The organism is Methylobacterium sp. J-092 (genome assembly GCF_022829325.1).
Lineage (GTDB): Bacteria > Pseudomonadota > Alphaproteobacteria > Rhizobiales > Beijerinckiaceae > Methylobacterium.
Window position 1 is genome coordinate 1 of sequence record NZ_JAKSXU010000049.1, and the last position, 50,667, is coordinate 50,667.

Below are 50,667 nucleotides of genomic sequence, written 5' to 3' on the forward strand. Positions count from 1 at the left end.
GGGCGACCGCTACCTCGCCCTGCGGGTGACGGCTGCCGAGGCGGAACGCTTCAACCCGTTCGCGGCGCTCGTCCGCCTGCCGGGGCGTCGGGACCTGCGGCAGACCAGCCTCGCGGCGGTCGCGACCCCGGCCGGCGATCCCGATCCCGGCTACTACGTGCTGGCCTACCGGGCGCCGCGGGCGAGCGCCGAGGACCTGATGGATCACACCTGCGGGGCGACTGACGGAGCCGCGACGCCGTAGGCCGCGTGCCGCCGACGTCGACCGTCATCCGCAGGTCGCTCCGTGCCGTCGAGCCGAACCGGATCGGGGCCGACGAGGCGAAGCGTCGTCACGCACGAGCGCCTTCGCGCGACAACCGGTTGCCTCGACAAGGCGATCCCGGCGCTTATCCTCCACTGATGCGCTTTCCCGAAGCCAGCCGTCACCACGTCCAAGGCGGCCTGCCGCGCGATCGTCCGGATGCCTGAGACGTCGGACCGATCGCCGCGCTGCGTCCACTACGTCGGCTTCAAGGACGATCGCTACTGGAACGCCGTCCGGATCTTCGGCGGTCCCCGGGTGATCCACCGCCGCTGGGATTGGTTCGCGGTCCACGATGTCGGGCCCGACGACGTGGTCGTGTTCGCCGAGGGCGATGCCAGCCAGCCGATGGCGGCGTGGAACGCGACCGACATCGACGAACGCTGGCTCACCTGAGCCGCCGGCCCGCCGTACGCCGGACCATGATCGGGCTGCGGCACTCGAAGCAGCGCGAGCGTGCGAACCGAACCCGGATGGCGGCCGTTGATGCGCCATGACCAATCCGACATCCGCCCCAGCGTCCGACGCGATCATCGACGCCCGCCGCCGCGAGATGGCGGTCGAGCACCTGCTGTTCGGCACGATCCGCTTCGTCGCGCAGCGCCATCCGGAGCTCCTCGACGAGCTCGACGGCAGCCTCGACCACCTGTGGGACAAGGCCCACGGCGAGGCCCGCGACGACGAGGCGGTGCGCGAGATCGCGCGGCGCTTCATCAAGAGCCTGCACGCCGAGAGCTAGCAGCCGCACGGCCACCCGCGACCTCTCGGGTTCGATGTCCCACAGGGCCGCCTTCGAGGCGGGCGGTGCCGCAGGCGGCCGGCACCGCCAGCCGCGGACCGATGCGGCCGGTGGAGAACGCATCCTCGCGCAACGGCCGCTGTTCATGCCGGTGCCGTCGGCCTCGGCGCGTGGGCGGCGCCTTCGCATAGCCCGCCGAGGTCCGGCCCCGGCAAGCGCGAGGACCGAAACCCGCACTTAATTTCTTGCTTTGGGAGTGCCGGCGCGTCCGCCAGCCGACCGGCACCTTGCAGCGCGGGTGCAGCGCTAAACTTCAGGACGTGCGGCACCGCGCAGGCGCCGTGGATCGCGTCGATCAGGTCGATCGCAACAACCCGCCTCTGCAGGTCGAGCGCCGTGTCGAGAAGCGGCCCGAACGCGCCCGCGCCGACCTTACCGACCCGGACGTCGATCCGACCGAACGGCCGCACGGGCTCGGCGGCGATGGCCGCCACCGCCTCAGGATCGGTCGCGTCGGTCGGGGTCGCGACCACCTCGTCGTCGCCGGCCCGGAACTTACGACCGCGTGGCATCGGGCCCACTGATACGGCGCGCGGCCGGAACGACGCAGCCCGCGCGCGCCATGAACGTCCCAGCGGCCGCATGGGCGATACCGCTCGATGCGCCGGTCAGGACGACGGTCACCATTGGAGTTCGGACATGCTCGCGCTCCGTCGCGACGTGCTTCGCGAGGCGAGCAGGTCCGGGTTCGCGTCCTGCGCGCGACCCTTACGACATAGGCGTTTGCCGGGTTGGGGTGCCACGGCCAGATCGTGCAGGCGAGAAGAAGCTTGACCGCAGCAACTAGTACGAACGCATTATACTAGGAAATCCGGCCTATGACTTATGTCATATGCGCGTTCTTAAGTTTGTTGAAGTCAAAGGACGGAATTTATCGTAATAGAGCGCAATGCAGGTGCATCTCGTTACGCTCGGCTCACACGGCGACGTTCTGCCGTTCCTTGCGCTCGCCTCCGCCCTCAAGCGGCGCGGTCATGCCGTCGCCCTGGCGGCGCCGGCGCCGTTCGGCGGGCTGGCGAAGCGGGCCGGGGTCGATTTCCACGCTCTCGGCACGCAGGCGGATTACGAGCGCACCATCCGGCACCCGGATCTCTGGCATCCGCGGCGCGGGGTCGCACCGCTTCTGCAGACCCTGTCCTCGGCGACCGAGCCGGTGTTCGACTGGCTGCGCACATGGTGGTCGGCCGAAGGCGGTGTCGTCGTGGCCTCCCCCAACAGCCTTGGCGCCCGCGTCGCGCAGGACAAGCTCGGCCTGCCCCTGGTGACGCTCCACGTCGCGCCGTTCCTGATCGAGAGCCGCCGCGACGCCCCCGTTCTTCCGGGCCTGCCGCTGGCGCACCTCCTGCCGTCGCGCACGCGGCATTGGCTCGGGCGGGGCGGGGATCGCTACGTCGTCGACCCGGCGGTGCTGCCCGGCCTGAACGCGTTTCGGGCGACCCTCGGCCTGCCGCCAGTCCGCCGGCTGCGCCACTGGTGGAACAGCCCGACGCGGATGGTGCTCACCTGCCCGGACTGGTTCGCCGAGCCGCAGCCCGATTGGCCCGAGCAGGCCGTGCAGGTCGGCTTTCCGCTCTCGGATCGCTTCGGTGACCGGGACGGGCTCGACCCGGAGGTGGCGGCCTTCCTCGACGCGGGCGCGCCGCCCATCGCCTTCACCTACGGCTCGGGAATGCGCCAGGGTCGGGCGTTCTTCCGCACCGCGACCGCCCTGTGCCGGCGCATGGGCCGCCGCGGCATCCTGCTGGCGCCGCAGGCCGATCAGGTCTCCGACACCCTGCCGCCGGAGATCCGGCACGTGGCCTACGCGCCGTTCAGCGCGCTGCTGCCGCACTGTGCCGCCCTGGTCCATCACGGCGGCATCGGCACCGTGGCGCAGGCGCTCACCGCCGGCATCCCGCAGCTCGTCGTTCCGGTGGCGTTCGATCACTTCGACGAAGCCGCCCGCTTGAGGAAGCTCGGCGTGGGGGCGACGCTGAGCCGTCGCCGGTTTACGCCGTCACGCGGCGCGCGCGTCATGGATCGGCTCCTGACCTCCCCGACCGTGGCGCACGCCTGCCGCGAGGCCGCGCAGCGGGTCGCGCACGAAGACGGGCTCGGCGCGACCTGCGATGCCGTCGAGCAGGCGATCGCGGCGTGAGCCCCGGCATGACCACGAAACGTCGGTCGTACCCAGTGACGGGCGACGGCCCGGCCGATTGAGCGGTCGCGACCGTCGGGGCGACCCTCTGCGTGAGGTCAGGCTCGCGACCGCGACCTCCGCGGCACCTGACCACAGGCTCCGAACCGGGTGGCGAACGGACGGTTGGCCTCGCGACCATGGGTGGCATGGGCGGGCCTGCCCGGCATGTCGCGACGAAGGAGGTTCCGGGTGCCGTTTTCACCGAACAAGGCGATCTGCGTCCTCGGCTGCGTCGCCTGCCTGCTGGGGCCGGCATGGCCTGCCGCGGCGCAGAGCACGGGCTACGTCACCGGCTTTCCGGGCAAGGATCCGGCCGGCGACGACGAGATCGGGTGGGGGCCGGCCTACAGGCCGGAGACGAGCTTCTCGCAACCCGGCACGCCGCCGACGCCCGGCGATTTCGCGGGCGCGGCCTATCGGGCGCGCACGGGCCGCGGGCCCTACGACGACGTGCAGAACGTCCGTAGCATGCGGCAGGTCCGTATAGAGCCCGGCGAGCGGTTCGCGACGCCATCGCAGCGCATCGTTCGCCCGGGTCGGATCGGCAGGCGGTCAGCGGCCGCACACGGCCACGTCCGGCACCGGGCGGCACGGCAGGCGATCCGATGAAGGGGCCCTTTCGCGTCGACCGTGACGCATCTTCCGCGCGAGGGTGACGCTACAGGAAGTCGATCTTCCGGGCGAAATAGTCGCTGTGCGGATTGACGCCCATCGGCTCTGACGAGACGAAGGGCCGGGCCGCCTGGAACACGATCATCGCCATGATGGCCGCCATCGACCCACCGACCGGTGCCGATACGATGGCCAGGACCGGCGAGTATTTCCAGAGCAGCAGAGTCGTGATCGCGAGCCCGACGGCCGACGCCAGCACGATCCGAAAGATGCAGCATTCCGACGGTTGCATGCTTGCCTCCCAACCTGGGCACGTAAATCATAGGTTGTTAACATTGCCAAACATTCAATCGTGCCGTGTGTGCGTACTCAGCCGCAAGGCATGACCGCGGCTTACCGCGCGCAGGCTTCGGCCTCGCGGTTTTTCGGAAGGCTGTTGCACCCCGGTCACGCTGGATCACGGCGGGCAACGATCCACCGGCGGCGTCTCCTGCGATCATCCTGGCACCGACCTTGCTCCGGATGGTGCATCGCGACGTGTTGCGACGTAGCGTGCGCACCGGCACGTCACGGCCGAGGTCGGATCGCCATCTCCGGATCGACGCAGATCGCGGTGCGGCTGCACCGCCGGCGGATCGCTTCGCCACAACCGGTAAGGATGCCAAGCATGAAACTGAAGCTGTTCAGCTACGCGATGATCGGGGCCTTCGCTTTCGGCCTCGTTGCGACCGTCATCGGGACGGCCAGCGTGATTGTCGGCTTCTGACCGAAGGACTTGGGGCGCGCGCGACGGGGCAAGGTCCCGCCGCGCGCGTCCCATGCTGGATCGGACCCACGCATTCAGGGCCCTGGTTCGGCGGTGATCGAACGCTAGGTGCGTGTGCTTGAGCGACGGCGATCCGCCGGCGCGAGCCGGACACCGTCCCATGGCCTTGGAAAAGCATTCCGATCAGGATGCGCACCTTTCCGCCACCGATCCGAACATCGTGGCCTTCGCCATGATCGAGGGTGGGCGGGTGATCCACGTCGAGATCCCGGTCGACGTGATGCACGCTGAGTTCGGCGCGACCAAGCTCGGGCCGGTCGACTTCTTCGAGTCGCATCGTGCCGTGATCGAGGGAACCGCGAAGCAGACCTATGAGCGCCTGTCCGAGCCGAGCGACCGCGTTCGGATCGGTGCTGCGGATTTTGCCGCGCCGGGCTCGCGGGCCAATGCGGCGGACGAGGTGACCTGACCGAGGACGGACCGTCGAGGCTCCCCGGCTTGAACGCGACCGGCACCGCGGATCATGCCGTCGGCGCCGCTCGGAACATCGCGATGCGCTTGCGAGAACCGCGACTGATCGCAGGACGTTGCTCTTCCGAACTGGAGAGTCCCCCATGCCCGATCAGATCGCCAACACCGAAGATCTCGCGAACACCACCTATGACGCCGGCCGTCCCGCCGACGCTGGGGAAACGCGTGATGCGCCAGCTGCCCGGAAGCCCGAGGAAGGCCTGACCGACGCGACCAGTTCCGAGCCTCTCCCGGTGCCGGGAGAGGATGCCGAGGTCGGCCTGGCCCAGAAGGGCACCGGCGAGGCCGCGGTCGTCCGCCGCGAAACCAAGATCTGAAGGACCGCCCGCATGACCGCCGACACAACCGACACCCAGGCCCAGCGGATGCCGCAGGGAAAACCGAAGCCGGACGGCGCGGCGATCACGCCCCAGGACACCGTCACCGGGGAGACCAAGCCGGGCGCGGGCCCGATGGACCGGCCGGGAACGGAGGCCGAGGATAAGGCTCGGCGTCCGTAGGCCGTCAGGCGCGGCTGGACCCGACGACGCGAACTCGCACCCTGTCCCGAACCCGGATCGGCGCGAGCCGCTGGGTTCGCCATGCCATAGGGTTCGATCGGCGAAGCGACGCCGCCACGCGGTCGCGTCGAGGCCGCGTGGCCTCCGGCAGCGTGACGGCATCGGCGCTCTCGGCGAGACGGACCCGATCAGCCGGTCTTCTCGACGGCGCTCGGCAGGACGAGCGGCGGCGTCTGCTGGTGCTGGATGACGCGCCAGACCTCGTGCGACACGCGTCGATAGGTCGAGGTGCAGTTCGCCTGATACGCCTCGTCGTCGCGCGCGGCCTCGACGTGGTAGGCGACCACGATGATGCCCTCCTGCGGCCGGGCGATCTGGCCCTTCGAGAACGCGACCTCGGTCCATCGCGGCGTATGAGCGACGGCCTCGATCGCCTGGGTGCCGCTGAGCACGAAGGGCGGGTGCGGCAGCACCATGAGGCATTCCTCGTCGACGAGTTCGCGATAATGGTCGGGACTGCCGTCCCAGAGGCTCTTCTCGAAAGACCAGACCCGGTCGTCGTCCATGGCATTCACCTCAAGCAGCGGGAAGTCCCTCGGAGAAGTGCGGTCGCACCGCTTCGTTCCGTCGTGCCGCGACCCTGCGAGCGGGTCGACCGCTTGAGGCTCGGGTCTTCCGAAACCGTAAAACAGTATCGTCGACGCGCCCGAACGTGCTTGGCCCGACGTCGCGCAACGACCTTCGGAGAGGGTCATTCCGGCTCGGCGACGTCCCGCACTGTGCTTCGGAAGCCTTATCGGACCGCGGCCGAATTCTGACGCCGGGCCGGCCGCCGCAGTCGCTTTCCGGTCGGCCGAAGCTCCGATGTCTAAATTCGGCACATCATCGACGGCATCGCTCTTGCCGAAACTTGGTGCGTTCGCCATTTCTTGTCTCACTCACGGACAAGCGGGGGCCCGCGATCCGGGATCGAAACGATGTCCTCATCAACGACGGAACGGCTCCTCGATGTCGGCGGCCCCTTGAGCCGCCGATCGACGGTCATCGCCAACGTGCGCTGGTTCCGAAAGCTCGCCGCGCGCGCGCTTCGCGACGGCGCGCCGAATGGGGAGGTGCGGGCGGCCAACGCCCGAGCCGCCGCGCGCATCCTGATCCGTCAGGGGAAGCGCGAAGCCCTGGTCGACCGCATGATCCGTGAGGCGCAAGGGGCCGACGTTTAGGCCTTCCGCACCGATCCACGCCCTTCGCGAACAGTCCGCCGGCGCGCCGCAGCCACGCACCGGCGGCCGACGGTCAGTGCCCGGCCGGCGCCGGCTGACCCGGCTAGAGCCAGGTCTTCAGCGCGTCGAGCCAGCCGGCATGCAGCACGACCCAGCTCGGCAGGGCGGGCAGGACGTTGGCGGCCGAGCCGTTCCAGCGGCCGGCGAGGGTCTGGCGGCTTTCCGCATCCATCTCGCGGATCTTCAGGTCGAGGATCTTTTCCTGGATCGGCAGCGTCTGCATCTGCGCTTGAGCCGACTGGGCGTTCTTCATCGCCACGAAGGTCAGGTCGATCGCCTTCTGGATCTCGGGGTTGTCGAAGGTCAGACCCTCGGCGTAGCCGAGCGTCGTCACCGTGATCCCCATCGGCTCGTAGACGCGCCGGACCTCCTTCTCGACGGCCTCGATGATCGCGGCCTTGCCGCGGATCGCCTCGTCGGTGGTGCGGCGGCCGAACTCCTTGGCCATCGCCGCCTGAACGGTGCGGTGGACGTTCTCGTCGACCACCTCGGCCAGCGACTTGCCCTGGATCACGCTCGCGAAGTTCACCTGCGGGTCGCTCGCATTGCCGCCGGTGGCGCGCGCGCCGAACCAGTAGACGAACTTGCTCGCATCCTCCTCCTTCACGAAGGCCGAGACGACGACGCCGGTGCGCAGGGTCACCGATTCCGCGGTCTCGAAGCGGATGCCCTGGTCCTTGGCCGAGGTGCCGCGATCGGTCGAGCTCACCCATTCGCGCGAGACCGGCGACCGGTCGACGAGCATCAGCCGCGCGGCGGGCACGTAGTAATCGTAGGCCCAGCCGGGATTGCGGATCAGCGTGTGCGGGATCTGGACCCGCTTCATCGCGACCTTGCGCTCGTTCAGGAACTGCTCGGACATGAAGGCGGCCTGGCCGGACTTCGATTCGCCGACCTCGGGGATGAGGAAGGCGGTCTGGTTCGGCAGGACCTCGACGAATTCCGGGTAGTCGCGGGTGTCGTAGTAGGCCTGCGCCGGCTCGGGCTGCGCCTCGACCAGCAAGCCCGCGACCGCGAGCCCGGCATATCCGGCCCCGCGCCGTCCGACGCACCAGATCGCGGCGATCAGGGCCAGGGACAGGATTGCCGCGAAGGGGCCGGCGCCGTTCAGGGCCGTCGCGGCCCAGGCGGTCTCGGCCGCCGGCCAGTCGGCATCCTGGAACTGGCGGGCCGCGATGCGCCCGGCCTCCGCGGCGCCGAGCCGGTCGCCCGGCCCTGCACGCAGGACGAAGACATCCGTGCCGACAACGAGCGTCGTCAACGCGATACGAAGCGTGGTGCTCATGGATGGGGTCTGCAGCGAGACGTGAGATGCCCCAGATGGCCTGGGGCCGTCACCGTGGGCGGAGGGCACGCCGGAGTCTCGCCGGGGCCGCGTCGCGCGGTGCTCGCCGACCGGGATGGCGGCGAACGACGGTGATCATCGCGCCGCGTCGTGTGCGCCGCAACACCAAAGCGACAGGCGGAGCGTGCGGCGCTAACAACGAAGCCATGCGACCCTTGCAGGTCGCCGGCCTCACCGGCCGAGGGACGGGCCGCCGGCCGCGCCGCCGGTGCCGGGCGGTCCGCTGGTCGGCGTCCCGCCGATGTTCACGCTCGGGGTGGTACCGGGCACGGACGAGTTGCTCGGGTTGGCCTCGTTGCCGCGGGTGATCGGGCTCGGGCCGAGGTCGCGCGCTCCGCCGCCGACACCGCCGGTGCCGGGAGGGGCGGTGACGCCGGTATTGCCGGCGCCGCCCGTGACGATCTGTGCCGAGGCGGGACCGCTTAGGAGAACTCCGAGCGCGGAGGCGAGTGCGATCGTCGAGCGTGTCATCGGGCCGTCCATTTCATGAGAGGTCGCACGGCAACGGACGGAAGCAGGCGCGGTTCATCCGAAACCCGGGGGATTCGGCAGGCCGACCACCGGCCTATCCTCGACGGCATCGCTGCGAGGTCGTTCAGGTCGCTGTTCGATGGCTGGCACCGCTTCTCGACCGGTCGACGGGGTTGCCCTAGGCTCCGGCGGCACGAGGATGTCCGGCATGCGAGGGCGCGGAGTGAGGAGCGTGCGTTTCCCGGAGCGATCACGTCCGTCGGCCCCGCCGTCGACGTTCTCTGCGGTGCTCGTGGCGATGGTCGCCCTCGTGCCGGCGGCGTCCGCGGCGCCGCGCGGGGACGGATCTCGGCACGTCGTCGTGAAGTACGGCCTCAGCTTCCTCAATCTCGGCGTCGGCACCGCGGATCTCACGGCCGACCTCACCCCCGAGCGCTACGCGATCGGCCTCACCGGGCGCCTCACCGGTCTCGCCGGCTGGTTCTTCCAGGGCGACGGCACGGCGCGGTCGAGCGGGCGCCTGTCGCCGGCCGGCGCGGTGCCGAGCACCTTTCGGATCGACAGCCGCTACGGCACCGCACCGGTGCGCGTGCTGGTGACGTTCGATGCCGGCACCGTCCGCAAGGCGGAGGTCGAGCCCGAGCCGCAGCCGAAACCCGATCGCGTCCCGGTCACCGCCGCCGACACGACCAACGTCACCGATCCGATCGGCATGCTGGCGGTGCAGGTCGGCCCCGGCCCGCTGGTCCCCGCCATGTGCGATCGGCGCATCCCGGTCTTCGACGGCGCCGCCCGCGCCGACATCGCGCTGTCGCGCGGCACGGTGGTCCAGGTCGCCGCCGGGCCCTACCGCGGGCCCGCGCTCGAGTGCCGGATCCGCTGGATCCCGGTGGCGGGCCACCGCGCCAAGGGCTCGTCCGTGCGCCGGATGTCGGAGAACGACGACATGCGCGTGCGCCTGGCCCCGATCACGGAAGCCGGGCTGCTGCTGCCGCTCTCGATCGCCGTCGGCACCGGCTGGGGCACGGCGCGCATCGAGGCGACGAGCTGGAATGCCGCGCCGGCCAAACCCGCCGACGCGGATCCATGAGGTCGGCTCGGGGCTTTCGGCATCGCGGCCCATGTTCGGACCCGGCGCCTCGAACGTCGGGCAAAGGCCGCAGGAGGACGATGCGATGCGACGCCCACCCTTTGCGATCCGATCGCTCGCGGCCCTGGCGATGATCGTCCTCCCGGTCGCGGGCATGCCCCGCGTCCAGGCTCAGACCGTCGCGGCGCCGCCGTCCGGCTCCGCGGCGGCGACGCCCGACAACGCGATCTTGCTCACGGTCTTCCTGAAGCACGACCAGTCGCGTCCGCTGGCCGAGCTGAACGCGCAGCTCACCCGGCAGGGGTTCTACAAGGCCTTCCCGCCGCCCGGCATCGAGGTGGTGTCGTGGAACGTCGTGATGGGCATCGGCCAGGTCATCGTCCTGCGCCTGCCGGCGAACCGGATCCGCGAGATCAACCGCGTGCTGGAGGATACCGCCTGGGGCGCCTACCGGACCGAGTTCTACCCGACCTACGATTACAGGGCCGTCGGCCTCGGCGAGCACGAGAAGGCGCAGTAGGCCGCACCGATGACGACCGGTCAGGCCCGGCTTCGGCTCGGGCCACGGCGTTGAGGGCCGCTCTCGCGAGCGTCGTCGCAGACGTCTTGCGCTCCCCGCGGGCGTCCCTCGCCGATGCCCGCCGGCGGCATCGGCGCGGCGGACACGTCGCGCGGCGGATCGCCCGATGCGGCATCTCGAGCCGATGTTTCAGACCGGACTTGGTCTGGCTCCCTGTCCGTGGCATAATCAGCGCATGAGCGATACATCAATGAACATCCATCCGTACTCCCTGGAGATCATTCCCCCGAAGGCCGACGGCGGCTCGTATCAGTGGGCCATCCGCAAGAATGGCAAGCTGACCCAGCGCTCCGACCGGAGCCTGCCGAGCGAGGCGAAGGCCCGCGAGAGCGGCCTCGGCCAGATCGAGAAGCTGCTGTCGGGCGTCGGCGACCGCTAAGGCCCACGACCCTTCAATTTGCGAGACAGGAACGGCGCGGCCCCCCAGGGTCCGCGCCGTTCCGCTTTCCGAGCGTCGTCGTCGCCGCATCCCCGGGCCGGACGACAGGGTTCGACCGCAGGACGGTTGCCATGTCCGCCCCGGCGCCAATGTAAGGCTCATGCTCGAAACGAACCGCCAAGCCCAGACCATCGTCGCCAAGCCGGACGCGCCGCCGACTCTCGACGCGCTGACGCGCCAGCGCCTCGGGCGCCATCTCCAGGCGCTCTACGAGCCGGTGATCGACGAAGCGCTCGATCCACGCCTGGCCGAATTGATGCGGCAGCTCGACGACGATCGACAGGGCGGTTCCTGACGCCGCGTTCCGAAGCGGGGGGAACGCTGCGCTCCGTCATCGGTACGGAACGTCCGACGCTTGCATGGTGCGTCGCAACGTACTATTGGTGCGTTGCGGGATAGCGATGGCGTCGCGGTCCTGCTGCCCATCTTGGGCGTTTCCTCCCTAGACTTCGGGCCGCTCCTTTCGGGGCGGCCTTTTTTCTGTCCGGGCCGTCGCGTCGACCGGGGACGACACGTCCTGGCAAGCACGCTGATGCGCGATCCGGCGGACGGCGTTATCCTCGTCCGGCCGAAGCTGCGATCCGAACCTCGGTCCGACGGAGCGGATGCCCGCCCCACCGCGTGCGAGGGACTCGACGCATGAGCAACGTGATTCGTCCCACCTTTGGCCGCCAGCCGCAACCCGTCGACGCGGAGTCCGACGAGGCGGCCTATCAGCCGCTTCGGGTCTACGGCGAGGCCGCCGGCCACGTCGTCGCCCTGGTCGAGGATCCCGACGCGCCGGCCGGCGCCGTGCTCAAGGTCGTGGTCGGGCCGCTTTCGGGAAACATCGTCGAGGCCGTCGCGGTCCTGCCCCGGACAGAGGCCGGCGAGATCGATGCCGAGCTCGTCGGCATGGCGGTGCTGCGCACCCTCGCGCTGATGGATTAGGGCGTCGGCCCGGGAAAGCCGCCGTTGCCGGTGCGCCGAGACGCGACATGCGCATCCCCAAAGGCGCGGCGATCGGGTAGCGTGTCGCCCGATCGGAGGACCGCACCGGCAACCTCCCCCATCCCGGCCACGGACGGGTCGAACCCCATGCCAGCCCTCGACCCGTTGCGCGACCGCCTCGGGGCGGCCCCGGCGCTCCACGATCCGGACACCGCCGCCGCCCGGCTCGGCGACGTCGAAGGCGCATTCCCGGCGGGGTTCCTCACGCCGCCCCTGCGGGCGCTGCTCCTCGGGATCGCCGACCATTCCCCGTTCCTGTGGCGGCTGATCGCACAGGCGCCGGAGCGCTTCGCCGCCCTGGTCGAGAAGGCCCCGGAAGCGTCCGACGCGGCGATCACGGCGCGCCAGCGCGCCGCCGGGCGCGCGGGCGGCACGAAGCCGGACCTCGTCGCGATCGGGCGAGCGCTCCGGTGGAACCGGGCGGAGCATGCGCTGCTCGTCGCGCTGGCCGATCTCGGCGGGCTCTGGGACCTCCCGACGGTGACGAAGGCCCTGTCGGACTTCGCCGACGCGTCCGTCGGCGCCGCGGCCGACGCGCTCCTGCTCCAGGCGGCCGGGGCGGGGAAGCTGCATCCGCCCGACCCGGGCGACCCGCAGGCCGGTTCGGGGCTCGTCGTCCTCGGCCTGGGCAAGCTCGGCGGGGGCGAACTCAACTATTCCAGCGACATCGACCTGATCGTGTTCTTCGACGCCGCCCGCGCGCCGCTCGCCGACGGCGTCGAGGTGAAGCCCTTCTTCGCCAAGGTCGCGCAGGGCATCGCCAAGCTGTTAGAGGAGCGCACCGCCGAGGGCTACGTCCACCGGGTCGATTACCGGCTGCGGCCCGATCCCGGCTCGACCGCGGTGGCGCTCTCCACCGATTTCGCCTTCGACTACTATCAGTCGCTCGGCCAGAACTGGGAACGGGCCGCCTTCATCAAGGCTCGGCCGATCGCCGGCGATCGCGAGGCCGGCGCGCGCTTCCTGGCCGAGCTGAGGCCGTTCATCTGGCGCAAATACTTCGACTTCGCCGCCATCGCCGACATCCACGCGATGAAGCGCCAGATCCACGTGGTGCGCGGGCACGAGGCCCTCGCGGTCGGCGGCCACGACATCAAGCTCGGCCGCGGCGGCATTCGCGAGATCGAGTTCTTCGTCCAGACGCAGCAGCTGGTCTTCGGCGGACGGCGCCCGGAGCTGCGCGGCAGCCGGACGGTGCCGATGCTGGGCCGCCTCACCGACGCCGGCTGGATCACCGAAGCCGCACGGGACGAATTGCACGCTGCCTACGCGTTCCTGCGCACGATCGAGCATCGCCTGCAGATGCGTCGCGACGAGCAGACGCAGCGCCTGCCGCTCGAGCCGGACGATCTCACCGCCTTCGCACGCTTCTGCGGCTTCGCCACGCGTGCGGCGTTCGAGGCGGCGCTCCTGCACCATGCCGGCCGTGTCCAGGCCCATTACGTGCTGCTGTTCGAGACCGCGCCGAGCCTCTCGGCCGAGGTCGGCGACCTCGTCTTCAGCGGCAGCGAGGACGATCCCGCGACGCTGGCCACGCTTTCGGCGCTCGGCTTCGCCGAGCCGGCGCGCACGATCGAGACCGTGCGCGGCTGGCATTTCGGCCGGCGCCCTGCGGTGCGCACCGCGCGCGCCCGCGCCGTCCTGACCGAGCTGCTGCCGAGCCTGCTCCAGGCGCTCGGCGGCACGGCGGAGCCGGACGCGGCGCTGAACACCCTCGACCACGCCTTCGGCCGGATGCCGGACGCGGCCGAGCTGCTGACGATCCTGCTCGCGCACGAACGCCTGCGCCTGCTGTTCGCCGACATCCTCGGCACCGCGCCGCGCCTCGCGGCGACCGTCGGGAGCGGCCCGCACGTGCTCGACGCAGTGCTCGATCCCGACTTCGTCCTGCCGACCACCGATGCGGGGGCGATCGCCGCGCAGTACCAGGCGCTGGTCGGCAGCCCGGGGGACCACGAGACCTTCCTCGACCGCAGCCGTGACGCGGCCCGGCAGCTGCGCTTCGTCACCGGAGCGCGGCTGCTCTCGGGCATCCTGTCGGCGGCCCAGGCCGGCGAGGCCTATTCCGGGATCGCCGAAGCCGCGGTCGCCACCAGCCTCGCGGCGGTCGAGCGCGGGTTCGCGGCGGAATACGGCACGGTGCCGCAGGGGCGCTGCGCGATCCTCGCCGTCGGCCGCCTCGGCTCGCGCCAGCTCACGGCGGAATCCGACCTCGACCTCATCGTCGTCTACGATTTCGACCCCGAGGACCGCACCACCACGGGCCCGAAGGCGATCGACGCGGTGGTGGCCTACAACCGCCTCGCCCAGCGGCTCTACGCGGCGCTGACCGTCCAGACCCGGCGCGGCGGCCTCTACGCCGTCGACCTGCGCCTTCGGCCGGGCGGCGAGCACAGCCCGACCGCGGTGCAGGTGCGGGGCTTCGTCGCCTATCACCAGGACGAAGCCGAGGTCTGGGAGCACATGGTGCTGACCCGGGCGCGCGTGATCGCGGGCGATGCCGGCCTCGGCGGCGAGATCGCGGCGCGCATCCGCGAGACCGTGGCGCGGCCGCGCGACGCGACCGCGGTGTGCGCGGCGGTGCGCGACATGCGCGGGCTGGTCGCCCGCGAGAAGGGCCATCGCGGGCCGCTCGACCTGAAGCTGGCGCCGGGCGCCCTGCTCGATCTCGAGTTCCTGGCCCAGGCCCTCGTGCTCGGCCACGCGCAGGCCGATCCCGATCTGGTCGGCGCCACCGCCGACGCGGTGCTGGAGCGGGCCGGCGCCCGCGGGATCCTCCCCATCGACACTGCAACCCGGCTCGCCGACGCCTATCGGCTGTTCGACACGGTGCATCATTGGCAGCGGCTGGTCGGCGCGGACGGGTCGGCGCCGTCGCGCGGCGCGCTGGCCCGCATGGCCACGGCGATGGGCGTCCCAAGTGCCGAGACCATGGTCGCGCAGATTCAGGCCGAGCGGCGCGCGACGCGTAAGATCCTTCTCGCTCTTCGACGCCCGAAGCACTGACGTCGCCCCATCGTTCGACGCCGAACGACTTTGCCGAGCTTCAAGGCGGGTATCGTAGGTTGTGGAAATCTGCCACAACCTTGACCGCTCGGCATCACCACTGGTGTCGCGCGGTCGGAGACCATCGTGAACGACGCACCGCGCCCCACCGACCTGAGGACCCTCGCCACAGCGGCACCCGGGGCGGGGCAGCGCCGGTTCGCCGGCCTCGCCTGCGCGGCCTTCACCGCGCTGTCCTTCGCGCTGCTCCCGGTCGCAGGCCGCCCGACGGCCCCGATGCCGGGCTTCGTGGCGAGCTATCAGTCCGCGCTCGTCGTCGTCTACGCGGTGACCACCGTGCTGTTCTTCGCGCAGTACGGCCGCACCCGCTCGGTGCCGCTGCTGGTGCTCTCGGCAGGCAGCCTCTACGTGACGCTGATCGTCGCGGTTCAGCTTCTCAGCTTTCCGAACGTGTTCGGTGCCGACCGCATCCTCGGCTCGAGCCCGGCGACGACGACGTGGCTCTGGACCCTGTGGCATCTCGGGCCGCCGCTGTTCGCGCTCCCCTACGCGATCATGGAGGGCGACGGCCGTACGAGGCTGATCGCACTCGACCGATCCGCGCGTGCCGGGATCGCCACGGCGATCGGCGTCGCGGCGGCGGTAGCCGGCCTGAGCTACCTCGTGGTCGTCCATGTCGATCGGCTGCCGACGACGGTCGTCGGCGACGACTACTGGGCGCTGACCACCTCCGGCATCGGGCCGGCGGTCGTCGCGCTCACCCTGGCCTCGCTGGCGATCCTCTGCTGGACGACGCGCCTGCGCAGCCTGCTCCAGCTCTGGCTCGCGGTCTCGCTGTTCCTGCTGCTCCTCGACAACCTCGTGACGCAGACGGGCGCGGCGCGCGGCACCGTCGGTTGGTTCGCCGGGCGGATCGAGGCGCTGATATCGGGCGTCGTCGTCCTGTGTGCCTACCTGCGCAAGGTCGATCTGCTCTACGGCCATGCCGAGCGCATCGCCGAGGCGCGCGAGCGCCAGCGCGCCGACCTCCAGGCCGCACGCGACCACCTCGCCATCGCGTTGGACGCCGCCGACATGGGCGACTGGGAGTTCGACCTCGCCGCCGGCGCCTCCCGCCGGAGCCTGCGCCATGATGCGATCTTCGGATACGACGCCCTGCAGCCGCGCTGGGACGTCGCGACGACCCTCGCCCACGTCGTCCGCGAGGATCGCGACGTCGCGGAGGCGGCCTTCGCCGCCGTCGCCGCCACCGGATCGCTCGACCTGCAATGCCGCATCCTGCGCGCCGGCGACGGCGCGACGCGCTGGATCGAGCTCAAGGGCCGGGCGGCGCGGGACGAGGCCGGCCGGGCGACCGGCCTCGCCGGAATCGTCGTCGACGTCACCGCCCGCCAGGACGCGGACGAACGCCTGTATCAGGCTCAGAAGATGGAGGCGATCGGCCAGCTCACCGGCGGCATCGCGCACGACTTCAACAACCTGCTGACCATCGTCATCGGCAACCTCGACATGATCGTCCGGCGCCCGGGCGACGCGCAGCGGGTGGAGCGCCTCGCTGGCTCGGCGATGACCGCGGCGCGGCGCGGTGCCGAGGTGACCGAGAAGCTGCTGTCCTTCTCGCGCCGGCAGGTGCTGCGGCCCGAGACGGTCAACCCGAACCGTCTGCTGAAGGATTTCCACACCCTGCTGCAGCGCGCCGTCGGCGAGACCATCGCCGTCGAATTCGACCTCGACCCCGCGCTCGATCCGGTGCGGCTTGACCCCGGTCAGTTCGAGAGCGCGATCCTCAACCTCGCGGTCAACGCCCGCGATGCGATGCCGTCCGGCGGCCGCCTTCTGATCCGGACCGAGAACCTGACCGTGACGGGCGAACCGGGTGCCGCGCCGCCGGAACTCGCGCCCGGGCACTACGTCCACGTCGCGGTCAGCGACACCGGCCTGGGCATGGAGGCCGGCACCGCTTCGCGCGCCTTCGAGCCGTTCTTCACCACGAAGGAAGTCGGCAAGGGCACCGGCCTCGGGCTGAGCCAGGTCTACGGGTTCGCGCGCCAGGGCGGCGGGCAGGTCGTGCTGCAAAGCGAGGTCGGCACGGGCACGACCGTGTCGATCTACCTGCCGCATTCGAAGGAGCAGCCCGCAGCGGCCCGTCCCGAGGGCCCGATGCCGCTGCGCCGAGCGACCGACGGCGAGGTGATTCTCGTGGTCGAGGACGAGCCGGCGGTGCTCGACATGGCGGTCGAGAGCCTGAGCGAGCTCGGCTACCGCACCCTGACCGCGACCCGTGCCGCCGAAGCGCTCGCCCGCCTGCAGGGGCCGGAGCGGGTCGACATCCTGTTCTCCGACGTGGTGATGCCGGGCGGCATGAACGGGGTACAGCTCTCCGTCGCAGCGCGTCGCCTCCGGCCGGACCTGCGCGTGTTGCTCGCCTCCGGCTACACGGCGTCCGCGTTCGGCGAGGACGGCCTGCCGGCCGACCTGCCCCTGCTCAACAAGCCCTACGGCCGCGAGGATCTGGCCGACAAGCTGCGGGTGGTCATGGGGCGGCGCTGAGGCGCGCCCGGCGGTCGAGGAACCACGCCAGCGCGATCATCGCCGCGAGGCCGCCGAGGTTGACGCTCACCTGCAGCGGCCAGCTCGGCCCGAAGGTGCGGTAGCTGATCCGCCCGATCAGCGCCGCGAGGCAGCCCAGCGCGAACACTTCGAGCGAATGGCGCCCGCACCATTCGAGCGGCCGCAGGCGCGGGCTCGTCGCGAGGCGGTGGAGCACGGGAGAGCCGAACAGGAGGTAGATCAGCGCGAGGATGTGCAGGAGCCGCAACGGCGAGACCCGGGCCTTGTCCGGCACCGCCATTTCGAACGGCCTCATATCGGGCAGGCCGAAGACGTCCCAGGGGACGGCCTGGAACAGCGAGACGGCGAGATAGGCCCAGCACGCTGCCGTGAGCCAGGCGCGGCGCGCCAGCAGTCCGTCGCCGGCCGCGACCATCACGGCGAGCGCCATCCCGATCGCGAACAGGAACTGCCAGGCGAACGGGTTGAAGTACCAGCCGTCGTCGGCCGCCGCGTTCGGCAGGTTGAGGGCCGGGTCGAGGTTGGCCAGCACCCAGACCAGGCCCGACAGGCTCAGCACCGCCCACACGCTGCGGCGGATGCCGGCATAGTAGAGCGGAAACGCCGCCAGCAGCACGATGTAGAGCGGCAGGATGTCGAGGTAGTTCGGCAGGGCGTTAAGCAGGAGCCCGCGCCACAGGCCGGACCACAACCCCATCTGCAGCAGCGGCGCGACCCCGAAGCGGGGGACGAGGCCGGTCGCGTCCATCCAGGCGCGCACGATCAGCAGGGTGGCGAGCAGCAGGCCGGCCTGGAACACGTAGATGCGCAGGCACCGCATCGCGATCCGCTTCAGGGTCTCCGGCACGCCCGCCCGCCGGAACAGGCCGCCATAGGCCACCGTCGCCGAGTAGCCCGCGAACAGAACGAACAGCTCCGCAGCATCCGAGAAGCCGAGATTGTGCGGCGTGATCAGCGCCGGCGCGTTGTTCGGGATGTGGTCGATGAAGATGATCAGCAGGGCGAGGCCGCGCAGGACGTCGACGCGCGGGTCGCGCTTGCGCGACGCAGGTGCGGGATCGGTCACGCGGGCAGTCGGAGGAGAGCGCAGGGCATCGGCATCTCGGAAGGCGTCGCCGCATGCTCTCGCACGCGGCGGGCCGGTCGAGCCAGCGCGCATCGCGGCGGCGCAGGCGCGATCCGATCACGATCGAACGACGGCCGGCCGGAGCGTCCGCGGGAGACGGCCGCAAAGCGGTCTCCGCGTGAGCCGACCGTATGCGGCCCCTACATCGCCAAGGCGCAATCGCGCCTGGCGTTTCAACCGCCTTGCACGGAGCGGCGTCGGGGCCGAATGACAGAAAGCGGCAGGATAATACGTTTCGCAGGCCTCTTCAGGTCTGGTATATTGCATACCTGCTGAATCGATGCATGATGCAGACACGCGAACAGAGAGTCGCAGGCGGAGGAGACCGGGATGGAACGTCAGGACGCCCCTGCGGCGAAATGGTGGCAGCTCGCCTTCGGCGTGCTCTGCATGGCGATGATCGCCAACCTTCAATACGGCTGGACGCTGTTCGTCGACCCGATCGACGCGGACCACCATTGGGGCCGGGCCTCGATCCAGCTCGCCTTCACCGTCTTCGTCGCCACCGAGACCTGGCTCGTGCCGGTCGAGGCCTGGTTCGTCGACAATTACGGCCCCAAGGTCGTCGTCGCCTTCGGCGGCGTGATGATCGCCCTGGCCTGGGTGATCAACGCCTACGCGGGATCGCTGCCGGTGCTGTATCTCGGCGCGGTGGTCGGCGGCATCGGCGCCGGATCGGTCTACGGCACCTGCGTCGGCAACGCACTGAAGTGGTTCCCGGATCGCCGGGGCTTGGCCGCCGGCGCCACCGCCGCCGGGTTCGGCGCGGGCGCCGCGATCACCGTCGTGCCGATCGCGAAGATGATCGCCTCGAGCGGCTACCAGAGCGCGTTCCTCACCTTCGGCCTGATCCAGGGCGCGGTGGTGGTGTTCCTCTCGATCTTCCTGCGCAAGCCGAGGCATGCCGGGCCGATCCAGCGCCGGCGCCACAACCTGCCGCAGAGCCAGGTCGACCGCACCCCGAGCGAGACCGTGCGCACCCCGGTGTTCTGGGTGATGTACGCGATGTTCGTGATGGTCGCGGCCGGCGGCCTGATGGCGGCGGCGCAGATCGCCCCGATCGCCCACGACTTCCACGTCGCCGACGTGCCGGTGAGCATGCTCGGCCTGACCATGGCGACGCTCACCCTGGCGATCTCGCTCGACCGGATCTTCGACGGGTTCGGCCGGCCGTTCTTCGGCTGGGTCTCCGACCAGATCGGGCGCGAGAACACGATGTTCATCGCCTTCTCGACCGCCGCGGTCGCGGTGCTGCTGCTCCTGAGCTACGGCACCACCCCGGCGGTGTTCGTGCTGGCGACCGCCCTCTACTTCGGCGTGTTCGGCGAGATCTACTCGCTGTTCCCCGCCACCTGCGGCGACACGTTCGGCTCGAAGTTCGCCACCAGCAATGCCGGGCTGCTCTACACCGCGAAGGGCACCGCCTCGTTCCTGGTGCCGTTCGGCAGCCTGATCGCCGCGGCGTACGGCTGGTATGCGGTGTTCGGCATGATCGTAGCCCTCAACCTCGCCGCGGCGGCGCTGGCGATCTTCGTCCTGAAGCCGATGCGGAGCCGCTACCTCGCCCTCGACGCCACGCTGCCGGTGCCGAAGGCCGAGCCCGTCCGGATCGCCTGAGGCGGCGGGTCCGTCGCTTCAGGGCCCGCCCCCTTCGACGATCGCTCGATCGACCCGCGCGCGGCGCGGATCCTGCGACCAGCCATCCGGGGCCGAGGCCCCGGAGCGGCCCAACATTCATCCATTCGGGAGGCCGAGATGTCCGCACGCGCCCAAGTCATCGATATGCACACCGCCGACGTCAACATGGCCGAGGCCGACACGCAGCCGGCGCTGACCGACGGCTTCCACCTCGTCATCGACGCGCTCAAGCTCAACGGCATCACCACGATCTACGGGGTGCCCGGCATCCCGATCACCGATCTCGGGCGCCTCGCCCAGGCCGAGGGCATCCGGGTCATCTCGTTCCGGCACGAGCAGCATGCCGGCAACGCGGCCGCGATCGCCGGCTTCCTGACGAAGAAGCCGGGCATCTGCCTCACGGTCTCGGCGCCGGGCTTCCTCAACGGCCTGACGGCGCTCGCCAACGCCACCACAAATTGCTTCCCGATGATCCTGATCTCGGGCTCCTCCGAGCGCGAGATCGTCGACCTGCAGCAGGGCGACTACGAGGAGATGGACCAGCTCGCCATCGCCAAGCCCCTGTGCAAGGCCGCCTTCCGCGTGCTGCACGCCGCCGACATCGGCATCGGCGTCGCGCGCGCGATCCGCGCCGCCTGCTCGGGCAGGCCCGGCGGCGTCTACCTCGACCTGCCGGCCAAGCTGTTCGCGCAGGTGATGGACGCGGAAGCCGGCGCGAAGTCGCTGGTGCAGGTGATCGACCCGGCTCCCGCCCAGATCCCGGCGCCGGAGGCGATCGCGCGCGCGCTCGCGGTGCTGAAAGGCGCCGAGCGCCCCCTGATCATTCTGGGCAAGGGCGCCGCCTACGCGCAGGCCGACGCGGCGATCCGCGAGCTCGTCGAGAGCAGCGGCATTCCCTACGTGCCGATGAGCATGGCCAAGGGCCTCCTGCCCGACACCCATCCCCAGTCGGCCGGCGCGGCGCGCTCGACGGTGCTGAAGGAGGCCGACGTGGTGCTCCTGATCGGCGCCCGCCTGAACTGGCTGCTCTCGCACGGCAAGGGCAAGACCTGGGGCGCGCCGGGCTCGAAGAAGTTCATCCAGATCGACATCGAGCCGCGCGAGATGGACTCGAACGTCGAGATCGTGGCGCCGGTGGTCGGCGACATCGGCTCCTGCGTCGCGGCGCTGCTCGACGGGATGAAGGGCGGCTGGCCGGCGCCGCCCGCCGCCTGGACCGACACGATCAAGGCGAAGAAGGACGCCAACATCGCCAAGATGGGCCAGCGCCTCCTGAAGAACTCCACGCCGATGGACTTCCACGGCGCGCTCGGCGTGCTGCGCACCATCATCAGGGAGCGGCCGGATGCGATCCTCGTCAACGAGGGCGCCAACACCCTCGACCTCGCCCGCGGCGTCATCGACATGTACCAGCCGCGCAAGCGCCTCGACGTCGGCACCTGGGGCATCATGGGCATCGGCATGGGCTTCGCCGTGGCGGCGGCTGTCGAGACCGGCAAGCCGGTGCTCGCGGTCGAGGGCGACTCGGCCTTCGGCTTCTCGGGCATGGAGGTTGAGACGATCTGCCGTTACGAGCTGCCGGTCTGCATCGTGGTGTTCAACAACAACGGCATCTACCGCGGCACCGACGTGAACCCCTCGGGCGCCGCCGACGTGGCGCCGACCGTGTTCGTGAAGGACGCGCGCTACGACAAGATGATGGAGGCCTTCGGCGGCGTCGGGGTCCACGTCACGACGCCGGACGCGCTGCGCGAGGCGGTCAACACGGCGATGGATTCGGGGCGGCCGACCCTGATCAACGCGGTCATCGACCCCGCCGCCGGCACGGAGAGCGGCAACATCGGCAGCCTCAACCCGCAGAGCACCGTGAAGCGGAAGTAAGGCGAACAGATCGGGGCTCGTAACCCGTCGATCGACGCCGAGCCCGTCATTCCGGGCTCGGCTTCGCAGCCCCGGAATGACGGGCTCGGCGTCAACGGCCTTCCGGGTTCTTCGGCGAGAACACGATGATCGACCCTCGCCTCATCGGCCGGATCGCCTTCGCGCACCGGCTGCCGACGCGGCCGCCGCTGGCGCCGGGGCGGCACGCGCTCGGGCTGTTTGCGGAGCGGGACGCGATCCTGCAGGTGCCGCGTGGCATCGACCCGCGCAGGCCGACGCCGCTCGTGGTGCTGTTTCACGGCGGCGGGGGCAGCGCCGAGAAGATCCTGCCGATGCTGGAGGCGCATGCGGAGACGCGCCGCTTCCTGCTGCTGGCGCCGCAATCGCTGTTCCCGACCTGGGACCTGGTCATCGCCGGCCACGGGCCCGACCGCGAGCGCCTCGAAGCCGCGCTCGCCGAGGTCGGTTCGCGGTTCCTGCTCGATCCGGCGCGGCTGGCCTTCGCGGGGCATTCGGACGGCGGCAGCTACGCCCTCTCATCGGGCCTGACCAACGGCGACGTCGTCACCCACATCATCGCCTCGTCCGCCGGCTTCCTCAGCGTGCAGGTCCAGGCCGGCGCGCCGCGGATCTTCGTCTCGCACGGCACCCGGGACGCCCAGATCGCGGTCGCCCATGGCGGCCGCAGCCACGCCGCCCAGCTGGAGCGGGCCGGCTACGACGTCACCTACGTCGAGTACGACGGCCCCCACGCCTACGATCCGGCCGTGGTCGCGCAGGCGGTGGCGTTCTTCCTCGGCGAGCCGAGCCCGCCCTGACGTCGCGGCGGATCAGGCCGGCGCGACGGCGAGTTCGCGAGGCGCCGGCGCGTCGGCCCTCGGCCGTTCCGCGTCGGTGAGCAGCGCCGCCACGAGGTCGCCCTGCGAGACGATCCCGACGAGGCGGTCGTCCGGCCCGACCACCGGCAGGTGATGCAGGCCGAGGCCCGACATCTGCAGAACCACCTCGCCGATCGGGCTTTCCGGCCGCAGGGTGACGACCGGGCTGGTCATGATGTCCTCGACGCATCCGTGGGGGGCACGCCCGCGCGATGCGGTCAGGCGCAGGCGGCGCCCGAGCCCGAGTCGCGGGCCGCGCCGGTCCCAGGCCGCCTTGTCGAGGAGGTCGGTCTGCGTGACGATGCCGACCACGCGGGCGCTCTCGTCGGTGACGGGCAGGACCTTGATGTGGTGGCGTCGGAGCAGGGCGAGGGCGTCCATCAGCGGGGCGCCGGGCGCGATGGCGACGACGTCGCGGGTCATGATCGCGGCGCAGTCGGTCTGCCCGGAGCGCCGGCGGTAGGAGCGGATCTGCGCCTGACGCAGGATCGCCTCGAGGTCGCTCCGGCCGACGTCGAGAAGCTGGTCGAAGTCCTCGAGCGCCGCGTCGAGGTCGGCGGAGGTGAAGCCGAGCGGTGCGGTGGCGGGCTCGGCGCCGATCCGGCCGGGCGAGGCGGCGACCGCGTGATGCGGATAGGGCCGGCCCGTCAGGTTGTTGAACAGCAGCGCCGAGGCCAGCAGCAGCAGCGAGTTCGCGCCGACCGGCCAGAGCACGAAGCCGTAGCCGAGGTCGTGGATCGCCGGGCCGCCGAGGACCGCGGTGAGCGCGACCGCGCCGCTCGGCGGGTGGACGCAGCGCAGCGCCATCATCAGGCCGACAGTGCCGGCGATGGCCAGCGCCGCCGCGGCGACCGGATCGGGCACGAAGGCCGCGACGCTGACGCCGACCAGGGCCGCGACGAGGTTGCCGCCCACGATCGACCAGGGCTGCGCCAGAGGGCTCGCCGGCACGGCGAACAGGAGCACCGCCGAGGCGCCCATCGGTGCGATCAGGAAGGGCAGGGCGGTGGTCGGTCCCAGCGCCCAAGCGCCGAGCACCCCGGTGACGAGGATGCCGAGCATCGCGCCGAGGGCCGACCGGATGCGCTCGCGGACGCTGAGCGGCGTCGCGGCCGGAACGAACCGGCGCCACAGGGCCTGCATGGATCCGAGCCTTCGTTTTATGGGAGATCCGACTCTTCCCTCCCCCCGACGGATCTCGGGCTTGCCCGAGATCCGCACCTTGTGTGCCCGAGTCGGGCAGGCCCGACTTGGGTGCGGGGGAGGGTGGGCCTCGCGTGAGCGAAGGTCGGGAGAGGGGAGCGCCCTCTCCGGATACGGCGCTCCCCTCTCCCGACCCGCTGCGCGCGCCATCCTCCCCCGCAGAGGGGAGAGAGACGCCCGCACGACACGCGACCCCGGAATGTCGCTTTGGCGAGCGAGGTACCCACCTGGCCCTCATAGGCACCAACGGATGGTAGCGGAAGCCGCCCCCGCGTCCTGTGGGACCGGAAGCGGCTTCGCAGAGCGTCGGACCGCTCAGACCGCGCGGGCCTGATGCAGCTCCTCGATCTGCTGCTGGGTGTAGCCGAGGTCGACCAGCACCTCGTCGGTGTGCTCGCCGAGCAGCGGCGAGGACTTGATCTCGACCGTCATGTCCGAGAACTTGATCGGGCTTCCGACCGTCAGGTACGAGCCGAGATGGGGGTGGGGCACCTCGACGACCGTGCCGCTGGCGCGCAAGGACGGATCGACCGAGATCTCCTTCATCGACATCACCGGGGCGCAGGGGATGTCGAACTTGCGGAGGATGTCGACCGCCTCGAACTTGGTCTTGTCGGCGAGCCACTCCTCGATCGTGCCGAAGATGTCCATGATCTTGTCCTGGCGGGCGGATGCGGTCTTGTAGGCCGGATCGTCGATCCACTCCTCCTTGCCGATCGCCCGGCAGATCGGGGCCCAGGCATGGCCCTGGATCGTGAAGTAGATGTAGGCGTTCGGGTCGGTCTCCCAGCCCTTGCACTTGAGCACCCATCCGGGCTGGCCGCCGCCGCCGGCATTGCCGCCGCGCGGCACCACGTCCGTGAACGTGCCGTGCGGGTATTGCGGGTACTCCTCGAGATAGCCGAGCGCATCGAGCCGCTGCTGGTCGCGCAGCTTCACGCGGCAGAGGTTCAGCACCGAATCCTGCATCGACACGGCGACCTTCTGGCCCTTGCCGGTCTTGTTCTTCTGGTGGAGCGCGGTGAGGATGCCGATGGCGAGGTGCATGCCGGTGTTGGAATCGCCGAGCGCCGCCGCGCTGACCGTCGGCGGCCCGTCCCAGAACCCGGTGGTCGAGGCGGCGCCGCCGGCGCACTGGGCGACGTTCTCGTAGACCTTGAGGTCCTCGTAGTGGTGGCCGTCGGAGAAGCCCTTCACCGAGGCGACGATCATGCCCGGGTTGAGCTCGTTGATCCGCGGCCAGGAGAAGCCCATCCGGTCGAGGGCGCCGGGGCCGAAATTCTCGACGAGCACGTCGGATTCGGCGATCAGCTTCTCCAGCACCTGCTTGCCCTCGGGCGTCTTGGTGTCGAGGGTCAGCGAGCGCTTGTTGGAGTTCAGCATCGTGAAGTAGAGCGCATCCGCGCCCTCGACGTGCCGCAGCTGGTTGCGGGTGACGTCGCCGGAGCCGGGGCGCTCGACCTTGATCACGTCGGCGCCGAACCAGGCCAGCAGCTGCGTGCAGGCCGGCCCGGCCTGGACGTGGGTGAAGTCGATGATCTTGATCCCCTCGAGTGGCTTGCTCATCGTCGGCTTTTCCTCTCTTGCGTGGATGGGTGGCGACGCCGACCCTCGATCGGTGCCGCGTTCGGCGAGCGGAGACCGGGCTCTTCTGCGGAGCCTCGATCCGCGGTCACGTTGCTTTCGGCCGGATGCCGTCTTGCTTGCGAAATCCGGCCTTGATCTCGAGGACGTCGGCTGTTCCCGGCGGCGGACCGCCGAACGCCGTCGTCAGGCTTCCAGCTCGGCGAGGCGGCGCCGCATCGCGCGCTCCGCGTTCCAGCGTTCCGTCTCGTCGCGGATCACGGCGGTGATGCCGGTGACGTTCTCGTCAGCGTCGAACAGCATGCTGACCGTGAAGGCGATCGACAGGGCGCGGCCGTCCTTGTGCAGGGCCGGCACCCGCAGCACCTCGGCGCCGTAGCGGGTGACGCCGGTGCGCATGGTCTTGCGGTAGCCCTCCCAGTGCCGGTGCCGGTGGCGTTCGGGGGTGATCAGGTCGAGCGATCGCCCGAGCGCCTCCTCCGGCGTGAACCCGAAGATGCGCTCGGCGGCGGCGTTCCACACCACGATCGCCCCCTCGGGATCCGAGACCACGATCGCGTCGCCGGCGTTCGAGACCAGTTGTTCGAAGTCGATCGCCTCAGACATGAAGGACGCTCATCAATCCTGGACCCGTCGTCCACCGCCGATCGTCGATCCGCGAGGGTCGTCGTCGGTCGCGCGGGCCGCGGAGCACGCGACGACGCGGACCCTGATCGGGATCGAGGTCAGCGGTCGGGAATTCGGCCGGGCATGGAAGCTCTCCCTGCGGCGGAGCCGGGCCACGCTCGCAATCGCCGAGACGATCCGTCGAAGGCTCGATTCCTTATTTGGTATTTGGTATGCCAGAGCAGAAATCGCGTCAAGGCACGCGATGCCCGCGCCGCCTCGCTTCGGTTTCAAATCGCGGATCTGTCAGCCGACCGGGCTCGAACCACGGAACGCCGGTGCCGATCGCAACATTCGGCAGCACAGGGAGCAATGCGATGACGCCGGCGCCGAGCATCACGATCAGCCAGATCGGCGATTACGTCTTCACGGTGGATTTCGGCAAAGCATTGCCGGCCTTGCGCGTGGACGAGGCGGAGCCGATCGGCGGCGGGACCGGCCCCCATCCGGAACAGCTGCTGATCGCCGGCGTGGCGAACTGCCTGTGCGCCAGCCTGGTCTTCGCGCTGGGGAAGTTCCGCCAGGACGGCAAGGGCGTGTCCGCGGAAGCCACCTGCCGGATCGCGCGCAACGAGGCCGACCGCCTTCGGATCGTCGGCATCGACGTGCGGATCGCGCTCGGCGCCGCAGCCGCCGACATGCCGCGGATCGACCGGGTGCTCGACCAGTTCCAGCGGTTCTGCACGGTGTCGGAGAGCGTGAAGCTCGGCATTCCCATCGCCGTCTCGGTGCACGACGGCACCGGCACGGCGTTGACCTGACGGCGGCCCCGCGGAGCGGGAGCGCGGCGCCCACCACGAGAGGAGATGCGATGTCGGACATGCACAGGGCGGGCGCCGAGGCGCCGGAGGCGTTGGCCCGCCTGTTCAACCAGCGCGCCAATGCCGGCGACGTCGAGGGGCTCGTCGCGCTCTACGAGCCCGATGCGGTGCTCGCCGCGGGCCGCGTCGTCGCCACTGGGCACGCGGAGATCCGCGCCTTCTACGCCGACCTGCTGTCCCGCCGCTCGGACTTCCCGGCCGCGGACGTGCTGCCGCCGCTGCGCAACGGGCCGATCGCGATGACGTTCGCGCGGCTGCCCAACGGCACGATCTCCGCGGAGACCGCGCGCGAGCAGTCGGACGGGACGTGGCGCTGGGTGATCGACCAGCTGAAGATCAAGCCGTCCGAAGGTCAGGCCCGGTAATACGCGCGATACCAGCGCACGAACCGCTCGACGCCGGCCTCGATCGGGGTCGACGGCGCGAAGCCGACGGCGGCGGAGAGGTCGTCCACGTCGGCGAAGGTCGCCGGCACGTCGCCGGCCTGCATCGGCAGCATCCGCCGGACCGCCTTCACGCCGAGGCAGCCTTCCAGCACGTCGATCAGGTGGAGCAGCTGCACCGGCTGGTTGTTGCCGATATTGTAGAGCCGGTAGGGCGCGGCGCTCGTGCCCGGGTCGGGGCGTGCACCGTCCCAGCCCGGGTTCGGCGCGGCGATGCGCTCGCCGATCCGCACCACCCCATCGACCACGTCTTCGACGTAGGTGAAGTCGCGCTGCATCAGCCCGTTGTTGAACACCGAGATCGGCTCGCCTGCGAGGATCGCCCGGGTGAACAGGAACAACGCCATGTCGGGCCGGTACCAGGGGCCGTAGACCGTGAAGAAGCGCAGGCCCGTGGTCGGCAGACCGTAGAGGTGGCTGTAGGAATGGGCGAACAGCTCGTTCGCCTTCTTGGTCGCCGCGTACAGGCTGACCGGGTGGTCGACGTTGTCGTGGATCGAGAACGGCATCTTGGAGAGCGCGCCGTAGACCGAGCTCGACGAGGCGTAGACGAGGTGCGCGCAGCCGTGATGGCGGCAACCTTCGAGGATGTTCAGGAATCCGTCGACGTTGCTGCGCGCGTAGGCGCGCGGGTTCTCGAGCGAGTAGCGCACGCCCGCCTGCGCCGCGAGGTGGACCACGAGCCGGAAGCGGTGCTCGGCAAACAGCGCATCGACGGCATCGGCCTCGGCGATGTCGAGCTTCAGGAAGCGGAAGTTCGGATGGGCCTCGAGCCGTGCGAGCCGCGCCTGCTTCAGGCCGACGTCGTAATAGGCGTTGAGGTTGTCGATGCCGATCACCGGCCGGCCGGCCGCGAGGTAGCGCTCGGCGACGTGGTACCCGATGAACCCGGCCGCCCCGGTGATCAGTACCGGATCCATGAGCGTCCCCCTTCGTGCGGCCGCATCCGCGGTCCGAAGCTGCGCCTCCCTAGACCATTTCCAGCGCTTGGTGGATGCCATCGCGGAACGGGATCGATGTCGCGTCCGACGCGGGGAGCCGCGCCGGCGGCGGCCTGCGCGGAGCGCGTCCGCACGGGGGTGGAATACCGAGTTTGATCACCAACCGTGAGTAGAGCGAGCCGATCGGATCGTCGCGCCCGCGGAATCGCTTCCCGGCGGAGGAACCCCGACGCGACGGCGACGGTTCACCAGCGTACGCCGACGCCGAATCGGGCAGCGGCGCCGTTCGAGGCGGAGGCTCCGCCTCCGCAGACGACCCAAGGACTTCCCCAATGAAGAAACTGTTCCTGATCGCCGCGTCGCTGACGCTCATGTCCGCGACCGCCTTCGCCCAGGGGAACTCCCCCTACAACTCGTCCGGCTCCCAGGCCGGCGGCCCGCGCGGCGGCATGGAGCGCGCGATGGGTGCGCCGGGCGGCACGCCGGAGATGGGCTCGTCGATGCGCCCCGGCATGCGTCCGATGGCGCGTCCGATGATGCGCCACCAGCGCCGCCACCGCATGATGCATCACCGTCGCCACCGCATGTGATCGGTTCGACGTTTGCGCGAAAGGCCGCCCTCTCGGGCGGCCTTTTTCGTTTCCGGGATCGCTTTCCGGCCGGCATCGACCGGACGTCGGCCGAAAAAGTCACGGGGCGGCGAGCGCCGGGCGCTGGTCGGCGCAGATGCCCCCAGCCCTTGTGTAACCCCATCGCCTGGTGCGCCTCCCGGTCGGCCGCGCTTCGGTGCCCGGCAACGGCCGCGCTGAGGCAGCCACCCACGGCCGCGAAGGTGACGATCAGCGTCGTGAACGGCTTGTCAGGGGGCGCCCATGCCGCGGTCTCGGCGTCGGTCACGATGCGGCGGGTATTCTCCGCGACGTCGCGATGGACGCCGCGATGGAGAAAGGCGTCGCCCTGCAGGCCCTGCATCTGACGACGCCGGTGTCGCCCGATCCGGCGTCGAATCCAACCGACGCGTGGTGTCGGGCAGAGGCGCGATCGGTCCCCATCCCCGATCGCCGGCCGGCTTTCGAACGCGCATGCACGGAACCGGGCTTCGCTTTCGCGACGCCGCGGCTTCGCGCATCCTAGGTTCGAATTCACCGTCCCTTAACCGGATGCGGACATTACTCCTACGAATAGGGATTCGTCTTCGTGCCGCGGTGAATCATGAGCTTGTCGATCGGTACGAAGATCCACGCGATCACGGTGATCTGCGTGCTGGGGCTGATCAGCCTCATCGCCCTCTCGGTCATCGAACTCCGCGACGAGGTGACGAACAGCCGGGCGGTCAAGACGCAGCAGCTGGTCGAGGTCGCCGCCGGCGTACTGGAGCATTTCGAGGGGGAGGCGCGGTCCGGCCGGATGACCGAAGCGGCCGCCAGGCGGTCGGCGCTCGAGGGCGTACGGAACCTGCGATACGGCGCGAACGAATACTTCTACATCATCGACGATCAGGTGCGGATGGTGATGCATCCGATCAAGCCGGCCCTCGACGGCACGGATCTCGCCGCGCTGAAGGATCCGGTGGGCAAGGCCCTGTTCGTCGAGATGGCCGACGTGGCACGGAGACGGGGGGCCGGCTTCGTGTCCTACATGTGGCCGAAACCCGGGGCCGAGCAGCCCGTCGACAAGATCTCGTTCGTGAAGCGCTTCGAGCCGTGGGGCTGGATCATCGGCTCGGGCGTCTACGCCGACGACACGCTGGCCCACCTCAAGGCCCTCGTGATCAAGCTGTCGCTCGGCCTCGGCGGCATCGCGCTGCTGGTCGGCAGCGCCGCCTTCCTCATCGGGCGGCAGGTCACCCGCCCGATCTACGGGCTCACCGACACGATGAGCCGGCTCGCCCGCGGCGCGACCGCCGTGGACATTCCGGGGATCGCGCGCCGCGACGAGATTGGCGAGATGGCCCGGGCGGCCGACGTCTTCCGCCAGAACGGGATCGAGCGCCTCGCCCTGGAAGCCCAAAAGGTCGCGGAGCAATCCGCCCGGCAGCGCCGGGCCGACCGGGTCGACCAGCTCGTGGTCGATTTCGACCGGACGATCGCGGGCGCGATCGGTATCGTCACCTCGGCCGCGACCGAGCTCGACGCGACCGCCCGCTCGATGACCCAGGTGGCCGACGCCACCAGCAACCAGGCCCTGGCATCCAGTGCGGCGGCGGAGGAGACCTCGGCGAACGTCCAGACGGTCGCCGCCGCCGCCGAGGAGATGGTCGCCTCGCTTCGGGAAATCGAGCGCCAGGTGCAGGAATCGAACGCGGTCGCCGCCACCGCATCCCGCGAGGCGCGCGCCACCGACGCCGCGATGGCGACGCTGTCGGAGGCGGCGGAGCGGATCGGCGAGGCCGTGGCCACCATCACCGCGATCGCCGGGCAGACCAACCTGCTGGCCTTGAACGCCACGATCGAGGCGGCGCGGGCCGGGGAGGCGGGCCGCGGCTTCGCGGTGGTCGCCGCCGAGGTCAAAGCGCTGGCCGGCCAGACCGCGCGAGCGACGGACGAGATCGGCGGCCAGATCCTGGCGATCCAGAACGCCAGCAGCCAGGCGGCCGCGACCATCCGGCAGGTCGGGCAGACCATCGTGTCGGTCAACGCGATCACCGGCACCATCGCGTCCACCGTCGTCGAGCAGACGGCCGCGACCGACGAGATCTCCCGCAACGCCGTCGAGGCGGCGCACGGGACGCAGGACGTCTCGCGGAACGTGGCGCAGGTGCTGGCCTCGGCCGGGGAGACCGGGACCGCCGCCCAGCAGGTGACGATGGCGGCCAACGAGCTGGCCACGCAATCGGTGAACGTGCAGCGCGAGGTCGAGGCGTTCCTGTCGGCCATCCGCGCGGCCTGATCGACGGCGATCGATCGGATCGGACGCAGGGCGATCCGCGTCCGCCGGGCCCGAACCCGGCGGAGCGCGCGGTCGCGATCACGAAACCCCGAGCTGGGACCCGCGGCCGGGGCAGTTAACACCCCGGTAACCATAACCTTCGAGAACCGGGCCCTGAACGGCGGCGGGCTCGCCCATGCGCCCCGGCCGAGTTCGAAGGAGCAACGACCATGGCCCCCGGTTACGTGATCGCCGCCTGTCTGGAAGGCGCCGGAGCCATCGGGATCGTCGTGGCGCTTTTCCGCCTTCACCGAGAGCAACGTGCCAAGGCCGCCGAGCTCGCCCGCTTCCTGCGGTCCGGGCAGGTCCCGGACGTGCGGCTGCCGAAGCCTCGACCAGCTGCCACCGCCCGCCCGGCGCCTGCCATCCGGCTCGGCGCGACGATGCGGCCGCCCGAGCCGATCGATCCCTCCAACGCGCTGCTCGCCCTTCGAAGCGCGTTCGGCGCCTCGGTGCGTTGACGCCGCGCGCTCCGCGCTCGCCTCAGCGCAGCAGGGCGTCGAGACCGAAGCCGCCGAAGACCACGAAGGCGAGCGTCATCAGGAACTTGAGGTCGTCGATCGTCTCGGTCATGGCCGCCGCCCGCACGTGCTTGAACGCTGAAGACCGGGACCAGCCCGGCCTCCTCACCCTCCGCCGTCGGGCGATTTCGAGCGAATCGTTTCAGGCTTTCTTAACCGGCCGTCCCGGACTTCCCGGAGACGTGCTTCACGCTTCGTTAAGGCCTCGGACATTCGTCACGCCGCCGTCAACCATGTTCCCGCCGCGGCGGCTCGCCGGAACCCGAGCCGCATCTCGCTCGTTGGGTGCGCGGAACCTGCCTCCTCGTTGAGGGTGCCGCGACGACCGCTCGGCCCGCGCCTTTCCCGGCAGGCGGGCCTTTTTCATGGACGTCCGGTCGCTTGGCGGCAGCCCGTCCCGATCGGAGCCCCGTGATGCGCAACCTCCTCCTCACCCTCATCGTGCTCGCCGCCGGCTTCGTCCTCGTCGCGATGTACATCGCGCCGACCCAGCCCGGCCTGCGCACTTGGTATCGCGACAACGCCTGCGTCCACCTCGACAAGGTGAGCCCGCAGATCTGCGCGCCCATCCGGCAGGCCGAGGGCAGCGACAAGGTCTGACCCCCGGATGTCGGCCCTGCGCCGCGCCGTCGACTGGACGTTCCGCGACCGGAACACCGGCGCGATCGTGATTGGACAATGGCCCAACCTGCCGCTCTGGTTGTTCCTCGGATTGTCTGCCGCGCGATGGCTGCTCGCGCCGAAGGCTGACAGCGGGCAGAATGACGTCGGGATGTGGCTTCGGATCGCGTCCGGCGCGGCGCTCGCCTGGTGGGCGGCGGACGAGATCCTGCGCGGCGTGAACCCCTGGCGCCGCCTGCTCGGTGTGATCGCGTTGGCCGGTTTGGCGGTCTCCGCATTGTTCGGCTGACCCAAGGCAGCTTCGGCGCGAGGCCGCGCCGGCATTCACGCCATTTCGTATTTTCTACGCAGCATCGAAACTTGTCGTTGCGTGCACAACGAATTCCGTGAATACGGTTTCGACCGATGGGTCCGTTCGCGCTCGCGTGTGACTATGCGAACAGAAGCCGGAAATCTGGGCGGGCGAAACCGATGACCAACCTGGGAACCACGCGCCGCCTGCAGGACGGCCCGCATCCGTCGAACGGCCTGCAGGTCCTGGGCAAGATCGCCGCCGTGCTCGCGATCCCGGTCCAGGATTTCTTCCGTTATGAGGTGCAAGCCTCCAGCGCCGCGACGCCCTCGGCAGCCGAGTGCGAGCTGCTGATGACGGCGTTCCTGCGGGTGCGCGATCCCGAGATCCGGAACCGCATCGTCGGCATGCTGCGGGCGTATTGCGGCAACTGATCGCGGCGTCAGAGTTCGGCCGAATCGCGGGAGAGCTCGCTCCGCAGGCGCCGTGCCGCTTCGAGCAATGCGCCATCGCGCCGCCTGCGCGGACGGGGCAGGTCGATCCGCACCTCCGCCGACACGCGGCCGGGCTTGCCGGCCAGCACCACCACCCGGTCGGCCAGCGTCACCGCCTCGTCGATGTCGTGGGTCACGAACAGCACCGTCTTGCCGGTGGCGGCCTGGATGCGCTGCACCTCGTCCTGGAGACCCTCGCGGGTGAAGCTGTCGAGGGCCGAGAACGGCTCGTCCATGAGCAGCACGTCCGGGTCGACCGCGAGCGCACGGGCGATGGCGACGCGCTGGCGCTGCCCGCCCGAGAGCTGGTGCGGCCAGCGCTGGGCGAGATCGTCGAGCCCGACGAGGGCCAGCATCTCGGCGGCCTTGGCCCGACGCTGGGAACGCGACAGGCTGCTGTTCTCCAGGCCGAAGGCGACGTTGTCGACGACCCGCCGCCACGGCAGCAGGCGCGCATCCTGGAACACCAGGGCCATCGGCGTGCGGCAGCCGGGCCGCGTCGCCAGCTCGACCGTGCCCGAGCTCGGCGCGGCGAGGCCGATCAGCACCCGCAAGAGCGTCGACTTGCCGACGCCGGATTCGCCGACGATCACCAGGAACTCGCCGCGCGCGACGGTGAGGTCGAGGTCCGACAGGATGACGTTGCGCGTGCCCCCGCGCGCGTAGGCGAGGCTCAAGGCCCGGAAGGCGATGATCGGGTCGCGCATGGCGGTGTCGGCCTGGGTCGCCATGCGCTCAGGCCCGCCAGCGCAGGAGCCAGCCCTGCAGGGCGACGAACGCCGAATCGAACAATCCGTAGAGCCCGGCCATGGTGAGCATGTAGACGATTACGATGTCGGTGGAGAGCAGGCTCGAGGCCTGCATCATGCGCTGCCCGACGCCCGGCACGCCGAAGATCTCCGCCGCGACCACCGCCATCCAGGCTTGGCCGAGCGCCGTGCGCAGGCCGACGAGGATGCCCGGCGTCGCCGCCGGCAGCAGGATCTTGGTCAGACGTGCGGGGGCCGAGCGGAAGCCGAAGGCCTGTGCCACCTCAATCAGGTCGCGGTCGACGCCGCGCACGGCGCCCTGCGTCGCGAAGAAGACGATCCAGAACACGCCGATGGCGATGATGAACACGGCCGCCGACGGCTCGACGCCGAACCAGATGATGGCGAACGGCACCCAGGCGAGGCCCGGGATCGGCCGCAGCAGGCGCACAACCCAGGCGGTCGCGGCCTCGAAGGTCCGCGACATGCCGCCGACGAGGCCGAGCGCGATCCCGGCGCCCGCGCCGACGGCGAGGCCGACGAGGTAGTGGCTCAGGCTCGACGCCACCGCCTCGAACCACACCCCGAGCTCGATCTCGCGCAGGAACGCGGCCGGGATCGTGCTCGGCGGCGGCAGGAAGGCCGGGTTGATCAGCCCGAGCCGGGGCGCCGCCTCCCAGACCAGGAGGAAGGCGGCGAGCCCGAGGGTTGACAGCAGGATCGCGCGGAGGACGGTCAGCGCGCGATCGCCTTCTCGTAGAAGCCCGGCACGAACAGGCCGTCGATCGGCACGTCCTTGTCGAGGGTGCCGATGCTCACCTGATAGGCCTGCATCTTCCGCGTCGCCTCGACGATCACCCGCGGGTCGGCGGTGAACTTCGCCGCCGGCGAGGACAACGCCTTCCGGATCGTGGCGAGATCGGTGATGCCCTTGCCGAGCGCCTTCTCGACCGGCGGCGCGGCGCGGGCCGGATCGGTCTTGAGCAGGTCGGTCGCCTTCACCAGCGCGTCGACGAGGCCCTGCACCGCGGCCGGGTTCCTGTCGGCGAAGGCGCCCGAGACGGCGACCACGGTGCCGGGCTGGTCGGGGAACATCTCGGCGCCGGTGGCGATCAGGGCGATCGCCGGGTTGCGCTGCTGGACGATCGTCAGCGCCGGCTCGCGGATCGAGGCGCCGTCGACGGCGCCGGCGAGCAGAGCCTGCTGCGTCGCGTCGATGCCCATGGCGACGACCTCGGCGTTCGTCTTGTCGGTCTTGGCCACCTGCCAGAGCCAGTGCTGCAGCGTGGTGTTCGGCACCGAGCCCGGCGGCTGGGTCGCGAGGCGGGCGGCGCGGCCCTCCTTCTCCCGGTAGCGGCGGAAGGCCTCCGCCTTGTCGGCGGTCGCCGCGAAGTAGGGCGCGAGCTTGGGGCCGGCGACGAACACCATCTCCTCGACCGCGGTCGCGGCGACCACGCGCACGTCGATGTTCTTGGTGCGCGCCACCGCCAGCGGCGCGATGCCCGCGACGTAGACGTCGATGGTGCCGGAGGCCAGCGCCTGGATCATGTTCGGCCCGGACTCGAAGGTGGTGAATCCCGGCTTGAGCCCGGCGGCCTCGAGCCAGCCCTCTCCGTTGGCGACGAAGATCGGCGCCGCGCCGATCACCGGGATCACGCCGATGCGGACGGGCACCGGCGCGGTCTGCGCCGTCGCGGAGCCCGTCCCGAGGGCATCCGCCCCGAACGCGAGCAGGCCTGCAGCGAGGATCGTCCGGCGATTGGGGAACTGACGCATGGGCTCGGGATTTCCGGGCTCGGGAGCGGAGCGGCTTCGGCCGCTCCCATGCCACAGGCCGGCGAAAGTGCAAATCGGCGCGCCGAAAACGCCATCCGCCCTCGCTCGCGCGTGGCAAGCACTTCGATTGCGACCACATGGTTACGAAGGATGAAGCCGCGCAAAATCGCCTAGGTATTCCAATGCAACTTTCAGATGCTGGAAAACGGTTCTGTACTCATAGAAAGCGTGTCTGAGAGATATCCACAGAGTCGAATTTTATTGCCATTCATTTCTGTATAAGGCATCCATCCTTTCCACCAGAGAAGTCTGCCTTGGGGATGATCGTCGCGATGCTCAGCTTCGCTTGCCTGACCTGCGGCGTTGGCCTTGCCCGCATGTCGACGCGCGACCCGGATCGGGCGCCGATGCTGGAACGATGGAGCGGGCTCTGCCTGCTCGCCGGCCTCGCCCTGCTCGGAGCCGCCCTGCCGCTCTTCCGCTGACGTTGCGGCGCGGTCGGAACAGGCCGGTCCGGCTCCCGTTGTCACGCGACTGCGGCGCTTTTCCGCGGCATCGATCGAGGGAATGATCTCATGAGCCTACTCGGCAGCATCGTCAGCAAGATCCTGCATCCGTTCGGAGGCGCCTCCTCCGCGGCGGCCCCCTCGACCGCGGATGCCGGCGGCGCCAGCAGCCCGGCCTCGACCACCACGGCCGACGCGACGCCGTCCGCCTCGGGCGAGCCCGTGGACGTGGAGGCGGTGCTCAACGGCATGGCCCAGAAGAATTCCCAGACGCTGAACTGGCGCACCTCGATCGTGGACCTGATGAAGCTCCTCGATCTCGATTCGAGCCTGACCGCCCGCAAGCAGCTCGCCGACGAGCTGCACTACACCGGCGACAAGGACGATTCGGCCACGATGAACGTCTGGCTGCACAAGCAGGTGATCAAGAAGCTCGAGGAGAACGGCGGCAAGGTACCGGCCGACCTCAAGGACTGATCACGGTCGCCCGCGACGATCGAAGCCCGGCCATCGCGCCGGGCTTTTTCGTGCGCGCTCCCCGCCGCGACGGCTCACTTGACAGCTCACTTGCCGGTGCGCACCCGCGTCCAGGCCCGGGTGACGAAGCGCTGGGTGCGGTCGTCCCAGGCGGTGTTGACCGAGAGCCGCTGCATCGTCGCGTCGTCGGGATAGATGCCGGGATTGGCCAGGATGTCCGGCTTCACGAGCTTTTTCGCGGGCAGGTTGCCGCTGGCATAGGACACGAAGTTGGTGTTGGCCGCCGCAACCTCGGGGCGCAGCATGTAGTCGATGAAGCTCAGCGCCTCCGCCGCATGGGGGGCGTCCTTCGGGATCGCGAAGGCATCGAACCACATCAGCGTGCCCTCCTTCGGGATGAGGTAGGCGATCTCGACGCCGTTCTTCGCCTCGTCGGCCCGCTTCTTCGCCTGCAGCACGTCGCCGGAATAGCCGACCGCGACGCAGAGATCGCCGTTGGCGAGCGACTGGATGTATTCCGACGAGTGGAACTTCCGCACCGTCCCGCGCACCTTGAAGAGCGCGTCGGCGACCTGGGTGATGTCGTCCCAACGCTTGGAGTCGCTCTTCAGGCCGAAGGTCGGCAGCATGCTCGGGATCAGGTCCTCGGGCGAGTCGAGCATCATGATCCCGCAATCCTTGAGCTTGTTCGCCGAGGCCGGGTTGAGGACGAGGTTCCAGGTGTTGAGCGCGGCGCCGGCGCCGAGACGCTCGCGCACCAGCCCGAGGTTGAGCCCGAGCCCGGTGGTGCCCCACATGTAGTCGACGGCGTAGGCGTTGCCCGGATCGTAGGCCGCGAGGCGCCCGGCGATCTCCGGCCAGACGTTGCCGAGGTTCGTCAGCTTGACCTTGTCGAGGGGCAGGAACGCGCCGGCCCGGATCAGCCGCTGCAGGAACGGCCCCGACGGCACCACCACGTCGTAGCCGGACTTGCCGGCGAGCAGCTTGGTCTCGAGGATCTCGTTGTTGTCGTAGGTGTCGTAGACCACCTTGATCCCGGTCTCGCGGGTGAAGGCCTCGAGCACCTTCGGATCGATGTAGTCCGACCAGTTGTAGATGTTGACGACCCGCTCCGGCCCCGCCGCCAGCGCCGGCCCGCTCGCGAGCGTGAGGCCGGCGAGGAGGATCGCGCGGGCGAGGGCGGCGGCCCTCATGCGCCCGACCGCGCAGCGACGACGACGATCTCGACGAGGTATTCCGGCCCGGCGAGCTTGGCCTCGACCGTGGCGCGGCCGGGCGGGTTGTCCTTCGACACCCAGGCGTCCCAGGCGGCGTTCATCTCGGCGAAGGTGCCCATGTCGGCCAGGTAGATCGTCGCCATCAGGATCCGCTCCTTGTCGCTGCCGGCAGCCGCCAGCAGGCGCTCGATCTGGCCGAGGATGGCCTGCGTCTGCGCGGTGACGCCGGTGCCGACCGTGTCGGAGGCGACCTGGCCGGCGAGATACACCGTGTCGCCGTAGGCCACGCCTTGCGCCATCCGCGCGCCCGGCTCGAAGCGTTCGATCGTCATGTCCTGTCCCCCGGCTGATCTTCGGATCGCTTCTGCCGCCGGGCGCGGGCGAGGTAAAGGGGCGCCGGGCCGGCGGCCTTGGCCCATTGCAGTGCGGAAAAAGATCCGGCGACGGCCAATCCGTCGCAACCCCCGCTGCCACCGTGCGTTTCAACACCGTTCCAGCGTCGCGTCATCCGAAAGCGGCGTCACATCGTCAGGCGTCACGTCGCCAAGGGGTTCGTCATGGGTATTCTCTGGACCATCGTCATCGGTTTCCTCGCCGGCATCGTCGCCAAGTTCATCATGCCCGGCTCGAACGAGCCGTCGGGCTTCATCCTGACCACCATCCTCGGCATCGTCGGCGCCTTCGTCGCCACCTTCCTCGGCCAGGCGCTCGGCTGGTACGGCCCGAACCAAGGCGCGGGCTTCATCGGCGCCGTGGTCGGCGCGATCGTCGTCCTCGCGATCTACGGCTTCATCGCCAGCCGCGGCCGCACCACCACGCTCTGAGGTCGCGCTCGCCGACACGGACGACGACGTAGAAAAGGGGGCGCCGCGAGGCGCCCCCTTCTTCGTTGCGACTGGTCCGATGCTCAGATGTGGTCGGAGGCCGCCTTGATTGCGCAATGGCCGGTGGCGCCGCGCAATGCGAGGCCGACGCCGACCACGAGGGCCGCGAGGCTCAGCCACTTGTTCGGGCGCGGCTGCGCGGCCGCCGCCGCGATGCCGAGGCCGAGCGCCACCGAGACCGCGCGCTCGGTGGTGCTGAGGTTCGGCTCGCCGCTGAAGATGTCGTGGATCATGTCGTTGGCCATGGGGTCGTGTGCGCTCCTGTTGGGGTCGCGGATCGAACGCCCTCCGAAGGCCGGCGTTCCTTGCCGCCGCGCCGGAACCGCCCACGAAAAAGGCGCGGCCCCGAGGGGACCGCGCCGTCTTCGCCGTCAGGACCGCAGGTCCGGACGATCAGTCGTTCGACTGGCGACGCTCGCCGCGGCTGCTGCGCTCGCTCCGCTCGCGCGGGGCCCGCTCCTCGCGCTCGGGCTCGCCGCGCTCGGCGCGCTCGGCCTTGAGCTTCTCGGTGAGGTCCTCGCCGGTCTCCTGGTCGACGACCTTCATCGAGAGGCGGATCTTGCCGCGATCGTCCTGGCCGAGGAACTTCACCTTGACCTTCTGGCCCTCGCTGACGACGTCCGTCACCTTGGCGACCCGCTGGGCGGCGAGCTCCGAGATGTGGACGAGGCCGTCCTTGGCGCCGAAGAAGTTCACGAAGGCGCCGAACTCCATCGTCTTCACGACGGTGCCCTCGTAGATCATGCCCGGCTCGGCTTCCGCGACGATCGAGCGGATCCAGTTGTAGGCCGCCTTGATCGCCTTGCCGTCGGCCGAGGCGATCTTCACCGTGCCGGAATCGTCGATGTTGATCTTGGCGCCGGTCTTCTCGACGATCTCGCGGATCACCTTGCCGCCGGTGCCGATCACTTCCCGGATCTTGTCGGTGGGGATCTGCATGGTCTCGATGCGCGGCGCGTACTCGCCGAGCTCGGGGCGGGCGGCGGTGAGCGCCTTGGCCATCTCCACGAGGATGTGGGCGCGGCCGTCCTTCGCCTGGGCGAGGGCGACCTGCATGATCTCCTCGGTGATGCCGGCGATCTTGATGTCCATCTGGAGCGAGGTGATGCCCTCGTCCGTGCCGGCCACCTTGAAGTCCATGTCGCCGAGGTGGTCCTCGTCACCGAGGATGTCGGAGAGCACCGCGTAGCGCTCGCCCTCGAGGATGAGGCCCATGGCGATGCCGGCGACGGGACGGCGCAGCGGGACGCCCGCATCCATCAGCGACAGCGAGCCGCCGCAGACCGAGGCCATCGAGGACGAGCCGTTCGACTCGGTGATCTCGGACACGACGCGGATCGTGTACGGGAACTCGTGGGCCGGCGGCAGCACCGGGTGGATCGCGCGCCAGGCGAGCTTGCCGTGGCCGATCTCGCGGCGACCGGGGGAGCCCATGCGGCCGGTCTCACCCACCGAGTAGGGGGGGAAATTGTAGTGCAGCAGGAAGGTCTCCTTGTAGGTCCCCTGCAGCGCGTCGATGTACTGCTCGTCCTCGCCGGTGCCCAGCGTCGCGACCACGAGCGCCTGGGTCTCGCCGCGGGTGAACAGCGACGAGCCGTGGGCGCGCGGCAGCACGCCGACCTGGCTCTCGATCGGGCGGACGGTCTTCACGTCGCGGCCGTCGATGCGCGAGCCGGTATCGAGGATGTTCCAGCGGACCACCTTCGACTGGGCCTCCTTGAACGCGGCCTTGACCTTCTCGGGCGCGAACTTCTGCTCGCCCTCGGCCGGGCACAGAGCCGCGACCACCTTCGCCTTCACGGCGTCGACGGCCTTGTAGCGCTCCTGCTTGACGGTGATCTTGTAGGCGTCGCGCAGCTCGGACTCGCAGACGCCGAGCACGGCGGCCTCGACGTCGGCGTTCTCCGGCGGCGAGAAGGCGCGCGGCTCCTTGGCGGCCTTCTCGGCCAGGCGCACGATCGCCTCGATCACCGGCTGGAAGTGCTTGTGGCCGAACATCACGGCGCCGAGCATGATCTCCTCGGACAGCTCCTTGGCCTCCGACTCGACCATCAGCACCGCGTCGGTGGTGCCGGCGACGACGAGGTCGAGCACCGCGCCGTCCATCTCCGGGACCGGCGGGTTGAGCACGTACTGGCCGTTGGCGTAGCCGACGCGGGCGGCGCCGATCGGGCCCATGAACGGCACGCCGGACAGGGTGAGCGCCGCCGAGGCCGCGACCATCGCCAGGATGTCGGGATCGTTCTCGAGGTCGTGGGTGAGCACGGTCACGACGACTTGGGTGTCGTTGCGCCAGCCCTCGACGAAGAGCGGGCGGATCGGGCGGTCGATCAGGCGGGAGACCAGCGTCTCCTTCTCGGACGGCCGGCCCTCGCGCTTGAAGTAGCCGCCGGGGATGCGGCCGGCGGCGTAGGCGCGCTCCTGGTAGTTCACGGTCAGCGGCAGGAAGTCGATCCCGACCTTCGGCTCCTTTGAGGAGACGACGGTGGCGAGAACCGAGGTCTCGCCGTAGGTGGCCATCACCGAGCCGTCGGCCTGGCGGGCGACCTTGCCGGTCTCCAGAACGAGGCGGCGATCGCCCCACATCAGCTCTTCACGTTGTACGTCGAACATTCTTGTCGTCCTTGCCATCATGCGGCGGGCGAACCCGGCGCGGCCAGGGGCAAGACGGCGGGGCACTCCGGCCGGAGGAGTGCCCTGCGATCCTGTCCCTGGTGTTCGCGCCTCGAAGTCGCCCGTTGCTCGCGGGGCCGGACCCGTTCCGGCCACCCGAGATCTTGAAAAAAGCGGTCCCGAGCCGGGCTCGGAACCGCGTGGGCTGGATTAGCGGCGGATGCCGAGGCGCTCGATGAGGCTGCGGTAGCGGGCCTCGTCGCGACGCTTCACGTAGTCGAGCAGCGAGCGGCGCTGCGAGACCATCTTCAGGAGGCCGCGGCGGGAATGGTTGTCCTTGCCGTGGGTCTTGAAGTGGCTGGTGAGGTTGGTGATCCGCTCGGTGAGGATCGCCACCTGGACCTCCGGCGAGCCGGTGTCCTTGGCGACGGTCGCGTATTCCTTGATGAGCGCGGTCTTGCGCTCTGCCGAGATCGACATCGCAGTGCCTTTCAGGTGAGGTTTTCAGAAGCGCCGTGCGGCCGCCCCTCCGGATCGGGAGGACGGCGCCTGAGGCATGCTCGAGCCTTGGCCGATGCCGGGATGTCGTCCAGCAGGGTCGTTGGTCCAAGCGGTTTCGGCCCCGCCCGTCGCCGGGCCGAGGCCGCGCGGACCATACACGAAACGGTTCGCGGCGCCAGTCCCGGCCACCGGGCGTCTCCCGGGCCGCGATGCGAATTCTTCGCTGCTGCCCGCCCGCTTGGGATATGTTCACTGAACATCAGGGGGCGACATCATGATCAGTCAGACTGCGATCGAGGCGATGGGTGTCCAGAACGACCGCCTCACGACGATGATCAGGAACATCGACGGCGGCATCTGGTGGCAGACGGATGCGAACGCCAAGGTCGAAGCCGGGAAGATCCTGGCCCAGACCGCACGCATCGGCGATGCCCTCGACGCCATCGAACGCCTCGTGAAGGGCATGGCGACGTAGCGGGAGAGGGGCACCGGCATGTCCGCCGACGGAGACGAGGCGGTCGCCCGGCTCGCCCGGCAGCTCCTGGATCAGGGCTTGGGCTGCCTGTCGCCGCACGATCGGCGCGTCCTCGCGCACATCGCCGGGCGCGTCCATGCCCGCGACGCGGGCGCCGCCGCGACGTCGCTCGCAGGCCCGGATTTCGGCGAACGCCTCGCCGACCGGGTCGCCAGGCTCGGCGGCTCGTGGGGGTTCATCATCGCCTTCACCGGCCTACTCGTCGGCTGGGTGGTCCTGAACACCGTCGTCCTCGCAGGGTCGGGGGGCGGCTTCGACGCCTATCCCTACATCTTTCTCAACTTGATCCTGTCGATGGTCGCGGCGTTGCAGGCGCCGGTGATCCTGATGTCGCAGAACCGGCAGGCGGAGCGCGACCGCATCGCCGCCGGCCTCGACTACGAGGTCAACCTGCGCGCCGAGATCGAGATCGTGTCCCTGCACGACAAGCTCGACCGCATCCGGACCGAGCAGCTGGAGGATCTGATCCGCGCGCAGACCCGGCAGATCGCCGAACTCGGCGCCGCGCGGGCCGCCCGCCCGCGCGGGTGAGCGGCGGCCGTTTCGCATGACGGAACGGTCGCACCGGAAAGCCGATGCATCCCAGCCATCCGCCCGCGTCGTTGCATCGCGAAATCACCGCTCCTATCGCTGCCGGCCTTCGGCGCCCGGAGGCGCCCTCGTCGAACGGCCGATCGCACCATGAACTCCGAACCGCTCCCGCTGCCCGAAACCCTGGCCCTGCCCGAGAAGCTGTCGCTGCCGAAGGACAGGATCCGGGTGCTGCTGCTCGAAGGCATCAACGACAGCGCCGTCGGGCTGATGCGCGCGGCCGGCTACACCAACCTCGTCCGCCTGCCGAAGGCGCTCGACCGCGATGCGCTGCACGAGGCCCTGAAGGGCATCCACATCCTCGGCATCCGCTCGCGCACGCAGCTCGACGCGGCGGCCCTCGACGCCGCCGACCGCCTGCTCGCGGTCGGCTGCTTCTCGGTGGGCACCAACCAGGTCGACCTCGACGCCGCGCGGCGGCGCGGCGTGCCGGTGTTCAACGCGCCGTTCTCGAACACCCGCTCGGTCGCCGAGCTCGTCATCGGCGAGATCGTGATGCTCCTGCGCCGGATCGTGCCGCGCTCGGTCGGGGCGCATGCCGGCCAGTGGGACAAGTCGGCGGCCGGCTCGGTCGAGGTGCGCGGCAAGACGCTCGGCATCGTCGGCTACGGCAACATCGGCACGCAGCTCTCGACGCTGGCCGAGGCCATGGGCATGCGGGTCGTCTTCTACGATTACACCGACAAGCTCCGCCACGGCAACACCGAGCCGACCGCCTCGCTCGCCGAGCTGCTCGCCCAGAGCGACGTGGTCTCGCTGCACGTGCCCGAGACCGACGCCACCGCCAACATGATCGGCGAGGCCGAGATCCGCGCGATGAAGCCGGGCGCGTACCTGATCAACAACGCCCGCGGCACCGTCGTCGACCTCGACGCGCTCGCACGGGCCCTGCGCGACGGGCACCTCGCCGGCGCCGCCGTCGACGTCTTCCCGGTCGAGCCCGGCTCGAACCAGGAGCGCTTCGTCTCGCCGCTCCAGGGCCTGGAGAACGTGATCCTCACACCCCACGTCGGCGGCTCGACCGAGGAGGCGCAGGAGCGCATCGGCTCGGAGGTCGCGCGCAAGCTGGTGGATTACTCCGACATCGGCTCGACCATCGGCGCAGTGAACTTCCCGCAGGTGCAGCTCCCGCCGCGCCCGACCGGCGCGCGCTTCATCCACGTGCAGCAGAACCTGCCCGGCATGCTCAACCGCCTCAACGCGGTGTTCTCGAGCGCGGGCATCAACATCGCCGGGCAGTTCTACCAGACCGACGGCGAGGTCGGTTACGTGGTGCTCGAGACCGACGCCACCAACGCCGACGCCGAGACCCTGCTCGCCGAGATCCGCGCGATCCCGGGCACGATCCGCGCGCGGCTGCTGTACGAGCGCCGCTGAGCGGGGCGTTCGCGGACGCCGCCCAGCGATCGATCCGGTCTCCATCGCGGCGTGACGGCGCCGGAGGGATCCTGCGAAGCACGCCGCGCTCGCTCTCCCATGAAAAGTGTGTCGGGGAGAGGGGCGTGACGCTCCGAAAGCTCACGCCTCTCATCCTGTCCTTTTCCCCCTGGGAGAAGGGACCCGTGCTCGATTCGGCGTCCGGCCGGTGCCTGAGCGCTCCGTCGCGGACGACCCTGAAAAACTTTCCGTGGCGCGGCTATCGCTGGCGCGGCACTTGCCGCAGCCTCGCTGCATCTTCCGCGGGCTCGGACATCGCCACGCCATGACCACAGGCTTCTTCGCCGCGAAGAAATCCGTCGCCGCGCTCGTCGCCGGGCATGAGGACGACCACGGGCCGGCGCTGGCGCGAAGCCTGTCGGCGTTCGGGCTGGTCTGCATCGGCCTCGGCGCGACGATCGGGGCGGGAATCTTCGTCCTCACCGGCACCGCGGCGGCGGACTATGCCGGCCCGGCGCTCGCGCTATCCTTCGTCGCCGGCGGGATCGCCTGCGCCTTCGTCGGGCTGTGCTACGCAGAGCTGGCCGCGATGATCCCGGTGCCGGGCTCGACCTACGCCTACACCTACGCGACGCTCGGCGAGCTCTGCGCCTGGATCATCGGCTGGGACCTCGTCCTCGAATTCGCCTTCGCCGCCGCCACCGTCGCGGTGGGCTGGTCGGGCTACGCGCAGAGCCTGCTCGCGGATGCGGGCCTGCGCCTGCCGGCGGCGCTCGCCGCGGCGCCCGGCGGAGGCGGCCTCGTCAACCTGCCCGCCGCAGGGATCGTGCTCGCGCTGACGGCGCTCCTGATGCGCGGCAGCCGCGAGGCCTCGCTCGTCAACACCGCGATGGTGGCGCTGAAGGTCGCGATCATCCTTGCCTTCGTCGGCGTCGGGGCGGCGCACCTGAAGCCGGAGCTGTGGCACCCGTTCATCCCGGAGAACACCGGCACCTTCGGGGAATTCGGCTGGAGCGGCATCCTGCGCGGCGCCGGCGTGGTGTTCTTCGCCTTCATCGGCTTCGAGACGGTCTCGACCGCCGCCGGCGAGACCCGCGACCCGCAGCGCGACGCGCCGATCGGCCTGCTCGGGTCCCTGGCGGTGAGCACGGTGCTCTACGTCGCGGTCGCCACGGTGCTCACCGGGCTTGTGCCCTACCGGGCGCTGAACGTCGCCGACCCGATCGCCAAGGCGATCGACGCGATCGGGCTCGGCGGCTTCGCCGTCGCGATCAAGCTCGGCGCGCTGATCGGGCTGACGACCTCGACGCTGACCGCGCTCTACGGCCAGGCGCGGGTCTTCTACGCGATGGCCCGCGACGGCCTGCTGCCGCGGCTGTTCGCGCGGGTGAGCCCAACGACGCGCACGCCCATGCTGAGCCAGGCGACGATCGGCCTGATGACCGCGCTCGTGGCCGGCCTCGTGCCGATCGAGGAACTCGGCGAGCTGGTCAGCATCGGCACGCTCTTCGCCTTCGTGCTGGTCTGCACCGCCGTGCTGATCCTGCGCCGGACCGAGCCGGAGCGGCCGCGCCCGTTCCGGGTCCCGGCGGTCGGACTGGTGGCGAGCCTCGGCATCCTGTCCTGCCTGCTGCTGATGGCGGGCCTGCCGGGCCAGACCTGGATCCGCCTCGCGGTCTGGCTGACGCTCGGCCTCGCCCTCTACGCGGGCTACGGACGCAGGAACGCCCGCCGGGTGAGGGCGGGCGCGTCGCGGGCTTAGAGCTGGAACCGAGCCTCATGGGGCCTGACCCATGAGGCTCGGTGCGGACGCTCAGAACGAGCGGCGGTGCGGGGTCTGGGCGCCGCCGTAGCGGCGGCGGAGATACGAGACGACCTTCGGCAGCAGGAAGGCGAGCAGGATCTTTCGCATGGGGTCGGCGAACCTTCTTCACGAGCGTGTGAAGATGCAATGCGCCGGCCCCGTTCGCGTTCCGGTCAGAGCTCCAGCGTCAACGTCACGGGCGCGTGGTCGGACGGGCGCTCCCAGCCGCGGGCCTCGCGCGCGACCTCGACCTTGCGCACGGTGCCGGCGAGGTCGGGCGAGACCCAGGCATGGTCGAGGCGGCGGCCCTTGTCGGCCGCCGCCCAGTCGGGCGAGCGGTAGCTCCACCAGGTGAAGATCTTCTCCGGCGGCGGCGTCAGCAGGCGCGCGGTGTCGACCCAGCCGGCCTCGTTGCGCAAGCGTTCCAGCGCCTCGGTCTCGATGGGGGTGTGGCTCACCACGTCGAGCAGCTGCTTGTGCGACCAGACGTCGTGCTCCAGCGGCGCGACGTTGAGGTCGCCGACGAGGATCGCGGGGCCCTTCACGCGCCGCCCGCCCCAGGCGCGCAGGTCGCGCAGGAAGTCGAGCTTGTGCGCGAATTTCGGGTTGAGCGCGGTGTCGGGCACGTCGCCGCCGGCCGGCACGTAGAAGTCGTGCAGCGCGATGCCCGCCGCGGCGCCGGCCTCGGGCCCGAGCACCGCCGAGATGTGGCGCGCGTCCTGGCGCTCGCAGAAGCTCATCACCGCGCGGGTGACGAGCGGAAACCGCGACAGGATCGCGACGCCGTTGTAGCCCTTCTGCCCGGCGAAGACGACGTTCTCGTAGCCCGAGCCGCGCAGGGCCTTCAGCGGGAAGGCGTCGTCCGGGCACTTGGTCTCCTGCAGGCACAGCACGTCGGGCTTCGCCTCGGCGAGGAAGCGCAGCACGAGATCGATGCGCAGGCGCACCGAGTTGATGTTCCAGGACGTGACGGTGAGGCGCAACGGAAACGCTCGCGGTTGTCGGGGGGAGGCCGGTGGATAGCGCGATTCGCCAGCGCGATCGACGCTGCGACCGGGCGGCCTGCGGAAATGGCGTGCTCCGCCCCGGACGACGGGGTATGTCCGCGCAAAGACCATCGGTCGGCCCCGCTCGACGACACGCCAGAGACATAGCCCCTTGCCGCGCATCCGCTCCGTCCTGTTCAACGCCTACTGGGCCGCCTGGACGGCCTTGTTCCTAGCACCGCTCGCGGTGCTGGCCGCCTCCGGCTCGCCGGTCCGGCCGATCCGCGCGGCGACGCGCCTGTGGGCGCGGGGCATCCTGTTCGGGCTCCGCACGATCTGCGGCCTGCGCTACGTCGAGGAGGGGCGCGAGCGCATCCCGGCCGAGCCCTGCCTGATCGTTGCCAACCATCAGTCGGCCTGGGAGACGCTGGCCTTCCTGATCCTGGTGCCCGACGTGGCGATCATCGCCAAGCGCGAGCTCGTCGCGATCCCCGTGGTCGGCTGGTTCCTGCGGCGCTCGCCGATGATCATCATCGACCGCGCCAACGGCACCCAGGCCCTGCGCACGATGATCGACGAGAGCCGCGCCGCGGTGGCCGACGGGCGCTCGGTGCTGATCTTCCCCGAGGGCACCCGCGGCACCATCGACGAGAAGCTGCAGTTCAAGCGCGGCGTCGAGCTGCTGTACGGGCGTCTCGGCCTGCCGGTGCTGCCGGTGGCGGTCAATTCCGGGCTGTACTGGCCGACCGGGTCGTCGACGCGCGCCGGCACCGTGACGGTGAGCTACCTCGCCACCCTGGCGCCGGGCCTGCCGGCTGCCGAGTTCATGCGCGGCACCGAAGGCGCGATCGACAGCGAGCTCGATCGCTGGCGCCCGCAGGCGGCGTGAGGGCCCTCAATCGACCGCGCCGTAATAGGTGAAGTGCTTCCGCACCGGCTCGATCACGTCCCAGGTGCCGGAGAAGCCCTTCGGCGTGACGAAGGCGTCGCCCGCGCGATAGGTCTTCGAACGGCCCTCGGCGTCGGTGACGGTCACCACGCCTTCGAGCAGGTGGATGAACTCGTCCCGACCGAAATCGATGCGGAACTTGCCCGGCCGGCAGGTCCAGATCCCGGCGGCGAACAGCTTGTCGGGGCTCTCGTAGACGTAGGTCGCGGTCTGCTCGGGGCGGCCCGAGAGGATGCAGGAGCGCTCGGGCCAGTACGTCGCGCTCGGCGGCTGGACGGCCGGGAAGTCGACGTTCGTCATCGTCGGCCCGTCCAGCACCGGCGGCGGCGGGCCGGCCGGGCGGCGAAGGCCCGGCACCACCGCGAGGAACGCGGCGACGGGGCCTGCGAAGGTGTGGAGCAGCCTGGCGATTTCCATGTCGAACCCTTCCTCGAATCGATCGAGGGGCACGATCGGGCGGCGCGCCTTCACGGCGGGTTCACCGGCGCGCCAGGCCACGCCGATCGGCGCGCTTCGGGACGTCCTTCCCCGGATCGATGCGGAAAGCGTTAAGGAAGCCTCACCATGGCGGCCTTTCGCGGACCTCAGGGGGTCTGGGACTGCTTGATCCGCTCCTGCATCGCCTTGTCCTCGGGGCGCCCGTAATTGATGAAGAACAGGTTGCCGTCGACGGCCTTGCCCTTCTGCAGGTTCGAGAGCTGCACGGTGGTCAGGTAGCCCTGCGGATCGGTGATCCGCCACTGGCCGAGCACCTTCATGTCGGCATCGAAGTACAGCTGGATCTTCGAGGTCCCGCCGAGCGTGGCGCGGTCCTCCAGGCTGATGCGGACGCCGCCCGGGTCGTTCGAGACGTCGGTGACGGTGAGGTCGCGGGCGAGGTCGATCTTCTCGCGGACCAGGAACTTCAGTGGGGTCTGCGCGATGAAGTACAGGTCCTGGGTCGCGAGCTTGCGGTCGCGCACCGCCACCGAGGTGCCGTCGGCCACCACCTCCAGCGGCGAGGGCGCGTCGTAGTCGAAGCGCAGGCGCCCGGGCTTGGCGATGGTGAGCTTGCCGCCGATCTTCCGCCCGTCCGCGGCGATCTGGATGAACGAGCCGGTGAGCGTGCTCATGCCGTTGAAGTAGGCGTTGGCCTGGGCCAGCACGGTGGCGGCGTCCGGCGCCTCGTCGGAGGCGGCGGCCGGGGCGGGGGTCGGCGCGCCGACGGCGGCGACCTTCGCATCCGCCGCGGCGGGCTTGGCGGCGACCGGCTTGGCGGCGGGCTTCTCGGCCGAGCGCGACTTCGCGTCCTTCACCGAATCCTTGCTCGCATCCTTGGCCGCAGGCTTGGCGACCGTCTTCTTCGCGGGTGCCGCGGCCGGTGCGGCGGGGGCCGCCTCGGGCTCGGGCGCGGGAGCGGGCTGCTCCTTGCGGCCGAACAGGCCGTCGAGGAAGCTGCTGACCTGTGCGTCGGCCGGCGCCACCGGGGCGATCCAGGCCGCGACCGCGAGGAGCGATCCGGCAAGTCGGGTGCGGCGGCCGAGCATGGTCAGGCGTCTCCTGGGCGGGTGCGGGGTCCCGCAAGCGATGGTCGGCTTCAAGCGCGAAGGCGTGCGAAACGCCCGTCGCGCCGTGATGCCCCCTCGGGGCGCCGGGCCGTGTCGTCGGATGCCGTTAGAGCGGCGCCCTGTGGCGAAGATGCGACGCCGGCCGCGTTTCCGGCCGGCGCCTCGTGGTCACTCGTCGTCGTACATGCAGGCGGCGTGGGGCGCGCCCTCGACCAGGATCTCGCGCTTGCCGGCGTGGTTGGCCTGCCCGACGATGCCCTCGATCTCCATCCGCTCCATGATCGACGCAGCGCGGTTGTAGCCGATCTGCAGGCGGCGCTGGATGTAGCTGGTCGACGCCTTGCGGTCGCGTAAGACCACCTGGATCGCCTGCTCGTAGAGGTCGCCGGCCTCGCCGCCCGACGCCGCCACGAAAGCGCCGACGTCGAAGACCGGAAGGTCGGCTTCCTCGGTCTCGGCCTCGACCGCCTCGGCCTTGCCCTTGCCCCTGCCGGCCGATTTCGGCGCCTCGTCGGACCCGTCGTCGGCGGTGACCGCCTCGAGGTAGGCCGGGCGGCCCTGGCGCTTGAGGTGGGCGACCACGCTCTCGACCTCCGAATCCGAGCAGAACGGCCCGTGCACCCGGGTCGTGCGCCCGCCGCCGGCCATGAACAGC

The 50,667-nt window shown here is 70.3% G+C and carries 58 protein-coding genes; 36 read left to right on the forward strand and 22 right to left on the reverse strand.

Going from position 1 to position 50,667, the window contains the following annotated elements; genetic code table 11:
- From MKK60_RS03085 to MKK60_RS03095, 3 genes are all read left to right on the forward strand, one after another.
- Positions 1-244 (forward strand): CDP-diacylglycerol diphosphatase (locus MKK60_RS03085; RefSeq protein ID WP_243983904.1); only part of this gene is annotated, 244 nt, incomplete at its 5' end.
- 219 nt (positions 245-463) lie between these two features.
- Positions 464-700: a hypothetical protein gene (locus MKK60_RS03090; protein ID WP_147726758.1), complete on the forward strand. Its 237-nt coding sequence runs from the start codon at positions 464-466 to the stop codon at positions 698-700.
- Positions 701-797: 97 nt separating this feature from the next.
- Positions 798-1,043 carry a hypothetical protein gene (locus MKK60_RS03095; RefSeq protein ID WP_243983905.1) on the forward strand — a complete coding sequence of 82 codons (246 nt, stop codon included), beginning with the start codon at positions 798-800 and terminating at the stop codon, positions 1,041-1,043.
- A 143-nt stretch (positions 1,044-1,186) separates the two neighbouring features.
- On the opposite strand, the gene MKK60_RS03100 is transcribed toward MKK60_RS03095, so the two are convergent.
- Entirely contained in the window at positions 1,187-1,576 is a 390-nt protein-coding gene (locus MKK60_RS03100) for a hypothetical protein (RefSeq protein WP_243983906.1), read from the reverse strand.
- Positions 1,577-1,992: 416 nt separating this feature from the next.
- Between MKK60_RS03100 and MKK60_RS03105 the strand changes: the two genes are divergently transcribed.
- Positions 1,993-3,240, forward strand: coding sequence for a glycosyltransferase (locus tag MKK60_RS03105; RefSeq protein WP_243983907.1), 1,248 nt, complete (start codon positions 1,993-1,995; stop codon positions 3,238-3,240).
- Between the two features lie 231 nt (positions 3,241-3,471).
- Entirely contained in the window at positions 3,472-3,891 is a 420-nt protein-coding gene (locus MKK60_RS03110) for a hypothetical protein (protein ID WP_243983908.1), read from the forward strand.
- Between the two features lie 49 nt (positions 3,892-3,940).
- Here MKK60_RS03110 and MKK60_RS03115 read toward each other — a convergent pair whose 3' ends face one another.
- Positions 3,941-4,153 (reverse strand): hypothetical protein, encoded by a 213-nt coding sequence (locus MKK60_RS03115; protein ID WP_243983909.1) that lies wholly within the window; start codon positions 4,151-4,153, stop codon positions 3,941-3,943.
- Between the two features lie 667 nt (positions 4,154-4,820).
- On the opposite strand from MKK60_RS03115, the gene MKK60_RS03120 reads away from it, so the two are divergent.
- From MKK60_RS03120 to MKK60_RS03130, 3 genes are all read left to right on the forward strand, one after another.
- Positions 4,821-5,129, forward strand: a complete 309-nt coding sequence (locus MKK60_RS03120) for a DUF1488 family protein (protein WP_147841014.1) — start codon at positions 4,821-4,823, stop codon at positions 5,127-5,129.
- A gap of 145 nt (positions 5,130-5,274) precedes the next feature.
- Positions 5,275-5,508, forward strand: coding sequence for a hypothetical protein (locus MKK60_RS03125; RefSeq protein WP_243983910.1), 234 nt, complete (start codon positions 5,275-5,277; stop codon positions 5,506-5,508).
- Positions 5,509-5,520: 12 nt separating this feature from the next.
- Positions 5,521-5,691, forward strand: coding sequence for a hypothetical protein (locus tag MKK60_RS03130; RefSeq protein WP_187274663.1), 171 nt, complete (start codon positions 5,521-5,523; stop codon positions 5,689-5,691).
- Positions 5,692-5,879: 188 nt separating this feature from the next.
- On the opposite strand, the gene MKK60_RS03135 is transcribed toward MKK60_RS03130, so the two are convergent.
- Positions 5,880-6,257 (reverse strand): DUF4440 domain-containing protein, encoded by a 378-nt coding sequence (locus tag MKK60_RS03135; RefSeq protein WP_147841012.1) that lies wholly within the window; start codon positions 6,255-6,257, stop codon positions 5,880-5,882.
- Positions 6,258-6,668: 411 nt separating this feature from the next.
- Between MKK60_RS03135 and MKK60_RS03140 the strand changes: the two genes are divergently transcribed.
- Positions 6,669-6,911: a hypothetical protein gene (locus tag MKK60_RS03140; protein WP_243983911.1), complete on the forward strand. Its 243-nt coding sequence runs from the start codon at positions 6,669-6,671 to the stop codon at positions 6,909-6,911.
- A gap of 103 nt (positions 6,912-7,014) precedes the next feature.
- Here the strand turns inward: MKK60_RS03140 and MKK60_RS03145 are convergent, their stop codons facing one another.
- Entirely contained in the window at positions 7,015-8,256 is a 1,242-nt protein-coding gene (locus MKK60_RS03145; RefSeq protein ID WP_243983912.1) for an SPFH domain-containing protein, read from the reverse strand.
- 231 nt (positions 8,257-8,487) lie between these two features.
- On the reverse strand, positions 8,488-8,787 hold the full coding sequence (locus tag MKK60_RS03150; RefSeq protein WP_147726742.1) for a hypothetical protein: 300 nt from the start codon (positions 8,785-8,787) through the stop codon (positions 8,488-8,490).
- Positions 8,788-9,019: 232 nt separating this feature from the next.
- On the opposite strand from MKK60_RS03150, the gene MKK60_RS03155 reads away from it, so the two are divergent.
- The 7 genes from MKK60_RS03155 (at position 9,020) to MKK60_RS03185 (ending at position 17,442) form a co-directional block, all read left to right on the forward strand.
- Positions 9,020-9,877 (forward strand): DUF3108 domain-containing protein, encoded by an 858-nt coding sequence (locus tag MKK60_RS03155; protein WP_243983913.1) that lies wholly within the window; start codon positions 9,020-9,022, stop codon positions 9,875-9,877.
- A gap of 85 nt (positions 9,878-9,962) precedes the next feature.
- Entirely contained in the window at positions 9,963-10,397 is a 435-nt protein-coding gene (locus MKK60_RS03160; protein WP_243983914.1) for a hypothetical protein, read from the forward strand.
- 235 nt (positions 10,398-10,632) lie between these two features.
- Positions 10,633-10,836 (forward strand): hypothetical protein, encoded by a 204-nt coding sequence (locus MKK60_RS03165; RefSeq protein ID WP_243983915.1) that lies wholly within the window; start codon positions 10,633-10,635, stop codon positions 10,834-10,836.
- Between the two features lie 160 nt (positions 10,837-10,996).
- Positions 10,997-11,191: a hypothetical protein gene (locus tag MKK60_RS03170; RefSeq protein ID WP_147726735.1), complete on the forward strand. Its 195-nt coding sequence runs from the start codon at positions 10,997-10,999 to the stop codon at positions 11,189-11,191.
- 344 nt (positions 11,192-11,535) lie between these two features.
- Positions 11,536-11,826 carry a hypothetical protein gene (locus tag MKK60_RS03175; protein ID WP_243983916.1) on the forward strand — a complete coding sequence of 97 codons (291 nt, stop codon included), beginning with the start codon at positions 11,536-11,538 and terminating at the stop codon, positions 11,824-11,826.
- 147 nt (positions 11,827-11,973) lie between these two features.
- The gene (locus MKK60_RS03180) at positions 11,974-14,892 is read left to right on the forward strand and encodes a bifunctional [glutamine synthetase] adenylyltransferase/[glutamine synthetase]-adenylyl-L-tyrosine phosphorylase (RefSeq protein ID WP_243983917.1); all 2,919 of its coding nucleotides are present in this window, start codon (positions 11,974-11,976) and stop codon (positions 14,890-14,892) included.
- Positions 14,893-15,018: 126 nt separating this feature from the next.
- Positions 15,019-17,442 carry an MASE4 domain-containing protein gene (locus tag MKK60_RS03185; RefSeq protein WP_243983918.1) on the forward strand — a complete coding sequence of 808 codons (2,424 nt, stop codon included), beginning with the start codon at positions 15,019-15,021 and terminating at the stop codon, positions 17,440-17,442.
- Here MKK60_RS03185 and MKK60_RS03190 read toward each other — a convergent pair.
- Entirely contained in the window at positions 17,426-18,529 is a 1,104-nt protein-coding gene (locus tag MKK60_RS03190) for an OpgC family protein (protein WP_243983919.1), read from the reverse strand. The genes MKK60_RS03185 and MKK60_RS03190 overlap by 17 nt on opposite strands.
- Positions 18,530-18,919: 390 nt before the next feature.
- Between MKK60_RS03190 and oxlT the strand changes: the two genes are divergently transcribed.
- The 3 genes from oxlT to MKK60_RS03205 all read left to right on the forward strand — a co-directional run bounded on the left by oxlT (position 18,920) and on the right by MKK60_RS03205 (position 22,926).
- Entirely contained in the window at positions 18,920-20,206 is a 1,287-nt protein-coding gene (oxlT, locus tag MKK60_RS03195) for an oxalate/formate MFS antiporter (RefSeq protein WP_147726225.1), read from the forward strand.
- 138 nt (positions 20,207-20,344) lie between these two features.
- Positions 20,345-22,108 carry an oxalyl-CoA decarboxylase gene (gene oxc / locus MKK60_RS03200; protein WP_147841004.1) on the forward strand — a complete coding sequence of 588 codons (1,764 nt, stop codon included), beginning with the start codon at positions 20,345-20,347 and terminating at the stop codon, positions 22,106-22,108.
- Positions 22,109-22,233: 125 nt separating this feature from the next.
- The gene (locus MKK60_RS03205; protein ID WP_243983920.1) at positions 22,234-22,926 is read left to right on the forward strand and encodes an alpha/beta hydrolase; all 693 of its coding nucleotides are present in this window, start codon (positions 22,234-22,236) and stop codon (positions 22,924-22,926) included.
- Between the two features lie 12 nt (positions 22,927-22,938).
- Here MKK60_RS03205 and MKK60_RS03210 read toward each other — a convergent pair whose 3' ends face one another.
- The 3 genes from MKK60_RS03210 to MKK60_RS03220 all read right to left on the reverse strand — a co-directional run bounded on the left by MKK60_RS03210 (position 22,939) and on the right by MKK60_RS03220 (position 26,379).
- On the reverse strand, positions 22,939-24,129 hold the full coding sequence (locus MKK60_RS03210) for an HPP family protein (RefSeq protein WP_243983921.1): 1,191 nt from the start codon (positions 24,127-24,129) through the stop codon (positions 22,939-22,941).
- Positions 24,130-24,504: 375 nt separating this feature from the next.
- On the reverse strand, positions 24,505-25,755 hold the full coding sequence (frc, locus tag MKK60_RS03215) for a formyl-CoA transferase (RefSeq protein WP_147841001.1): 1,251 nt from the start codon (positions 25,753-25,755) through the stop codon (positions 24,505-24,507).
- A 204-nt stretch (positions 25,756-25,959) separates the two neighbouring features.
- Positions 25,960-26,379: a PAS domain-containing protein gene (locus MKK60_RS03220; RefSeq protein ID WP_243983922.1), complete on the reverse strand. Its 420-nt coding sequence runs from the start codon at positions 26,377-26,379 to the stop codon at positions 25,960-25,962.
- Between the two features lie 377 nt (positions 26,380-26,756).
- Between MKK60_RS03220 and MKK60_RS03225 the strand changes: the two genes are divergently transcribed.
- Together MKK60_RS03225 and MKK60_RS03230 are read left to right on the forward strand one after the other, a co-directional pair.
- On the forward strand, positions 26,757-27,200 hold the full coding sequence (locus MKK60_RS03225) for an OsmC family protein (protein WP_243983923.1): 444 nt from the start codon (positions 26,757-26,759) through the stop codon (positions 27,198-27,200).
- 50 nt (positions 27,201-27,250) lie between these two features.
- Positions 27,251-27,625: a YybH family protein gene (locus MKK60_RS03230; protein ID WP_147840998.1), complete on the forward strand. Its 375-nt coding sequence runs from the start codon at positions 27,251-27,253 to the stop codon at positions 27,623-27,625.
- Here the strand turns inward: MKK60_RS03230 and MKK60_RS03235 are convergent.
- On the reverse strand, positions 27,613-28,623 hold the full coding sequence (locus MKK60_RS03235) for an NAD-dependent epimerase (protein ID WP_243983924.1): 1,011 nt from the start codon (positions 28,621-28,623) through the stop codon (positions 27,613-27,615). The genes MKK60_RS03230 and MKK60_RS03235 overlap by 13 nt on opposite strands.
- 353 nt (positions 28,624-28,976) lie before the next feature.
- Here MKK60_RS03235 and MKK60_RS03240 point away from each other — a divergent pair, with 353 nt between their 5' ends.
- From MKK60_RS03240 to MKK60_RS03270, 7 genes are all read left to right on the forward strand, one after another.
- Positions 28,977-29,234 (forward strand): hypothetical protein, encoded by a 258-nt coding sequence (locus MKK60_RS03240; RefSeq protein ID WP_147726234.1) that lies wholly within the window; start codon positions 28,977-28,979, stop codon positions 29,232-29,234.
- A gap of 337 nt (positions 29,235-29,571) precedes the next feature.
- Positions 29,572-29,778: a hypothetical protein gene (locus MKK60_RS03245; protein ID WP_243983925.1), complete on the forward strand. Its 207-nt coding sequence runs from the start codon at positions 29,572-29,574 to the stop codon at positions 29,776-29,778.
- A 78-nt stretch (positions 29,779-29,856) separates the two neighbouring features.
- Positions 29,857-31,533, forward strand: coding sequence for a methyl-accepting chemotaxis protein (locus tag MKK60_RS03250; RefSeq protein ID WP_243983926.1), 1,677 nt, complete (start codon positions 29,857-29,859; stop codon positions 31,531-31,533).
- Between the two features lie 209 nt (positions 31,534-31,742).
- Entirely contained in the window at positions 31,743-32,033 is a 291-nt protein-coding gene (locus MKK60_RS03255; RefSeq protein WP_243983927.1) for a hypothetical protein, read from the forward strand.
- Positions 32,034-32,507: 474 nt separating this feature from the next.
- A complete protein-coding gene (locus tag MKK60_RS03260) occupies positions 32,508-32,693 on the forward strand; it encodes a hypothetical protein (RefSeq protein WP_147726923.1) in 186 nt (61 codons plus the stop codon).
- A gap of 16 nt (positions 32,694-32,709) precedes the next feature.
- Positions 32,710-33,003 carry a hypothetical protein gene (locus MKK60_RS03265; protein ID WP_243983936.1) on the forward strand — a complete coding sequence of 98 codons (294 nt, stop codon included), beginning with the start codon at positions 32,710-32,712 and terminating at the stop codon, positions 33,001-33,003.
- A gap of 182 nt (positions 33,004-33,185) precedes the next feature.
- The gene (locus MKK60_RS03270) at positions 33,186-33,440 is read left to right on the forward strand and encodes a hypothetical protein (protein WP_243983928.1); all 255 of its coding nucleotides are present in this window, start codon (positions 33,186-33,188) and stop codon (positions 33,438-33,440) included.
- An 8-nt stretch (positions 33,441-33,448) separates the two neighbouring features.
- Here the strand turns inward: MKK60_RS03270 and MKK60_RS03275 are convergent, their stop codons facing one another.
- From MKK60_RS03275 to MKK60_RS03285, 3 genes are read right to left on the reverse strand one after another with little or no spacing between them, the layout of a single operon-like run.
- Complete coding sequence (locus MKK60_RS03275) at positions 33,449-34,207, reverse strand: ABC transporter ATP-binding protein (protein ID WP_243983937.1); 759 nt, start codon at positions 34,205-34,207, stop codon at positions 33,449-33,451.
- 28 nt (positions 34,208-34,235) lie between these two features.
- On the reverse strand, positions 34,236-34,988 hold the full coding sequence (locus MKK60_RS03280) for an ABC transporter permease (protein WP_243983938.1): 753 nt from the start codon (positions 34,986-34,988) through the stop codon (positions 34,236-34,238).
- The gene (locus MKK60_RS03285) at positions 34,985-36,025 is read right to left on the reverse strand and encodes an ABC transporter substrate-binding protein (protein WP_243983929.1); all 1,041 of its coding nucleotides are present in this window, start codon (positions 36,023-36,025) and stop codon (positions 34,985-34,987) included. Before MKK60_RS03285 ends, MKK60_RS03280 begins: the two co-directional genes overlap by 4 nt.
- A 332-nt stretch (positions 36,026-36,357) precedes the next feature.
- Between MKK60_RS03285 and MKK60_RS03290 the strand changes: the two genes are divergently transcribed.
- On the forward strand, positions 36,358-36,510 hold the full coding sequence (locus tag MKK60_RS03290; RefSeq protein WP_187275349.1) for a hypothetical protein: 153 nt from the start codon (positions 36,358-36,360) through the stop codon (positions 36,508-36,510).
- A 90-nt stretch (positions 36,511-36,600) separates the two neighbouring features.
- Positions 36,601-37,008, forward strand: coding sequence for a DUF3597 domain-containing protein (locus MKK60_RS03295; RefSeq protein ID WP_147726929.1), 408 nt, complete (start codon positions 36,601-36,603; stop codon positions 37,006-37,008).
- Between the two features lie 86 nt (positions 37,009-37,094).
- Here the strand turns inward: MKK60_RS03295 and MKK60_RS03300 are convergent, their stop codons facing one another.
- Complete coding sequence (locus MKK60_RS03300; RefSeq protein ID WP_243983930.1) at positions 37,095-38,201, reverse strand: polyamine ABC transporter substrate-binding protein; 1,107 nt, start codon at positions 38,199-38,201, stop codon at positions 37,095-37,097.
- Positions 38,198-38,557: a RidA family protein gene (locus tag MKK60_RS03305; protein ID WP_243983931.1), complete on the reverse strand. Its 360-nt coding sequence runs from the start codon at positions 38,555-38,557 to the stop codon at positions 38,198-38,200. Before MKK60_RS03305 ends, MKK60_RS03300 begins: the two co-directional genes overlap by 4 nt.
- A gap of 225 nt (positions 38,558-38,782) precedes the next feature.
- Between MKK60_RS03305 and MKK60_RS03310 the strand changes: the two genes are divergently transcribed.
- On the forward strand, positions 38,783-39,049 hold the full coding sequence (locus tag MKK60_RS03310; protein ID WP_147726932.1) for a GlsB/YeaQ/YmgE family stress response membrane protein: 267 nt from the start codon (positions 38,783-38,785) through the stop codon (positions 39,047-39,049).
- Positions 39,050-39,132: 83 nt separating this feature from the next.
- On the opposite strand, the gene MKK60_RS03315 is transcribed toward MKK60_RS03310, so the two are convergent.
- From MKK60_RS03315 to rpsO, 3 genes are all read right to left on the reverse strand, one after another.
- The gene (locus MKK60_RS03315) at positions 39,133-39,354 is read right to left on the reverse strand and encodes a YgaP-like transmembrane domain (RefSeq protein ID WP_147726933.1); all 222 of its coding nucleotides are present in this window, start codon (positions 39,352-39,354) and stop codon (positions 39,133-39,135) included.
- 148 nt (positions 39,355-39,502) lie between these two features.
- Positions 39,503-41,722, reverse strand: coding sequence for a polyribonucleotide nucleotidyltransferase (gene pnp, locus MKK60_RS03320; protein ID WP_147840990.1), 2,220 nt, complete (start codon positions 41,720-41,722; stop codon positions 39,503-39,505).
- A gap of 210 nt (positions 41,723-41,932) precedes the next feature.
- Positions 41,933-42,202 carry a 30S ribosomal protein S15 gene (rpsO, locus tag MKK60_RS03325; RefSeq protein ID WP_147726935.1) on the reverse strand — a complete coding sequence of 90 codons (270 nt, stop codon included), beginning with the start codon at positions 42,200-42,202 and terminating at the stop codon, positions 41,933-41,935.
- A 295-nt stretch (positions 42,203-42,497) separates the two neighbouring features.
- On the opposite strand from rpsO, the gene MKK60_RS03330 reads away from it, so the two are divergent.
- From MKK60_RS03330 to MKK60_RS03345, 4 genes are all read left to right on the forward strand, one after another.
- A complete protein-coding gene (locus MKK60_RS03330; protein WP_243983932.1) occupies positions 42,498-42,698 on the forward strand; it encodes a hypothetical protein in 201 nt (66 codons plus the stop codon).
- A gap of 18 nt (positions 42,699-42,716) precedes the next feature.
- Positions 42,717-43,289 carry a DUF1003 domain-containing protein gene (locus MKK60_RS03335; RefSeq protein WP_243983933.1) on the forward strand — a complete coding sequence of 191 codons (573 nt, stop codon included), beginning with the start codon at positions 42,717-42,719 and terminating at the stop codon, positions 43,287-43,289.
- Positions 43,290-43,439: 150 nt separating this feature from the next.
- Positions 43,440-44,726: a phosphoglycerate dehydrogenase gene (gene serA, locus MKK60_RS03340; protein ID WP_243983934.1), complete on the forward strand. Its 1,287-nt coding sequence runs from the start codon at positions 43,440-43,442 to the stop codon at positions 44,724-44,726.
- 325 nt (positions 44,727-45,051) lie between these two features.
- Complete coding sequence (locus tag MKK60_RS03345) at positions 45,052-46,488, forward strand: amino acid permease (RefSeq protein WP_243983935.1); 1,437 nt, start codon at positions 45,052-45,054, stop codon at positions 46,486-46,488.
- 215 nt (positions 46,489-46,703) lie between these two features.
- Here the strand turns inward: MKK60_RS03345 and xth are convergent, their stop codons facing one another.
- Positions 46,704-47,513 carry an exodeoxyribonuclease III gene (gene xth / locus MKK60_RS03350; protein ID WP_147840986.1) on the reverse strand — a complete coding sequence of 270 codons (810 nt, stop codon included), beginning with the start codon at positions 47,511-47,513 and terminating at the stop codon, positions 46,704-46,706.
- A 175-nt stretch (positions 47,514-47,688) separates the two neighbouring features.
- Here xth and MKK60_RS03355 point away from each other — a divergent pair, with 175 nt between their 5' ends.
- Positions 47,689-48,405, forward strand: a complete 717-nt coding sequence (locus tag MKK60_RS03355) for a 1-acyl-sn-glycerol-3-phosphate acyltransferase (protein WP_147858237.1) — start codon at positions 47,689-47,691, stop codon at positions 48,403-48,405.
- A 6-nt stretch (positions 48,406-48,411) separates the two neighbouring features.
- Here MKK60_RS03355 and MKK60_RS03360 read toward each other — a convergent pair whose 3' ends face one another.
- From MKK60_RS03360 to MKK60_RS03370, 3 genes are all read right to left on the reverse strand, one after another.
- The gene (locus tag MKK60_RS03360) at positions 48,412-48,882 is read right to left on the reverse strand and encodes a cupin domain-containing protein (protein ID WP_147728930.1); all 471 of its coding nucleotides are present in this window, start codon (positions 48,880-48,882) and stop codon (positions 48,412-48,414) included.
- Positions 48,883-49,049: 167 nt separating this feature from the next.
- Positions 49,050-49,991: an outer-membrane lipoprotein carrier protein LolA gene (locus MKK60_RS03365; protein WP_243937140.1), complete on the reverse strand. Its 942-nt coding sequence runs from the start codon at positions 49,989-49,991 to the stop codon at positions 49,050-49,052.
- Between the two features lie 189 nt (positions 49,992-50,180).
- A partial coding sequence (locus tag MKK60_RS03370) for a DNA translocase FtsK (RefSeq protein ID WP_279603953.1) occupies positions 50,181-50,667 on the reverse strand: 487 nt, incomplete at its 5' end.

Excerpts from the sequence above, each read along its gene's own strand:
- MKK60_RS03090 (WP_147726758.1), top strand. The coding sequence starts at position 464 with ATGCCTGAGACGTCGGACCGATCGCCGCGCTGCGTCCACTACGTCGGC.
- MKK60_RS03095 (WP_243983905.1), top strand. The coding sequence starts at position 798 with ATGACCAATCCGACATCCGCCCCAGCGTCCGACGCGATCATCGACGCC.
- MKK60_RS03105 (WP_243983907.1), top strand. The coding sequence starts at position 1,993 with ATGCAGGTGCATCTCGTTACGCTCGGCTCACACGGCGACGTTCTGCCG.
- MKK60_RS03120 (WP_147841014.1), top strand. The coding sequence starts at position 4,821 with ATGGCCTTGGAAAAGCATTCCGATCAGGATGCGCACCTTTCCGCCACC.
- MKK60_RS03125 (WP_243983910.1), top strand. The coding sequence starts at position 5,275 with ATGCCCGATCAGATCGCCAACACCGAAGATCTCGCGAACACCACCTAT.
- MKK60_RS03130 (WP_187274663.1), top strand. The coding sequence starts at position 5,521 with ATGACCGCCGACACAACCGACACCCAGGCCCAGCGGATGCCGCAGGGA.
- MKK60_RS03135 (WP_147841012.1), bottom strand. The coding sequence starts at position 6,257 with ATGGACGACGACCGGGTCTGGTCTTTCGAGAAGAGCCTCTGGGACGGC.
- MKK60_RS03140 (WP_243983911.1), top strand. The coding sequence starts at position 6,669 with ATGTCCTCATCAACGACGGAACGGCTCCTCGATGTCGGCGGCCCCTTG.
- MKK60_RS03145 (WP_243983912.1), bottom strand. The coding sequence starts at position 8,256 with ATGAGCACCACGCTTCGTATCGCGTTGACGACGCTCGTTGTCGGCACG.
- MKK60_RS03150 (WP_147726742.1), bottom strand. The coding sequence starts at position 8,787 with ATGACACGCTCGACGATCGCACTCGCCTCCGCGCTCGGAGTTCTCCTA.
- MKK60_RS03160 (WP_243983914.1), top strand. The coding sequence starts at position 9,963 with ATGCGACGCCCACCCTTTGCGATCCGATCGCTCGCGGCCCTGGCGATG.
- MKK60_RS03165 (WP_243983915.1), top strand. The coding sequence starts at position 10,633 with ATGAGCGATACATCAATGAACATCCATCCGTACTCCCTGGAGATCATT.
- MKK60_RS03170 (WP_147726735.1), top strand. The coding sequence starts at position 10,997 with ATGCTCGAAACGAACCGCCAAGCCCAGACCATCGTCGCCAAGCCGGAC.
- MKK60_RS03175 (WP_243983916.1), top strand. The coding sequence starts at position 11,536 with ATGAGCAACGTGATTCGTCCCACCTTTGGCCGCCAGCCGCAACCCGTC.
- MKK60_RS03180 (WP_243983917.1), top strand. The coding sequence starts at position 11,974 with ATGCCAGCCCTCGACCCGTTGCGCGACCGCCTCGGGGCGGCCCCGGCG.
- oxlT (WP_147726225.1), top strand. The coding sequence starts at position 18,920 with ATGGAACGTCAGGACGCCCCTGCGGCGAAATGGTGGCAGCTCGCCTTC.
- oxc (WP_147841004.1), top strand. The coding sequence starts at position 20,345 with ATGTCCGCACGCGCCCAAGTCATCGATATGCACACCGCCGACGTCAAC.
- MKK60_RS03205 (WP_243983920.1), top strand. The coding sequence starts at position 22,234 with ATGATCGACCCTCGCCTCATCGGCCGGATCGCCTTCGCGCACCGGCTG.
- MKK60_RS03210 (WP_243983921.1), bottom strand. The coding sequence starts at position 24,129 with ATGCAGGCCCTGTGGCGCCGGTTCGTTCCGGCCGCGACGCCGCTCAGC.
- frc (WP_147841001.1), bottom strand. The coding sequence starts at position 25,755 with ATGAGCAAGCCACTCGAGGGGATCAAGATCATCGACTTCACCCACGTC.
- MKK60_RS03220 (WP_243983922.1), bottom strand. The coding sequence starts at position 26,379 with ATGTCTGAGGCGATCGACTTCGAACAACTGGTCTCGAACGCCGGCGAC.
- MKK60_RS03225 (WP_243983923.1), top strand. The coding sequence starts at position 26,757 with ATGACGCCGGCGCCGAGCATCACGATCAGCCAGATCGGCGATTACGTC.
- MKK60_RS03230 (WP_147840998.1), top strand. The coding sequence starts at position 27,251 with ATGTCGGACATGCACAGGGCGGGCGCCGAGGCGCCGGAGGCGTTGGCC.
- MKK60_RS03235 (WP_243983924.1), bottom strand. The coding sequence starts at position 28,623 with ATGGATCCGGTACTGATCACCGGGGCGGCCGGGTTCATCGGGTACCAC.
- MKK60_RS03240 (WP_147726234.1), top strand. The coding sequence starts at position 28,977 with ATGAAGAAACTGTTCCTGATCGCCGCGTCGCTGACGCTCATGTCCGCG.
- MKK60_RS03245 (WP_243983925.1), top strand. The coding sequence starts at position 29,572 with ATGGACGCCGCGATGGAGAAAGGCGTCGCCCTGCAGGCCCTGCATCTG.
- MKK60_RS03250 (WP_243983926.1), top strand. The coding sequence starts at position 29,857 with ATGAGCTTGTCGATCGGTACGAAGATCCACGCGATCACGGTGATCTGC.
- MKK60_RS03255 (WP_243983927.1), top strand. The coding sequence starts at position 31,743 with ATGGCCCCCGGTTACGTGATCGCCGCCTGTCTGGAAGGCGCCGGAGCC.
- MKK60_RS03260 (WP_147726923.1), top strand. The coding sequence starts at position 32,508 with ATGCGCAACCTCCTCCTCACCCTCATCGTGCTCGCCGCCGGCTTCGTC.
- MKK60_RS03270 (WP_243983928.1), top strand. The coding sequence starts at position 33,186 with ATGACCAACCTGGGAACCACGCGCCGCCTGCAGGACGGCCCGCATCCG.
- MKK60_RS03275 (WP_243983937.1), bottom strand. The coding sequence starts at position 34,207 with ATGCGCGACCCGATCATCGCCTTCCGGGCCTTGAGCCTCGCCTACGCG.
- MKK60_RS03285 (WP_243983929.1), bottom strand. The coding sequence starts at position 36,025 with ATGCGTCAGTTCCCCAATCGCCGGACGATCCTCGCTGCAGGCCTGCTC.
- MKK60_RS03290 (WP_187275349.1), top strand. The coding sequence starts at position 36,358 with ATGCTCAGCTTCGCTTGCCTGACCTGCGGCGTTGGCCTTGCCCGCATG.
- MKK60_RS03295 (WP_147726929.1), top strand. The coding sequence starts at position 36,601 with ATGAGCCTACTCGGCAGCATCGTCAGCAAGATCCTGCATCCGTTCGGA.
- MKK60_RS03300 (WP_243983930.1), bottom strand. The coding sequence starts at position 38,201 with ATGAGGGCCGCCGCCCTCGCCCGCGCGATCCTCCTCGCCGGCCTCACG.
- MKK60_RS03305 (WP_243983931.1), bottom strand. The coding sequence starts at position 38,557 with ATGACGATCGAACGCTTCGAGCCGGGCGCGCGGATGGCGCAAGGCGTG.
- MKK60_RS03310 (WP_147726932.1), top strand. The coding sequence starts at position 38,783 with ATGGGTATTCTCTGGACCATCGTCATCGGTTTCCTCGCCGGCATCGTC.
- MKK60_RS03315 (WP_147726933.1), bottom strand. The coding sequence starts at position 39,354 with ATGGCCAACGACATGATCCACGACATCTTCAGCGGCGAGCCGAACCTC.
- pnp (WP_147840990.1), bottom strand. The coding sequence starts at position 41,722 with ATGTTCGACGTACAACGTGAAGAGCTGATGTGGGGCGATCGCCGCCTC.
- rpsO (WP_147726935.1), bottom strand. The coding sequence starts at position 42,202 with ATGTCGATCTCGGCAGAGCGCAAGACCGCGCTCATCAAGGAATACGCG.
- MKK60_RS03330 (WP_243983932.1), top strand. The coding sequence starts at position 42,498 with ATGATCAGTCAGACTGCGATCGAGGCGATGGGTGTCCAGAACGACCGC.
- MKK60_RS03335 (WP_243983933.1), top strand. The coding sequence starts at position 42,717 with ATGTCCGCCGACGGAGACGAGGCGGTCGCCCGGCTCGCCCGGCAGCTC.
- serA (WP_243983934.1), top strand. The coding sequence starts at position 43,440 with ATGAACTCCGAACCGCTCCCGCTGCCCGAAACCCTGGCCCTGCCCGAG.
- MKK60_RS03345 (WP_243983935.1), top strand. The coding sequence starts at position 45,052 with ATGACCACAGGCTTCTTCGCCGCGAAGAAATCCGTCGCCGCGCTCGTC.
- MKK60_RS03360 (WP_147728930.1), bottom strand. The coding sequence starts at position 48,882 with ATGGAAATCGCCAGGCTGCTCCACACCTTCGCAGGCCCCGTCGCCGCG.
- MKK60_RS03365 (WP_243937140.1), bottom strand. The coding sequence starts at position 49,991 with ATGCTCGGCCGCCGCACCCGACTTGCCGGATCGCTCCTCGCGGTCGCG.